Genomic DNA, 50,708 nt, shown 5'->3' on the forward strand with positions numbered 1-50,708 from the left:
CAGGCCCGCGACGTCCTGCTGCTCGACGAGCCCTTTGGGGCCCTGGACTCGTTGACCCGCACCTCGATGCAGGAGTGGCTGGAGGTCATGCGGGCCCGCTACGGCTGGACGGTCCTGCTGATCACCCACGACATCCGCGAGGCGGTGTTCCTCTCCGACCGGGTCGTCGTGCTGGGTCCGCGGCCCGCGACGGTGCGCCGCGTCGTGGAGATCGACCTGCCCCGCCCGCGGGAGGTCCGGATGCTCGCGACGCCCGCCGCCGCGGCGCTGGAGGCCGAGCTGCTGGCGGTGCTGCGCGAACCGGTGGCGGCTCCGCCGTCGCGGGCGGCCATAGACTGACGGCGTGCAGGTCACCCGGGGCGCGCTCAAGCACGGCGTCCCCGTGCCCGACATCCGCGCCGTCGTCGCGACGCCGCTGCGCGTGGTGGCCCAGGGGGAGCGGACCCTCTACATCGGGGTGACCGACGCCCGCGACCTGCTGGAGGTCGTCGCCGAGCCCGACGGGACCGTCGTGCACGCGATGCGGTTGCGCCCCAAGCACTACGTGCATCTGCGCCCTGCCTGATCCCGCCGAGCCCGGCCCGTCGATGCCGAAGGCCCGGCCCCCGCGGGAGCGGGGCCGGGCCTTCGGGCTGGTGGCGGGAGATCAGGTGTGGAGGTGCACGTCGTGCAGGTGGTCGTGCGAGTCGGTCGTCGCGGTGTCGGTGTTGTGCGACGCCAGGTCGAGATTGTTGTCCGACAGCAGGTGGTCGTGGCTGTCGGTGCTGTCGTGGCTGTCGCTCGTGTTGGTCGTGGTGTTGGTGGTCGTCGTGGTGTTGTGACCGGTGTCGGTGGTGTTGTGCCCCGTGTCGGTCGTGTTGTTGCTGTTGAGCTGGTTGGCCTGGCCGCCGTCGTTCGCGACCGAGCCCGACCCGAAGTTGGTCAGCGCGTCGTGGCTGTCGGTGTGGTCGCCGCCGGTGGCCGCGCCCGTGCCGGAGATCGCGCCGCCGTCGGACGCGGTCGCGCCGTGGTTGTTGACCGCGGAGCCGCCGGCGCCGAAGTTCACCGCGCTGTCGGTGTTGCCCTCGGCCACCTGGTTGCCGGTGCCGGCGACCGCGCCGTCGCCCGTGGCGATCTGGCCGTTGTTGTCGCCGCCGACGGCAGCGGAGTGGTCGCCCGTGGCGTTGACGTTCGTGACGTCGACCGGCGCGAAGACGTGGCCGCCGTGCGAGGCGTCGATGTCCTGGTGGACGGAGTTGTCGATGTAGGTCTCGCGGGCGTCGACCGACACGTAGTTGTTGGTGACGTAGTTGTTCAGGTACTTGACCGCGGCCTCGTGCGGGGTCTCGCCGTGCGCGTGGTGCACGGGCGGCGGCGGGGGCAGGTGGCCGTGGCCGCTGTGGTGCGACTCGTCGTCGCCGGCGAGCTGGATCGCGTCGTGGATGTCCTCGGCGCTGAGGTTGGTCAGGCCGCAGTTCTGCAGGAAGCCGGCGGGGTCGGCCTGGAAGGCGGCCTTCTCGGCCGGGTCGTTCAGCAGGCTCATCAGCAGGTCGAGAAGCGAGGTGGCCATCGTGTGCTCCGTATGTGTGGGTGGTGCGTGGTCGTGGACGTCGTTGCGGTGTCGCGTCCCGGTCCGTGTGTCCCGGTGTTGACGACAAAGCTATGGCCGGCGGCCGGGCCGGGGATCGGGGAACGGCCACAGTTCCCGGCGGCGTCGTTCGCCCGCTCCGGGAATGCGGCGAATAGGGGGCCCGGGGAATTCGGAGGCCGCGTCGTGAATGCGGGGTCCGGGTGCGTGACATCGGACCGGAACTGCGCTAAAGGCGGCTGACCAGCCTGTTTGGTCCGCGGTGGGTAGTTCGCGCGATTCGCCCGCGCCGATGTCTTTACCTTCGCATGAGTAAGTGCGCCCTCAAGTTTGCTGTCTCTTTGCGTTGTCCCCGGAGATTCGTGGCTTTCGGGTGAGAAACGGCTCTGGCCGGTTTCGTCGTGATTCTGCCCCTTCTTCGGACAAGGGGGCAGAAATAGGCGTGACAGAATCGGGTTGAAAGCACCTCAAGGTGATTCGGGGTGAAAATCGGGCAGATAGATGAATGGGGAACTACTGACCAATCCTTTACCAGCGCCCCCGGCTCGGCTTCCGGGGGCGGGTGGCGGGCCTCACCACCACCCCCGGCCGGGGACGATTAGCGTTGCCGGGGCACGGGACGGCCAGGAGGACGGCAGCGGATGGACGGGCGATGGGCACCGACGGACGAGTGACGGTCGTCGGGATCGGTGCCGACGGGTGGGACGGGCTCGGTACGTCCGCCCGCGAGGCCGTCCAACGGGCCGAGGTGGTGCTGGGGGGCCCCCGCCAGCTCGCCCTGCTCCCCGACGACCCCCGGATCCCCCCACGACGCCCGTGGCCCACCCCCATGACCCCCGCGCTACCCGGCCTGTTCGACGAGCTGGCCGACCGCGCCGTGTGCGTACTGGCCAGCGGCGATCCCATGTTCTTCGGCATCGGCGCGACCCTGGCCCGGCTGCTGTCGCCCGAGCGGCTGCGGGTGCTGCCGGCGCCGTCGTCGGTCGCGTTGGCGTGTGCGCGACTCGGCTGGCCCGCCGAGGAGGTCGACGTCGTCAGCGTCGTCGGCAGGCCGCTGGCGCGGGTGCGCCGGGCGCTGGCCCCGGGCAGGCGGGTGATCGTGCTGTCCTCCGGTGCCGAGTCGCCAGGTGAGATCGCCGCCCTGCTCGACGCCGACGGCTGGGGGCCCAGCGCGATCGCGCTGCTCGAACAGCTCGGGGGCCCGGGGGAGCGGCTGCTCGCCGGGCTCGCGTCGGACTGGCCGCACCCGCCCGGCGACGCGCTCAACCTCGTCGCCGTGTCCTGCGAGCCCGGCCCCGACGCACGCGTCCTCGGTGAGGTGCCCGGTCTGCCCGACGAGGCCTACGACCACGACGGTCAGCTCACCAAGCGCGAGGTGCGCGCGGTCACCGTCGCGATGCTCGCCCCGCGGGCCGGTGAGCTGTTGTGGGACGTCGGCGCCGGTGCCGGCAGCATCGCCATCGAGTGGATGCGCGCCCACTCGGCGTGCCGCGCCGTGGCCGTCGAGTCGCACCTCGACCGCGTCGCCGCGATCTCCCGCAACGCCGACGCGCTCGGCGTCCCCGGCCTGCGGGTCGTCCCGGGCCGCGCGCCCGCGGCGCTGACCGACCTGCCCACCCCGGACGCGGTGTTCATCGGCGGCGGGGTCACCGGCGAGGGCGTGCTCGACGCCTGCCTGGACGCGCTGCGGCCCGGGGGCCGACTCGTCGCCAACGCCGTGACCGTCGAGGGCGAGGCGGTCCTCGCCGCCGCTCACGCCCGCCTCGGTGGCACCCTGACACGGCTGTCGGTCGCCCGCGCGGGTGCGGTCGGCGGCTTCACCGGCTGGCGCCCGGCTATGCCGGTGACGATCTGGAGCGTGACACCGTGACCGTCCACTTCATCGGCGCCGGTCCCGGCGCCCCCGACCTGCTGACGCTGCGCGGGCGCGACCTCCTCGCCGCCTCCCCGGTGTGCCTGTATGCGGGCAGCCTCGTCCCGCCGGAGATGCTGGAGTTCTGCCCGCCGGGGGCCCGGCTGGTCGACACGGCGCTGATGACGCTCACCGAGATCGTCGACGAGATGGCCCGCGCCCACTCCCACGGCCTCGACGTGGCGCGCCTGGCGTCGGGGGACCCGTCGGTGTTCTCGGCGATGGCCGAGCAGATGCGCCGGCTCGACGCGCTGGCCATCCCCTACGACGTCTGCCCGGGCGTCCCCGCCTACGCCGCGGCGGCGGCCGCGCTGCGCCGTGAGCTCACCGTGCCGACGGTCGCGCAGACGGTGACCCTGACCCGGATCGCGGCCCGCGCGACCGCGATGCCCGAGGGTGAGGGCCTCGGCGCGCTGACCCGGGCCGCCGGGACGGTCGTCGCGCACCTCGCGGTGCACCGCATCGAGGAGGTCGTGAAGGAGCTGCTCGACGCCTACGGCGGGGACTGCCCGGCCGCCGTCGTCGCGCACGCGAGCCGGGAGCACCAGGTCGTGCTGCGTGGGCGGCTCGACGGCATCGCCGCGGCCGTGCGCGAGGCGGGTATCGAGCGGACGGCGGTCGTCATCGTCGGGCCGGCGCTGGGTGCCGAGCAGTTCCCCGACTCGCACCTGTACTCCGACGGGCGGTGCCGGTCCTGAGGCCGATCCTGAGCACGGTGCTCCTCCTCGGCGGCACCGGCGAGGCCCGGCGGCTGGCCGGCGCCCTCGCCGGCACTCCCGGGCTGCGTGTGGTGTCCTCGCTCGCCGGGCGGGTGAAGGCGCCGTCGTTGCCGGCGGGCGAGGTGCGCATCGGCGGGTTCGGCGGGACGCCCGGTCTCGTGCAGTGGCTGCGCGACAACCGGGTCGACGCCGTCGTCGACGCCACCCACCCCTTCGCGGCCCGCATCACCGCGCACGCCGTCCGGGCCTGCGCCGCAACCGGGACGCCGCTGCTCGTGCTGAGCCGGCCCGGCTGGACCGCCGGCCCCGGCGACCGCTGGCACTGGGTGCCCTCCCTCGACGCCGCCGCCCGGCTGCTGCCCGAGCTGGGCGGGCGGGTGTTCCTGACCACGGGCCGCCAGGACCTCGCGGTGTTCGCCGACCTGGACCTGTGGTTCCTCGTCCGCACCGTCGACCCGCCCGAGCCGCCCGTGCCGCGGCACGCGGAGGTGCTGCTCGCCCGCGGCCCGTTCACCGTCGACGGCGAGCGCGACCTGCTGGAACGGCATCGGATCGACGTCGTCGTCACCAAGGACAGCGGTGGGATCATGACGGCCGCGAAGCTGATCGCGGCGCGGGACGCCGGGATCCCCGTCGTCGTGCAGCGCCGCCCGCCGCTGCCGACGGGCCCGGGGGTGGAGCGGGCGGAGAGCGTCGAGGACGCCGTCACCTGGACCCAGAACCTCCTGCAGACCTGACACCCCCGCCCGGCCGCAACCCCACTGTCGTCCCGGCGCCCCGTGAGAACCGTGAGGTTGCGCGCCCCGGGTCGGCCGCAACCTCTCCGTCGTCCCGGCGCCCCCGGGGGACCGTGAGGTTGCGCCCGGTGGGTAGGGCGCAACCTCTCCGTCGCGGGAGCGCTGCCGGCGGACGCTGGGGTTGCGCGGGTCAGCGGCCGTAGTGGCGCGGGGTGAACACGGTCGTCCCGGCGCCGCGGTGCACGACCCGCGTCGCCGACGATCCGACGATCACCAGCGTCCGCATGTCGACGTCGGCGGGGTCGAGCGCCGCGAGCGTGGTCACGACGATCCGTTCGCCCGCCCCGCCGACGTCGCGCCCCAGCACGACGGGGGTGTCGGCGGCGCGGTGCTCCAGCAGGACGTCGCGGGCCGCGCCGAGCTGCCACGGGCGGGCCTTCGAGCGCGGGTTGTAGATCGCGATGACGAGGTCGGCGCGCGCCGCGGCGACCAGCCGCTCGGTGACGACCTCCCACGGCTTGAGCCGATCCGACAGCGAGATCAGCGCGTGGTCGTGCCCCAGGGGGGCCCCGACGGCGGCGGCGACGGCCTGCGCCGCCGACATCCCCGGCAGGACGCGGACGGGCACGTCGGAGTACTTCGGTCCGCTCGCGACCTCGAGCACCGCGGCGGCCATCGCGAACACCCCGGGATCCCCGGCGGACACGACGGCCACCCGCCGCCCCGCGGCGGCGAGGTCCAGGGCGAGGGCGGCCCGCTCCGCCTCGACGCGGTTGTCCGACGCGTGCCGGGTCTGCCGCGGGTTCGGCGCGACCCGGTCGAGGTAGGGGCCGTATCCGACGAGGTCGTCGGCCTCGGCGAGGGCGGCCGCGGTCTGCGGGGTGAGCCAGTCGCGCCCGGCGGGCCCGGTCCCGACGACGACGACCTCGCCGAACCCTGCGGGCTCCGCCGCGGGTCCGGCGGCCGCGACGACGGCGGGTTCGGTGGCCGCGACGACCTCTCCGGGCCGTCCCGGCGGCAGGCTCGACGCCACCCGGCCCGGGACCAGCGCGATCGAGAAGTACGGGACCTCGGCGGGGTCGACGTCGGCCAGGTCCGCGGTGCGCTGGCCGTCGGTCGTCGCGCGCTCGACGTAGAGTGCGTCGGCGAGTCGGCCCGCGTCGGCCAGGGCGCCGCGGACGTCGTCGAACGTCCGGCCGAGCTTCAGCACCGCGGCCGAGTCGGTGGCGGCGAGGCGGCGGGCCAGCTCGTCGCGGGGCAGAGTGCCGGGCAGGACGGTCAGCACCTCGTCGCGTTCCACGAGCGGCCGGCCCAGCGCCGCCGACGCCGCGCTCACCGACGTCACGCCCGGGACGACGACCGCGCGGAACCGCGGGGTGAGCCGCTTGTGCATGTGCATGTAGGAGCCGTAGAAGAGCGGATCGCCCTCGGCGAGCAGCACGACGTCGCGGCCCGCGTCCAGGTGGGCGGCCAGCCGGTCGGCCGCGGCGGCGTAGAACTCGTCGATGGCGCCCTGGTAGCCGCCCGGGTGGTCGGTGGTCTCCGTCGTCACGGGGTAGACCAGCGCCTCCTCGATCTGGTCGCCGCGCAGGTACGGCTCGGCGATGCGGCGCGCGATGGACCGGCCGTGTCGCGCCGCGTGGTAGGCGACGACCTCGGCGGCACCGATCAGCCGCGCGGCCTTCACCGTCACCAGCTCGGGATCGCCGGGTCCGACGCCCACCCCGTACAACGTGCCCGGCACACTCACTCCTGTTCGGTCGCGAGCGCGTTGAGCGCGGCCGCGGTGATCGCCGAGCCGCCGCGGCGCCCGTGCACCACGAGGTGCTCGACGTCGGTGCGCGCGGCCAGGGCCTGCTTCGACTCGGCCGCGCCGATGAAGCCGACGGGGATGCCGAGGACCGCCGCCGGCCGCGGCGCCCCGTCGTCGATCATGTCGAGCAGGTGGAACAACGCCGTCGGCGCGTTCCCGATCGCGACGACGGCGCCGTCGAGGTGCGGGCGCCACAGCTCCAGCGCCGCCGCGGACCGGGTGTTGCCCAGCTCGCGGGCGAGCTCGGGGACGCGCTCGTCGCGCAGGGTGCACAGCACGTCGTTGTCGCGGGGGAGCCGGGCCCGGGTGACCCCGGCCGCGACCATCATCGCGTCGCACAGGATCGGCGCGCCGGCGCGCAACGCGGCGCGAGCAGCGGCGACGACGCCCTGGGACGCCGCGATGTCGTCGACGAGATCGACCTGCCCGCACGCGTGGATCATGCGCACCGCGACCGGTGCGACGTCGGCCGGCAGCCGGGAGAGGTCGGCCTCGGCGCGGATCGTCGCGAACGACTGCCGGTAGATCTCGGCGCCGTCGCGGATGTAGGTGCTGGTCATGCGGTCCTTCCGGAGATGCCGTGGGCGTAGCTGCCGTCGGCCTGCGCGACGAGTTCGACGTGGGTCCCGTGCGGGGCGCCGCAGCGGCGCTCGCAGCCGACGACATGGGTTCGACCCGTGGCCGAGGCGGAGGCGATCAACGTCCGGGCGTCGCCGCGGACGTCGGCCAGCGACTTCGCACACCCCGGCGCGCCCGCGCACGCGCTGACCAGCGTGGCGGGGGAGCCGGCCTCGACGGCGAACCCGGCTGCGGCCAGGAGGTCGGCACCCTCGGCGGTGGGCAGCACGATCGTCCGCCACGGTGTGACCAGCACCTGCGGCGACAGCCGGGCGAGCAGCCTGAGGTCGTCGGCGGAGAGCTCGCCGAGCACCGGCGCGACGACCAGCGCCCGCGCACCGTCGTCGCGCAGCACCTCGCCGACCTCCGGCGAACGAGCGGCACCGTCGCGCAACTCAGTGGCGTCACTGTGCCGTTCGTTCGCGTCGGGAATCGGGCGAGCGGGAAGCGGGCGACCGGGAAGCGCGCGAGCGGGAAGCGCGCGGTCGGGAAGCCCGAGGGCGGCGGCGAGCCGGGCGGGGGCGTCGGGCACCTCGGCGGCGCGCCACTGCGCACTGCTGAGCGCGAGGAACGACTCCGCCGCGCTGACCAGTACGTCCACGGCGTCGGCGAGCGCGACGGCCCCGACCGGCGTGCCGGCGACGAGCAGCACCCCGGTCGTCGACGTCCGGGCCCGCCAGCACAGATCGGGGGACTCGGCGGCGACGTCACCACGGCCGTCGTCGAGAGCGAACAGGAACCGCCCGGACAGGCCGGCGAGTGCGGGGGCGGCACAGATCGCGGCGTCCAGCCGCGCCGCGAGGCCACGGACGTCGGCGAGCCCGCCCGCGATGCCCGACAGCGGCGAGGCCAGGACGTTGCGCACCCGCTCGTGCGTCCGCGACGGCACCAGACCCGCGCCGACCAGCACGGACAGGGCGTCGGGGTCGTCGCGCCGCAGGGCGCGCAGCTGCAGGTTCCCGCGCGAGGTCAGGTGCGCCGCGCCGTCGCCGTGGTGCGCCGCGCAGTCGGCGACGGCGCGCGCCGCGGCCGCGGTGAGCACCCCGCCCGGCAGCCGGATCCGGGCGAGCGCGCCGTCGGCCGCGTCGTGCGGGGCGAGGACGCCGGGACAGGCGTCGGCGCGCACGCGCGGCGGGGGGGCGGCGGACGGGGGCACGGCCGTCACTGTAAACACCGCATTGCGGGCGTGGCGGGAGCCGATCGTCACTCCCGGGCCGCCCGGCTTGACGCGCGAGTGCGACGTTGCGGACAGTGAGGCGGCACGAACGGACAACTTCATGGCGGGCGGGAGCGAGGAAGCCGGTGCGAGTCCGGCGCGGTCCCGCCACTGTCACCGGGGAGCGGACCCCACGCAGTCGGCCACGGGCGCGAGCCCGGAAGGCCGGGGCGAGCGCCGATCCGGGAGCCAGGACACTCACCTGCCCGCCGACACCCCCACCCGGGACGAGGATCCCGAGGAAGGCCACCGGCCATGCGCCCCCACTCCCGTCCCGGGATCCTGCTCCTCTCGACGTCGGACACCGACCTGCTCTCCGCCCGCGCCAGCGGGGCGCCCTACCGGCTCGCGAACCCCGCGCGCGTGCTGCTCGACGACCTGCCCGCGCTGCTCGACGGCGTCGCCGTCGTCGTCGTGCGGATCCTGGGCGGGCGCCGGTACTGGGAGGACGGCCTCGACGCGGTCCTGGCCTCGGGGCTGCCCGTCGTCGCGCTGGGCGGTGAGATGGCGCCCGACGCGGAGATGATGGAGCTGTCGACGGTGCCCGCGGGCGTCGCGGCGCAGGCCCACGCCTACCTCGCACAGGGTGGCACCGACAACCTGGCCGAGCTGGCCGCGTTCCTGTCCGACACCGTGCTGCTCACCGGCGAGGGCTTCGCGCCGCCGGCGGAGCTCCCGGCCTGGGGCGTGCTCGACCGGCCCGCCCCCGAGGGCGACGGCCCGACCGTCGCCGTCCTCTACTACCGCGCCCAGCAGCTCGCCGGGAACACCGGCTACGTCGAGGCCCTGTGCACCGCGATCGAGGACGCGGGCGGGCGGCCGCTGCCGGTCTACTGCGCGTCGCTGCGCCAGGCCCCGCCCGAGCTGCTGACGACGCTGCGCGCCGCCGACGCCATGGTCGTCACGGTCCTCGCCGCCGGCGGGACCAGACCCGCGTCCGCGCAGGCCGGTGGCGACGACGAGGCGTGGGACGTGGCCGAGCTCGCCGCGCTCGACGTCCCGATCCTGCAGGGCCTGTGCCTGACCGGTGACCGGGCGTCGTGGGCCGGGTCCGACGACGGGATGACCCCGCTCGACGTCGCCACCCAGGTCGCGGTCCCCGAGTTCGACGGCCGGCTGATCACGGTGCCGTTCTCGTTCAAGGAGGTCGACGCGGACGGCCTCTCGGTCTACGTGCCCGACCCGGAGCGCGCGGCGCGCGTCGCCGGGATCGCCGTGCGGCACGCCCGGCTGCGACGGATCCCCAACGCGGACAAGCGGATCGTCGTGATGCTGTCGGCGTACCCGACCAAGCACGCCCGCATCGGCAACGCCGTCGGCCTCGACACCCCGGCGTCGACGGTCGCGCTGCTGCGCGCCATGGCCGAGGCCGGCTACGACGTCGGTGACCTCCCCGGCGTGGCCGACGGCGACGGAGACGCCCTGATCCATGCGCTCATCGAGGCCGGCGGGCAGGACCCCGACTGGCTCACGGAGGAGCAGCTGGCCGGCAACCCGGTCCGCATCTCCGCGGACCGCTACCGCTCCTGGTTCGAGCGGCTGCCGGACGAGCTGACCGACGGCGTCGAGAAGCACTGGGGGCCTGCGCCGGGCGAGCACTACGTCGACCGGTCCGCCGACCCGGACGGCGAGATCGTCGTCGCCGCGTTGCGGTCGGGCAACGTCGTGCTGATGGTGCAGCCGCCGCGCGGGTTCGGGGAGAACCCGGTCGCGATCTACCACGATCCCGACCTGCCGCCCTCGCACCACTACCTGGGCGCCTACCGCTGGCTCGCCGCCCCGCGCGAGGAGGACGGCTTCGGTGCCGACGCGATCGTGCACGTCGGCAAGCACGGGAACCTGGAGTGGTTGCCGGGCAAGACGTTGGGCATGTCCGCGGCCTGCGGGACCGACGCCGCGCTGGGCGACCTGCCGCTGGTCTACCCGTTCCTTGTCAACGACCCGGGCGAGGGCACGCAGGCCAAGCGCCGCGCCCACGCCACGCTGGTCGACCACCTCATCCCGCCGATGGCGCGCGCCGAGAGCTACGGCGACATCGCCCGGCTCGAGCAGTTGCTCGACGAGCACGCCAACATCGCAGCGCTCGACCCGGCGAAGCTGCCCGCGATCCGCCAGCAGATCTGGACGCTCATGCAGGCCGCCAAGCTCGACCACGACCTCGGGCTGTCCGAGCGCCCTGAGGAAGACCACTTCGACGACATGCTCCTGCACGTCGACGGCTGGTTGTGCGAGATCAAGGACGTCCAGATCCGCGACGGCCTGCACGTCCTCGGCACGGCCCCGACGGGTGCACAGCGGGTCGACCTGGTGCTGGCCATGCTGCGCGCCCGGCAGATGTGGGGCGGCGAGCACACCGTCCCCGGGCTCCGCGAGGCGCTGGGCCTGGTCGAGGACGGCTCGGAGACCAAGGCGCGCACCGACGAGATCGAGGAGCTGGCCCACGCGCTGGTCGCCGACATGGAGGCGGCGGGCTGGGACCCGGCTGCGGTCACCGAGATCGCTCGGGCTCACGACGCCACGGCCGCTGAACCAGTGCTCCGCTTCGCCGCCACCGAGGTCGTGCCCCGGCTCGCCGGCACCGCCCACGAGATCGACCGCGTGCTGCACGCCCTGGCCGGCGGGTTCGTCCCGGCCGGGCCGTCGGGCTCGCCGCTGCGCGGCCTGGTCAACGTGCTCCCGACCGGTCGCAACTTCTACTCCGTCGACCCCAAGGCCGTCCCGTCGCGGCTGGCGTGGGAGACCGGGCAGGCGATGGCCGAGTCGCTCGTCGAGCGCTACCGCCGCGACCACGGCGACTGGCCGCGCTCGGTCGGGCTGTCGGTGTGGGGCACGTCGGCGATGCGCACCTCCGGCGACGACGTCGCCGAGGTGTTCGCCCTGCTCGGCGTGCGCCCGGTGTGGGACGAGATGTCGCGACGCGTCACGCACCTCGAACCGATCCCGCTCGACGAGCTCGGCCGCCCCCGCATCGACGTCACCGTCCGCATCTCCGGGTTCTTCCGCGACGCGTTCCCGCACGTCCTGGCCCTGCTCGACGACGCCGTCGCCCTCGTCGCGGGCCTCGACGAACCCGCCGAGCAGAACTTCGTCCGCGCCCACGTCGCCGCCGACACCGACCGGCACGGCGACGAGCGGCGCGCCCGTACCCGCGTCTTCGGCTCCAAGCCGGGCACGTACGGGGCGGGGCTGCTGCAGCTCGTCGAGTCCCGGGACTGGCGCGGCGACGCCGACCTCGCCGAGGTCTACACGACGTGGGGCGGCTACGCCTACGGCCGCGGCCTCGACGGCGTCCCCGCGCGCGAGGACATGGAGCACGCGTACCGGCGGATCGCGGTGGCGGCCAAGAACACCGACACCCGCGAGCACGACATCGCCGACTCCGACGACTACTACCAGTACCACGGCGGCATGGTCGCGACGGTCCGCGCGCTCACCGGCAGCGCGCCCGAGGCCTACGTCGGCGACTCGACCCGGCCCGAGTCCGTTCGCACCCGCACGCTGTCGGAGGAGACGGCGCGGGTGTTCCGGGCGCGTGTGGTCAACCCGCGCTGGATCGCCGCGATGCGCCGCCACGGCTACAAGGGCGCCTTCGAGATGGCCGCGACCGTCGACTACCTCTTCGGCTACGACGCCACCACCGGTGTCGTCGACGACTGGATGTACGACCGGCTCACGGCCGAGTACGTCCTCGACCCCGAGAACCGGGCGTTCCTGTCGGAGTCGAACCCGTGGGCGTTGCACGGCATGGCCGAACGTCTCCTGGAGGCGGTGGAACGCGGCATGTGGGCGTCCCCGGACCCCGACACCCTCGCCGCTCTGCGCACCGCCTACCTGGAGAGCGAAGGCGACCTGGAGGAGTAGAGCCGGTGAGTGGCGATGCTCGCCACGGCGACTATCGCCACTCGCAACCCCGGTACGCGCGGTCGAGCAGCGCCCGGATCGTGTCGCGGGACGCCGGCACCGGGTTCGGGGTGTCCGCGACGTCGGCGGCGACGCCGTCGAGGGCCTCGTCGGTGGCACCGAGCGTCGCCAGGTCGTGGGGGAGCCCGATCCGCGCGGCCAGCTCCCACAGGGCACGGCCGGGATCGTCGCCCAGGTAGGGGCGCACGCGCGACACCATGTCGGGCACCGCCGGCGCGTTCAACGCGACGACGTAGGGCAGCACGACGGAGTGCGTGTCGGCGTGCACCAGGCCCAGCCGCCCACCGAGGGCGTGCGAGATCCGGTGCTGCAGACCTGTCCCGGTCGCGCCCAGCGCCGTCCCCGCGAGGAAGGCGCCGTACTGCAGGCCGGCGCGGGCGTCGAGGTCCGCGGGGTTTCGCATGACGACGGGCAGCGACGTCGTGAGGATGCGGACGGCGTCGGCGGCGAGCGCCGCGATCAGCGGGTTCCCGGCCGGCGCCCAGAGCGCGGCGAAGCAGTGCGCCATCGCGTTGAACGTGCTCGGACCCGTCACCGCGGCCGGGAGGCCGACCGTCAGCTCGGGGTCGTACAGCACCACGCGAGGCCGGACCCGCTCGTCGGATCCCGTGCGCTTGCGCTGCCCGCCGGTCGTCCCGTACACCGGGGTCAGCTCGGAGCCGGCGTAGGTCGTCGGGACGGCGACGATCGGGACCTCCAGCTCCAGCGCCACGGCCTTCGCCAGCCCGGTCGCCGAGCCGCCACCGAGGCTCACGATCACGTCGACACCGGCGTCACGCGCCGCGGCCGTGGCGCGTTCCGCGATGTCGACGGGCACGTGCTGGGCGATCTCGTGCCAGGTCAGCGCGGCGCGGTCGCCGAGCGCGGCCGTCACGGTGTCCCCGCCGGGCGCGTGCCCGCTCATGATCACCATCGCGCGGGACGTGTCGAGCCGGGCGAGTTCCTCGCCGACCTCGGCGAGCCTGCCGGGCCCGAACACGATCCGGGTCGGCGCGAACTCGTGGTCGAAGGAACGGACGGGTGCGGTCATGGTCCGGCGATCGTCGCAGAAGCCGGCTGCGCGAGCGCCGACAGGCGCCGGTCGTCGAACGCGTGCCCGACCGGCTGTGGCCCTACCCGGCGGCCCGGCGCCCGTCGGGTCAGGACACGGCCGGCCCCGGGTCGCCCGTCCGGGGGGAGAAGCTCGGGATCGCCGGGTCGGTCCCGGGATCGCCGAGCCGCCGGTGCAGCCACCGGCCCCGTCCGGGTGTGCTGGTGATCGTCCCGTCGCGGTAGACGACGTCGCCGCGCGACACGGTCACCGACGGCCAGCCCCGCACCTCGATGCCGACGAACGGGTCGTAGTCCGACGCCGACTGCAACGGCTCGTCGGCGAGCGTGGTCGTGCGGTCGGGGTCGATGAGCACGAGGTCGGCATCCGCGCCGGGCGCGATGCGGCCCTTGCGCGGCCACAGCCCGAACAGCTTCGCCGCGTTGGCCGAGGTGATCGCGACGAACTGCTCGAGCGTCATCCGTCCGGCGGCGACCCCGCGGCCGTAGAGCAGGCCGAGACCGGTCTGGACGCTGGCGAACCCCGGCGGGATGTCGACGAACGACTCGTACGCCCCGAGCTTCTGCGCGCTGGAGTAGGTGGTGTGGTCGCTGGCCGAGGTCTCGATCTCGCCGGCGGCGATGGCGTCCCACAGCGCGGCCTGGTCGTCGGCGGTGCGCAGCGGGGGCACGCAGACGTAGCGCTGGCCGTCGGGCTGGTCGTAGCGGGACTCGTCGAGGAACAGGTACGCAGGGCGCACCTCGGTGAAGATCTGGCCGCCGGCCGCCCGCCCGCGCCGCACCGCCTCCACGGCGCCGCGCGAGGACAGGTGCACGAAGTACACCGGACAGCCGACCGTGCGCGCGTAGACGGCGATGCGCTCGATGGCCAGCTCCTCGGCGACCTCTGGGCGGCTGCGCTTGAACGTGCTGAGGATGGGTTCGACCGTTGCGGGCACGGCGGCCAGCGTGTCGGTCAGGTAGTGCGTCAGGCCGTCGTCCTCGGCGTGGACGTTGACCAGCGCGCCCGCCCGGGCCGCGGCGGCCAGGACGCGGATGGCCTCGCGGTCGGTGACGCGGAACGGATCGTAGGCGGTGAAGATCTTCACGCTGGGATAGCCCGCCTCGACCAGCGGCGCGAGCTCGGCGAGGGAGCTGCCGCCGAGCAGGTCGGTCAGGATCGGGTGGAACCCGTAGTCGACGTGCGCGCGCCCGTCGGCCTTCGCCGCCTCGCGCTCCAGCGTCGTCCACAACGACTCGCCGAGCTGCTGGAACGCGTAGTTGATCACCGTCGTGACGCCGCCCGCGGCCGCGGCGCGCGTCCCGCTCTCGTAGTCGTCGGCCGACATCAGCGAGCCGTCGGGGCTGGGGGTGTGGAAATGGGTGTGCGGGTCGATGCCGCCGGGCGCGAGGACCTTGCCGCGACCGTCGAGCTCGCGCTCCCCGCTGCCCGCGACCTGCGCGCCGACCTCGACGACGACCCCGTCCCTGACGGCGACGTCGGCGACGGCGTGACCGTCGGCGTTGGCGACCGTGGCGCCCCGTACGACCAGCTGGAACTCGTGGGCCATCACGCGGCCTTCCTGCGGCGCGAGCGCACCGCGAAGGAGAGCACGACGGCGACGATCAGCGCCGCGCCGTAGAACAGGTTCTGCACGAACGGCCGGGCGCCGAGCTGTTGCAGGCCGGTGATGCCGGTGACCAGGAACAACACCGCGACGAGCACCCCCCAGGAGTTGAAGCGACCCGGCATGATCGTCGTCGCGCCGAGGAAGGCGGCGGCGAAGGCCGGCAACAGCAGCAGCGGCGCCGACGTCTGGTCGGCCGCGCCGCTGGTCCCGGCGATGAGCACGCCCGCGAGCCCCGCGAGGAAGGCCGAGCTGACCAGCGCGCCGCCGCGGACCAGGCGCACCCGCACGCCGCTGAGGCGGGCGACCTCGCGGCCGCGGCCGACGATCAGCAGCCGGCGCCCGAGCGGGGTGAACTCCATGACGTAGAACAGCACGGCGCACAGCACGATGCCGTACCAGAACTCGACCGGGATGCCGAGGAACCGGGCCTGCACCACGACCCGGACCAGCTCGGCGGAGATGCCGGTGACCGTGCTGTCGTTGCCGGTCCACGACACGATGCCCTGGACGAACGTGCCCATGCCGAGGGTGACGATCAGGGTGTCGACCCCGACGGCGATGCTCAGCACGGCGTTGGCCACCCCGATGAGCGTCGCCACGGCGAGTGCGACGAGCACCGCCCAGACGACCGGCACGCCGAGCTGGACGTTGAGGATCCCGATCAGCATCGCCGACAGGCTCGCCACCGACCCGACCGACAGGTCGTAGTCGCCGGCGGTCAGCGGGATCGTCAGCGCCAGCGCCAGGACCAGCAGGCTCGTCTGCGACGAGAACATCGCCGAGAAGTTGCCGGCGGTGAGGAAGGTGTCGGGCCGCAGCACCCCGAACAGCACGATGATCGCGACCCACACCACCGGCAGCGCGATGCGTTCGGCCGAGCGGGCGACGAGCGTCGACACCGCGCCGCGCCGCCCGGGCGGCCGGCCCGGCGGCAGCGTCCCCGACTCTCCCGGGGCGGACTCGGTGGTCGTCATCGGGTGCTTCCTTCCTTGCCGGAGCGCAGGCACTCCTCGGTGATCCGGGCCTTGGTCAGCGCCGAGCCGTGCAGCTCGGCGCCGATCCGGCCGCGGTGCAGGATCAGCACGCGGTCGCAGAGCTGCGCCAGCTGGTCGTGGTCGGAGCTGGCGCACAGCACGACGCAGCCCCCGGCGGCGGCCCGCACCGCGGCGTAGATCTGTTGCCGGGCGCCGATGTCGACGCCCTGGGTCGGCTCGTGCAGCAGCAGCACCCGCGGCCGGGTCTGGATCCACTTGGCGAGCACGACCTTCTGCTGGTTGCCGCCGGAGAGCTGGCCGACGAGCAGCCTCGGGTCGGGCGGGCGGACGTCGTAGCGCTCGACCAGGGTCGTGGCGGCGGCGCGCATGGCACGCCGGTCGAGCCAGGGGCCCGCGAGGTAGTGACGGAGGTTGACCATGGTCAGGTTGTCGGTCACCGGCAGGTCGCCGACGATGCCCTCGGTCAGCCGGTCGCCCGGCACCAGCACGATGCCGTGGTCGGTCGCCGCGCGCGGGGACCACGACCGCAGCTCGCGGGCGGGCTCGTCGTCGAGCGTGACGGTGCCGGCCCGGACGTCGAGCGCCCCGGCGAGGGCGCGCACGGCGTCCTCGTACCCGGAACCGAGCAGCCCGGTGAAGCCGACGACCTCACCGGTGCCGGCGGTGAACGACACCTGGTCGGCGAGGCCCGCCGACAGGCCCTCGACCCGCAGCGCCGTGGTCCCGGCGGACCGCTCGGCGGCCCGGTAGCTCGCGGCGACGTCGAGGTCCGCGCCGACGATGGCCGCGACGAGCTGGTCGTGGCCCAGGTCGGCGGTGACCCCGGTCAGGGCGCGCCTGCCGTTGCGCAGCACCGTGACCCGGTCGGTGATCTCGCGGACCTCGTCGAGGTCGTGCGACACGAACACCACGCTCGAGCCGGTCGAGGCCACCCGCCGGACCAGCGAGAACAACCGGTCCACCTCGTTGCGGGGCAGGAACACCGTCGGCTCGTCGAGCACGACGAGCTGGCCCCGGCCGGGGTCGGACGTCGTGCCGACGCCCTCCAGGGCCCGCACGATCGCGAGCAGTGCCCGGTCGACCGGGCGCAGGTCGGCCACCGTCGCCCGCGGGTCGAGGTCGAGCTCGTAGCGGGCCAGCACCTCCCGCAGCCGGGTGCGGGCGTGGCGCCACCCCACCGAGGCCCGGCCGCGGGACGCGGCGAGCTGGGGCAGCAGGTAGTTCTCCAGGACGCTGAGGCTGGGCACGAGCCCGAGGTCCTGGTGCACGAAGCGCAGCCCGAGCGCCGCGGGCTGTCCGGGGGACAGCGGCAGCGGCACCGGCCGTCCGTGCACCTCCAGCGTGCCGGAGTCGACGTCGTGGAAGCCCGCGAGCACCTTGATCAACGTCGACTTGCCGGACCCGTTGGCGCCGAGCAGGCCGTGGATCTCACCGGGCGCGACGGCGAGGTCGGCGCCGCCGAGCGCGACCTCGCCACCGAACCGCTTCCACACGCCGTCCAGCCGGAGCAGGGGGGTGCTCCCGTCGGACGTCGACATCCGTCCGGCCATGTCAGCGTGCCGTCGACCGGGTGGTCACGACAGGCCCCACAGCTTCTCGTAGCCGGCGACGTAGGCGTCGCCGTAGCCCTGGGTGAGCGCCGGCGGGTCGCCGGCGTCCTTCGCGTTGGTCGAGTCGAACACCCGCACCGGCGCCGAGGCCTTGACGACCGGCTGGCCGAGCAGGACCCGGAAGGCCTGGTCCATCGTCGAGTAGCCGATCCACGGCGCCGACTCGCCGACGTCCATCACCATCGGGCTCGTCCCGCTCTGCACGTCCTTGATCGACGACGTCGCACCGTTGTAGCCGACGATCTGGATCTGGCCGCTCCGGCCGGCGGTGTTGATGGCGCTGACGGTGGCCGACTCCATCGAGTCGAGCTGGTCGATCACCCAGTTGATCTTCGGGTCGCCGCTGAGGCTCGCCTGGATGTCCGTCGCGAGCTTCGCGGAGGCGAAGTCGGCCAGCGAGATGTCGACGAACTTGTACGTGCACTTCGGGCAGTACTTGTCGAACTCGCCCTTGATCGCGGCCTGCATGCCCGGCGACGGGATGACGGCGCCGACGATCGGGATGAGCGCGTTGACGTTGCCCTTGCCCTGCAGGATCACCCAGTCCGCCAGCAGCTTCGCGGCGGTGTCGAACGGTGCCGTCTCGAGTGCGGTGACGCCGGCGGCACACCCTTCGCAGTTCGGTGCCGGGGTCGTGGAGTCGTCGTAGAAGTGGGTGACGACGACCGGGATGTTCGCCGCCTTGGCCGCGGCGAGCTGCGGCTGCAGCGCGCGCGGGTCGGGCGCGTTGGCCAGGACGATGAGGTCGACCTTCTGCGAGACCGCGGTCTGCATGCCCTGGACCCACTGCGAGGTGTTGCCCTGGTTCGGGAACACGGTCACCTCGACGCCCGCGCGCTGTGCGACGTCCTGCATCGCCGCGACGTTGACCGTGTTGAACACGTTGTTCGTCTCGGGGATGATGTAGATCTTCTTGCCGCGCAGGCTCGTCACGTCGATGGCCGGTCCCGGCGGGGTGAACGTGGGAACCGCCCGGTACTGGTCGATCGTCGCCTGCAGCTCGCGCTCGGCGTCGGCGGTCAGGCTGCTCGCCGCGGTGCCGGTGTCGGCCGTGCCGCCACCGGTCGGCGCACCGGTGCTGCAGGCGGTCAGGGCCGTGACCGCGAGCACGGCCGCGACCACTCCTCGGCTGATCCTCGTCTTCAAGCGAACTCCTCGGGCTCGGCGAGCGGGCGCTCGCGGACGACGTCGAATGCGGGCGCGGGTGGCCCGCGGTCAGGAGATCCAGTCGGAACCGACGAGGGTGCAGCCCAGGTCGGTGACGTGCCGATGCATCGCGGCCCGCGCCGCGTCCGGATCGCGTTTCTTGATGTGGCCGAGAACCGCGGCGTGCTCGGCCACCTGCTGCATCCGCAGCTCGGGGCTGCCGATGGCCTGCTGGTTGAGCAGTACCCACAGCGGATGCTCCTCGGCGGAGACCAAACTGCGCGCGGTGTCGGCGAGCAGCGGGCTGCCGCAGTGGTCGGCGAGCATGCGGTGGAACTCGACCTGCAGTTCGGCGAACTCGGTGAACTCGACCTCGCGCGTCACCGCCGCGCGCGCCCTGGACACCGAGGCCGACATCGCGCGGATGTCCGCCGTGCTCATCCGGACCGCGCACATCTGCGCGAGCTTCGGCTCGATCGTCGCGCGCGCCTCGAACAGCGCGCTCGTCGTCGGGACGAACCAGGCGTCGGAGTCGCGGGTCACCTTGGCCGGGTCGACGACGTAGACACCCGAGCCGTGCCGGATCTCCACGACGCCGAGCAGCTCCAGCGCCAGCAGGGCCTCCCGCACGGTCGCGCGGCTCACCTCGAGGTCGACGGCGAGCGTGCGGTCCGGCGGCAGCCGGTCGCCCGGCGCGAGCCGGCCGGTCTGGATCCGGTCGAGCACGTGCTGTGCCGCGACGACGAACCGGCGGCCGGAACGCTTGGAGAACGAGGCGGCCGGCGGCTCGGGCCGCTCGGAAAATTGGCCTGACCTCATGCGGCGAGAGGTTAGGTCTCTGGTGATCGACTCGTCAAGTGACGCTGCGCTTGACAGGCCGCGCTCCGACCGTGTTAGTTCCGATCCCGACCTTCCAGTCCCCCTCCGCGGGGATCGCTCGGACGACGGGAACATGCATGCTCGACCTCGCCATCGTGGGTTCCGACGTCGTCACCCCGGAGGGGCCGCGCCGGCTCGACATCGGCATCGCCGACGGCCGGTTCGCCCTGCTCGCGGAGCCCGGCGGCCTGCCTGAGGCGGCCCGGACCGTCGACGGCAGCGGGTGCGTCACCCTGCCCGGGGCGGTCGATCCGCACGTGCACGCGAACGGGCCGCTGGGGGAGTCGCTCGGCCAGTCCCGTGATGTCATCACCTCGGCGTGCCTGTACGGCGGCACGACGACCGTGATCGACTTCGTGTGGCCGTCGACCACCGACGTGGCCCGCCGCTCGATCACGGCCGACCTCGCCGAGCGGGTCGAGGCGTGGACCGGCGACTCGTACACCGACTTCGCGTTCCACGTGGCGCTGACCGGCGACGTGTCGGAGAAGATCCTGCGTGAGATTCCCGACGTGATCGCCGACGGGTTCCCCAGCTTCAAGATCTTCACCACCGACATCGTGCCGTCGGGCCTGCTGTCCGGTGTCGAGCTGAAGGTGCGGTTCGGCACGCTCGCCGACCTCTTCGACGTCGTCGCCCGCCACCGCGGGATCGTCACCGTGCACGCCGAGGACGACGACATCGTCATGCACCAGTACCGCAAGTACATCGACAGCGGCCGCACCGCGTTGCGGTACATGGCCGAGGTGCACACGACGCTGTCGGAGGACATGTCGTTCCGGCGGGTCCTCCGGCTCGCCGAGCACTACCCCGGTCTCGCCCTGTACTTCCACCACGTCACGGCGCGGACGGGTGTCGACGCGCTGCGCGAGTTCCGCCGGCGTGGCGTGGCGGCCTACGGCGAGGCGATCGACGTCATCGCGATGAACACCGCCGCCCGGTACTCCGAACCCGACGGTGTGAAGTACCACATCTACCCGTCGCTGAAGTACGCCGAGGACGTCGACGCGATCTGGGAGGGGGTTCGCGACGGCACCGTCAACTGTTTCGGCACCGACGGGGCCTGCCCGACGTGGGAGCAGAAGACCCAGGGTTCGCGGATCGACGACGCCTACGGTGGCGTCACCGGGGTCGAGCCCAAGCTCGCGGTGCTCTACACCGAGATGCTCGCGAACCGCTCGCTCGACCTCACCCGCCTGGTCGAGGCGACGTCGTCGAACGCGGCGAAGATCTTCGGGCTGTGGCCGCGCAAGGGCTGCATCGCGGTGGGCTCGGACGCCGACCTCGTGCTGCTCGATCCTCGTGCGCCGCGGGTGATCCGCGCGGCGGAGATGCACGAGGGCGACTACTCACCGTGGGAGGGCTGCCGGGTCGACGCCTGGCCCGCCTACACGGTCCTGCGCGGCGAGGTCGTGATGGCGCGGGGTGAGCTCACCGCCGACCGGCCGGCCGGCCGCCTGCTGCGCCGCACCCTCGACGACGCGGTGTTCGCGGGTACGGCGTCGGCGCGCTGACCCGACCCCGGACAGCGGCGACCTCGCCATTCACGTCCCCGGCGCGAGGGCGGCTTCCGCCGCCTCGGCCAGGGCCAGCAGCCGGCGGTCCGCGTACGGGTGCCCGACCAGCTGCAGCCCGACGGGCAGCCCGTCCGGCGTCGCCCCCGCGGGCAGCGAGATCACGGGGTGCCCGCTCTGGTTGAACGGCGAGGTGTGCCGCGCCATCAGCGCGACGCGCGGGTCGTCGTCGACGTCGGCGATCCGCACCGGAGGTACGGGCATCGTCGGCATCGCGAGCAGGTCGACGCCCTCCAGTGCGGCCGCGATCCTGTCGACGACGAGCCGCCGCGCCCGTAGCGCACGCACGTAGTCGTGGCCGAGGACCGTCCCGCCGGCGAGCAGCCGGTCGCGCAGCGCGGGGGAGTACCGGTCGGGGCCGGCCGCGATGAGCGGGGCGTGCAGCACGTGCGCCTCGGCGAACATCGCGACGGCCAGCAACGGCATCAGCTCGCCGATGTCGCAGGCCACGGGCGTCGGCCGGGCACCGGCGGCCGCGAGGCACCCGATCGCGGCCCGGCACACGGACTCGACATCGCTGTCCAGTCCGGTCCAGAAGTAGGCCTCGGGCAGCCCGACGGCGACACCGTCCAGGCCGGCGGCGTCGCCTGCCCCCGGGCCGGGCCCGGCGATGACGTCGAGCAACAGCCGCGCGTCGGCGACCGACGTCGTCAGCGGACCGATGTGGTCCACGTGGGTCATGCTGGTCGGGACCATGCCGCGCAACGGGACCGTGCCGTGCGTCGGCTTGAGCCCGACGACGCCGCAGCAGCTCGCGGGCATCCGGATCGACCCGGCGGCGTCGGTGCCGAGCGAGGCGAACCCGATCCCCAGCGCGACCGCCGCGGCGGACCCGCCGCTGGACCCGCCCGCGACGTGGCCGGGGGCGCGCGGGTTGGCGACGGCGCCGGTGTGCGGATTGACCGACGTCGACCCGAACGCCATCTCGTGCAGGTTCGTCGTGCCGACGACGACCGCGCCCGCCGCGCGCAGCCGCCGCACGACCTCGGCGTCGCTCGTCGCGAGCCGGTCGGCGAAGACCGGTGAACCGCAGGTGGTCGGGAGGCCGGCGACGTCGAGGTTGTTCTTGACCGTGACGGGGATGCCGTGCAGCGGACCTCGTGCACGAGCCGAGCGGTCGGCCTCGGCGGCCTGAGCGCGGGCGGCGGAGGCGGTGAGGTGGATGAAGATCGCGTCGTCGGCATGTTCCCCGGCCACCGCCAGCGCCTGCTCCGTCAGCTCCGCTGCCGAGACCTCGCCGGCGTCCATCGCGGCCCGTGCGTCGGCGATGGATCCGTTGCTCAGCGGTCGTGAGTGGCGACGGTCGCCATGGCGACCATCGCCACTCACGGGGGTGAAGGTGAGCGCGCCGGGGGCTTCTCCCAGCGGCAGCTCGCGCAGCCGCTCGGCGAGGGCGTGCAGGTGATCGGCCGCTGCGTCGACCCCGAGAGCGCTCATGCGGCGTCGGCCGGGGCGAACTCGCCCAGGACGTCGGCGATGGTGTGGGTGGTCATGGTCGCGTCGGCGAACTCGGGGCGGCCGACGAGGAAGTCGAGGAACCCGACGGTCGTGCGGACGCCCTCGATCCCGAAGCGGCGCAACGCCGACCGGGCGCGGGCGATCGCCTCGGCCCGGGTCGGCGCGTAGACGATCAGCTTGGCCAGCAGCGAGTCGTAGTAGACGGGCACGAGGTAACCGGGGACGCAGTGGGTGTCGACGCGGACGTTCGGGCCGCCCGGCGGGTCCCACGCCGTGATGCGGCCCGCGTCGGGCCGGAAGTCCGCCGACGGCACCTCCGCGGTGATCCGGCACTCGATGGCGTGCCCGCGGTGCACGACGTCGCACTGCCCGAACGCCAGCGGCTCACCGGCCGCGACGCGCAGCTGCTGCTGGACGAGGTCGATGCCGGTGACCAGCTCGGTGACGGGGTGCTCGACCTGGATCCGGGTGTTCATCTCCAGGAAGAAGAACTCGCCGGTGTCGCGGTCGAGGACGAACTCGACGGTGCCCGCGCTCTCGTACCCGATCCGCCGGGCGAGCCGGACCGCCGCGGCGTGCAGGGCGTCGCGGACCTGCGGCGGCAGTCCGGGCGCCGGGGCCTCCTCGACGACCTTCTGGTTGCGTCGCTGCAGCGAGCAGTCGCGCTCCCCGAGGTGCACGACGTGGCCGTGCCGGTCGCCCAGCACCTGCACCTCGACGTGGCGGGCGTTGCGCACGAACCGCTCGACGTAGAGCGTCGGGTCCCCGAACGCGGCGGCGGCCTCGGCGGCGGCGGTCGCGAGCACCGACGGCAGCTCCGCGACGTCGGACACGACCTTCATGCCGCGCCCACCCCCGCCCGCCGACGCCTTGACGATCAGCGGCAGCCCCACCTCCCGGGCGACCGCGAGGGCCTCCTGCGGGGTGCGGACCTGCTCGGAGCCGGGCAGGGTCGGCACCCCCGCTGCGCGGGCCAGCCGGCGGGCGGAGATCTTGTCGCCCATGGCCTCCAGCTGGGCAGCCGTCGGGCCGACGAACGTCAGCCCGTGCTCGGTGCACGCCCGGGCGAGAGCGGGCGACTCGGAGAGGAACCCGTAGCCGGGGTGCACCGCGTCGCACCCCGTGGCCACCGCGGCGGTGACGATCCGGGCGACGTCGAGGTAGCTCTGCGGCGCCCGCGGCGGCCCGATGCAGACCGCCCGGTCGGCGAGCCGGGCGCCGAGGGAGTCGCGGTCGGCCTCCGAGACCGCGAGGACCGTCTCGATGCCCAGCTCGCGGCACGCGTGCACGATGCGCACGGCGATCTCGCCGCGGTTGGCGACGAGAACGCGCCGGATGGACCCGCTCATTCAGTCGAGACCCGCATCAGCACCGCCCCGAACTCGACGAAGTCGGTGTCGGACACGCAGATCTCGACGACCGTGCCCCGCACCCCGGCCGCGACGGAGTGGAAGGTCTTCATGACCTCGACGAGCGCGACGGTCGTCGTCTCCTCGACCACGTCGCCGACCGCGACGAACGGCGGCTTCCCCGGCTCCGGGCGGGCGTAGAAGATCCCCATCGTCGGCGCGGTGATCTCGACGGACCCCGCAGCCACGGACCCCGCAGCCACCGACCCCGCAGCCACGGACCCCGCAGCCACCGACCCCGCGGCAACCGGCGCCGCGGACGGCGCCACCGCAGTGTCCGGCCGGTCCGCGGCGTTCCGGGCAGGTGCCACGGCCTGCGGCACGGCCGCCGGCGTCGCGGCAGCGGGAGGCGGCGGGGCGGCACCCGGGACGGGCGGCTCGCCCGTCCCGACCGTGATCCGCAGGTCGCCCAGCTCGACCTGCAGGAAGTCGAACCCCGAGCGGTCCAGGCTCTCGACGAGCCGGGTGACCTGGTCGACGTCCTCGTCGGTCAGCCCGCGTGCGGTCCCGGGATCGCTCATGACGTCGCCTCCTGGCGGGTGCGCAGCTCCATCGATGTCCCGCGCCGCGCAACCTGCACGTAGCGGACCCGCGACGTCTCCCCGAGCCGGTCGATCAGCGTGCGCAGGGGGAGGTCGCCGGAGTGGTAGGTACGGGGCGGTCCGGCGGCGCGCATGGCGTCGATCTCCGCGGTGCCCTGCATGATCGCCCGCAGGATGAGCTCCTCGTCGGAGATGCCGGGAGCCCCGATGGACCGCCGCACGTCGTCGAGGCCGACGTCGGCGGGAGCGTGCCGGGCGGCCTCGGCCAGCTGAGCCGCCCGCGGCAGCGCGAGGAACCGATCGCGCAGGTCGGGGTCCATCCAGGTGTACCCGGAGTCCTCGCCGTAGGCGCCCTGGGCGAACCGGACCAGCTCGTCGATGACGACGTCGTAGCGCTTGCCCGAGGCGACGTGGATCGCGGCCTGCGTCGCGACGTACTGGGAGTACGGCGTGATCATGATCGGGTAGCCGAGCTCCTCGCGGATCCGCACGCACTCCTCGAGGACGTCAGCGAGCCGGTCGGCCATCCCGATCCCGGCGAGCTGGTGGCGCAGGTTGGAGATGACGCCGCCCGGGATCTGGTGGCGGTAGTGGTCGGCGTCGTGGGCCAGCGGCACCCCCAGCGGCATCCCGTCGCGGCGGGCGAACTCCCCGAGCCGTGCCGACACCGATGCCAGCAGCTCCTCGTCGACCGTCGGGGTGAAGCCCAGGATGCGGGCGTTGCGCGCGGTGGTGAGCACCGACGGCTGGGCCGAGCCGTCGGCCAACGGCGGTACCCCGCAGTGCAGGGTCTTCACGCCCAGCTGCAGCGCCTCCAGGTAGACGACCGGGGCGAGGCCCGTGGTGCAGTGCGAGTGCAGCTCGACGGGGATGTCCCCGGCCTCCCGCAGCACGACGGGCAGCAGCGTGCGGATGCGGTCGACGGTGAGCAGGCCACCCGCGTCCTTGATGTAGATCACGTCGGGCTTCAGGGCCGCGCAGCGCCGGGTGGTCTCGGCGAAGTGCTCGTCGGTGTGCCGCGGCGAGATGGTGTAGCAGACGGCGAGCGCGACGGTCAGGCCCAGCTCGCGGGCCCGTGGCACCGCGGTGGGGAACTGGCGCGTGGTCTGGTCGGCGGTGTTCGCCATCAGCTGCGCGCGGTTCATCACGCCGATCTCGGCGAGCTTCTCGGCGAACAGCTCGCCGAGGACCGGCGCGGTGGGGGTGCCGAAGCCGTTGAGGTTGCCGCCGGCGCCGCCCATGCACGTCGTCGGGGTGCGGGTGATCGTGCGGGCGAGCATCCGCATGGTGTCCCACGGGTCCTCGCGCAGGTCGCGGACCATCTTCTTGAAGAAGATCGCGTTCGCCGGCACCTCGATGTGGGAGAACCCGGCCCGGTCGAGGTCGCCCGCGAGGGCCTCCATCATCCCGTAGCGGATCCCCATGGCCCACAAGGACTGCGAGCCGTCACGGAACGTCGTGTCGAGGAACCGGACCTCGCTCACCAGGCCTCCTGCATGACGCCCACCTGGTCGGCGACCGTCACGGACATGTCGGTCAGCGCGAGCACCTCGTCGACGGTGAACCCGGCCGCGACCTCGTCGAGCCGGAACCCGTCGCCGACCCGGGTGAACAGCGCGAGGTCGGTGACGATCGTGTCGACGCAGCCGACCCCGGTCACCGGGTAGCTGCAGCGTCGCACGAGCTTCGGCCGGCCCTTGCTGTCGCTGTGCTCGAGCGTCACGATCACCGACCTCGCCCCGACCGCGAGGTCCATCGCGCCCCCGATGCCGCCACCGATCCGGTCGGGGACGGCCCAGTTCGCGAGGTCGCCGTTGCCGCCCACCTGGTACGCGCCCAGTACGACGGCGTCGAGCCGTCCGGAGCGGGCGATCTCGAACGACGTGACGCTGTCGAAGAACGACGCCCCCGGCAGGAGCGTGATGAAGTTGCCGCCGGCGTCGTGCATGTCGGGGTCGCGCGGGCCGTCGGTGACGAATCCGCCGTAGCCCAGGACGCCGTTCTCGCCGTGCAGGGTCACCCCGCGCCCGGCGAGGTGGTCGGCGGCGAGGTTGGGCAGGCCCGCCCCGAGGTTGACCAGGCTCCCCGGCGGGATCAGCGCGGCCACCCGGCGGCCGATGTCGGCGCGGGTCAGGCCCGGCTTCTCGTGGTAGAGCCTGCCGCTCGCGGCGGGCCGCGCGGCCCGCCGGGGCAGGTCGTCCACGTCGATCTTGACGGTCGTCTGCACGACGCGGGCGACGAACACCCCCGGCAGGTCGATCTCGTCGGGGGCGAGCTCGCCGACCTCGACGATCTCGTCGACCTCGATGATCGCGCAGCGCGCGGCCTTGGCGAAGCTGTCGTTGAAGTTGCGGCTGGCGCCGCGGAACGCGACGTTGCCCATCCGGTCGGCGCGGTGGGCCCGCAACAGGGCGTAGTCGGTGCGGATGCCGTGTTCGAGCAGGTGCGGGACTCCGTCGAAGTCGCGGACCTCCTTGCCGTCGCCGATCGCGGTGCCCGCACCGGCCGGGGTGTAGAAGGCCGCGATACCGGCCCCACCCGCGCGCATCCGTTCGACGAGCGTGCCCTGCGGGACGAGCTCCAGCTCGAGGTCGCCGGACTCGATCTGCGCCTCGGCCGCCGTCACCGGACCGGGCCGCGCCGAGAACGACGCCACCAGCCGCGACAGCTGTCCGTTCTCGGCGAGGCTCTGCGCGGTCGGGTGCCCGGGTTGGCCCAGCCCGTTGCAGTACACGGTGAGCCGGCGCGCACCCTGGTCGCGCAGCGCCGTGATCAGGCTCGACGGGAACCGGTGGGTGACCCCGAACCCCGCGATCGCGATGCTCGACCCGTCGGCGATGTCGGCCACCGCCGCGGCGGGCGAGGGGTACACCTTGTCGGCCCCCGCGGCCCTGCCCGTCCCCGTCTCGTACGACTGCGTCGTCGTCACCCGTCTCCCTTCCGGGCCGGCTGCTCCGCCGGCCAGATCGAGCCCCCGACGATCCCGCGCGACGGCGGTCGGCACACCGGCGACCGGGACGCGGTCCGGCGTGGCCACGTCGCGGCCGTGCCCTCGACCGGTTCCCGCGTCGGCCGGTGGCCCCGGGCTCCGCACCGGGGCGCGGGAGCCGCCGGCGCGCGCCGGAGAGGCGCCGCGCGGTCGTCGCTACCCCCGGGCCGGACCGTGGGAGGCATCAGGCGCATCGTGGCGCTCCCTCTGTGCAGCCGGGCCTCGTTGCCCGGGTCGGACACGGGTGTGGAACCACCGGCGAGCTGCGGCGATCCGCCGGTGCGGTGGCGGGTTCGCCACGAGGAGCCGGCCGGTCAGGAACGATCCGGGTCCGGCTGCCGCCTCATGTTCACGGCCCTGTTCTCAAGATTGTTAACAATCATGGAAACATAATGCGCGTCCTGCGGGTGGTCAAGGTCACCCGGGCGAAGGCCTCCGACCGGCCTACCGGCCCGCGGCCGCCCGGGCCGGTCCGGCGGTCCGCCCGGCGATCCCCGTCCCGGTGACCGCCAGGACCACCAGGCCCGCGACGAGGACCGGCAGGGCGGTCGCGGGGGAGCCCGTCGTCGCCAGCAGCGCACCGCCGACCCCGACGAGTGCCGCCTGGGAGAGCTGGTCGGTGAGCTGGGCCGCGGCGGAGTCGAAGCCGACCGCGCCGGCACCCGAGTCGGCCGAGCGCGCCAGCAGCAGGAACGACAGCGACGAGAAACCCAGTCCCATCCCGACGCCCGCGACGATCCAGAACGGCAGTGCGAGCCACGGCAGGCCCCACGCGGGCGCGACGAGCAGCAGCCCCGCGATGCCGACCGCGACGCACGCGAACCCGACGCGCAACAGCACCGGCCGCGACAGGTCGGGGTGGCGGCCCTGCCACGCCGCTGCCGAGGACCAGCCGAGGGCGCCGACGATCAGCGGCACCCCGGCCATCGAGAGCGACCAGCCGTGCGTCGAGGTGAGCATCAGCGGCAGGTAGGCGTTGACCGTGAAGAAGGCGCCCGACAGCAGCCCGCGGCACGCGACCACGGCCGCGATCCCACGGCGCGCCCGGACCGTCCCGCGGGGCAGCAGCCGGCGCAGCGACGGGACCAGCAGCGCGAGGGCGACGACCGCGACGACCAGCGCGGCCCATCCCGTCGGGTGCTGGCCCGCCCAGCTCAGCGCCGCGACGGCCGCGGCGGCGGCCAGTGCCGCCGCGACGATCCCGCGTCGCGTGGCGGGCGCCTCGGCCGACCCCGCGGGCAGGTCGCGCACGGCCGGGAGCACGAGCACGACGGCGACCACGACGAAGGGCACGATGCCGAGGAAGACCCAGTGCCACGACAGCTGCTCGGTCACCACGCCCGCGACGGGCGGGCCCACGAGCGCGGGCAGCACCCACGCCGACGACATCAGCGCGAACACCGCGGGCCGCGCGCGCTCGCTGTAGACGAGCGCGATCAGCACGTAGACCGCGACGGCGACCGCGCCCGCGCCGAGGCCCTGCAGCACGCGGGCGACCAGCAGCTGGGCGAGCGTCCCCGCCGTCCCGGCGACCAGCAACCCCGCCCCGAACAGCAGCGGCGCCGTGACCAGGGTGCCGCGCGGGCCGCGGACGTCGCACCAGCGCCCGCCCAGCACCGTCCCGACGACGCTCGCCGCGGTGAACGCCACGAACGGCCACGCGTAGGACGACACCGAGCCGAGGTCCGCCACGACGGCCGGCATCGCCGTCCCGACGCCCATCGCCTCGAACGCGATCATGCTGATGAGCAGCACGATGCCGGCGGTCGTCGCGCGCCGCCCCGGTCCGAACAGCTCGGGTCGTACCGCCGCCTTCCCCGCGGAGCCGTCCGGCGGCGACGCGGGTGGGGCGGGGCGGGATGACGTCGGATCGTCCGTCGCACTGCTCACGGGCGCCAGCCTGCTCCCTCAACCCGGGTTCAGGTCAACGCGATTGCCGGACGAGGTCGCGGCCGGTGCGGCGCACGCCCGGCGCGCCACGTCCGCGGCCCGACCGGCCTCCCCGAGGGCCGGGCGATTCTCAGAATTGAACAGCCGAACTCTAGTTTTCGGTCAACCGAAATCTTACGCTGCACGCCATGTCCGGTTCGCGAGGTTGGTTCGGCCCGAGCGGCTCGCGCCCCGGCGCTGCCCGCCGGCGCCCACCCGGAAGGGCCGTGGCGGTGCTCGCGGCGCTGCTCGTCGTGGTGGCCGGCTGTGCCGGCACCGGCCGGGCGCAGGACGCCGACCGGCCACTGGTCCTGACCACGTTCACGGTGCTCGCCGACATCGCCCGCAACGTGGCGGGGGAGCACCTGCGGGTCGAGTCGATCACCAAGCCCGGCGCCGAGATCCACGGCTACGAGCCCACCCCCGGCGACATCCGCAAGGCCGCCGAGGCCGACCTCGTCATCGACAACGGGCTGAACCTCGAGGTGTGGTTCGAAAAGTTCGTGGCCGACCTGGCGGTGCCGCACGTCGTCGTGTCGGAGGGCGTCGCGGTCGTCGACATCACCGAGGACGCCTATGCCGGCAAGCCGAACCCGCACGCGTGGATGAGCCCGACGAACGTGGTCCGCTACGTCGACAACATGGTCGCCGCGTTCGCCGCGCTCGACCCCGCGCACGCCGACGCGTTCGCGGCCAACGCCGGCTCGTACAAGGCCGAGCTGCGCCGCGTCCACGACGAGCTCGTCACGGCACTGGCGACGCTGCCACCCGCCCAGCGGGCGCTCGTGACCTGCGAGGGCGCGTTCTCCTACCTCGCCAGGGACACCGGGCTGACCGAGAAGTACATCTGGCCGGTCAACGCCGAGCAGCAGGCCACGCCCCAGCAGGTCACCTCGGCCATCGCATTCGTGGCCGCCAACGACGTGCCCGCGGTCTTCTGCGAGTCGACGGTGTCCGACAGCGCGATGCGGCAGGTCGCCGACGCCTCCGGCGCCCGGTTCGGCGGCATCCTCTACGTCGACTCGCTCTCCGGCCCCGACGGTCCGGTCCCGACCTATCTCGACCTCATCCGCCACGACACCCGGACGATCATCGCGGGCCTCACCGGGGTGGCGGTGTGAGCCCCGCCGCGGTCGACACCGCCGCGATCGAGGTCGAGGGGCTCACCGTCAGGTACGGCCCCCTCGTGGCGCTCGACGGGGTCTCGCTGCGGCTGGCACCCGGGACGGTGTGCGGCCTGATCGGGATGAACGGGTCGGGCAAGTCGACGCTGTTCAAGTCCATGACCGGGCTGCTGCGGGCCGATTCGGGCCGGGTCCGGCTCGGCGGGCACGAGCCGGCCACGGCGCGCAGGCGGGGGCTGGTCGGCTACGTGCCGCAGGCCGAGGCCGTCGACTGGGCGTTCCCGGTGTCGGTGCGCGACGTGGTGATGATGGGCCGGTACGGGCGGCTGGGCCCCACCCGGCGGGCCCGCGAGGCGGACCGCGCCGCCGTCGCCGCGGCCCTGGCCAGGGTCGAGCTCGCCGATCTCGCCGACCGGCAGATCGGGCAGCTGTCGGGCGGGCAGCGCAAGCGGGCGTTCGTCGCGCGCGGGATCGCGCAGGAGGCCGAGGTCCTGCTGCTCGACGAGCCCTTCGCGGGGGTGGACAAGCGGTCGGAGGCGACGATGTCGTCGCTGCTCGCCGAGCTCGCCGCAGCCGGCCGCACGGTCCTGGTGGCGACCCACGACCTGCAGGCACTCCCGGCGCTCGCCGACGAGGCCGTGCTGCTGCGCCGTCGGGTGCTGCTGCACGGGCCCGTCGATGAGGTCCTGCGCCCGGAGAACCTCGCCCGCGCGTTCGGCATCGACCCGCTGGAGCAGGGGAGCCGGACGTGAACCCGATCGACCTGATCGTCGAGCCGCTCTCGTACGGCTTCATGGTCCGTGCGCTGGTCACGACCGTCGTCGCCGCCGTGGTGTGCGCGTTGCTGTCCTGCTGGCTGGTGCTCGTCGGCTGGTCGCTGATGGGCGACGCCGTGTCCCACGCGGTGCTGCCCGGCGTGGTGCTCGCCTACGTGCTCGGTGCGCCCTTCGCGCTCGGGGCCGTCGTGTTCGGGTTCCTGGCGGTCGGGCTCATCGGGGCGATCCGCGACACCAGCCGGGTCAAGGAGGACGCGGCGATCGGGATCGTGTTCACCACGCTGTTCGCGCTCGGCCTGGTGCTGATCTCGGTCACCCCCAGCCAGACCGACCTCAACCACATCGTGTTCGGCAACGTCCTGGGCGTCTCGGTCGGCGACCTCGTCCAGGTCGCCGCGCTCGGCGCGGCGGTCGCGGCGGTGCTGCTGTACAAGCGTCGCGACCTCGTGCTCTACGCGTTCGACCCCGGGCACGCCCACGCGATCGGGCTCTCGCCCCGCAGGCTCGGCGCGCTGCTGCTGGGGCTGCTCGCGCTCACCGCGGTCGTGGCGCTGCAGGTGGTCGGCGTCATCCTGGTCGTCGCGATGCTGATCCTGCCCGGGGCGACGGCGCAGCTGCTCACCGACCGGTTCTCCCGGATGCTGCTGATCGCGCCGGTGCTGTCCGTCGTGTGTGCGACGGTGGGGCTGTACCTGAGCTACTGGCTCGATGCCGCGCCGGGCGGCCTGGTCGTCGTCACCCAGGGCGCGGCCTTCGCGCTGGTGTACCTGTTCGGCCCCCGGCACGGCCTGCTCACCAGGCGGGCCCGCCGCGACGGCGCGGCCCCGCCCGCCGCGGTGGGCCGCGTCGAGGGCTGACGCGATGGGAGGGCCGCGCAGGTCGCGTCCCGGACCGGCTGTCGTACGGTTCCGGTCGACGGACGTGCGACGAGAGGCCCGAATGACCGAATCCGCGGCGACGGAGAACTACCTGAAGGTCCTCTGGACCGCCGGGGAGTGGTCCGACGCGCCCGTCACCGTCTCCGTGCTCGCCTCGCGGCTGGGCCTGGCGCCGTCGTCGGTGTCGGAGGTGGTCCGCCGCCTCACCGATCGGGGCCTCGTCGCGCATGCCCGTTACGGCACCATCGAGCTCACCCCCGACGGCCGCCGGATCGCGCTCGGCACCGTCCGCAAGCACCGCCTGATCGAGACGTTCCTGGTCGACTACCTCGGCTACACCTGGGACGAGGTGCACGACGAGGCCGACCTGCTCGAGCACGCCGTGTCGGACACGTTCGTCGACCGGCTCGCGCTGCGGCTCGGCGAGCCCGACCGCGACCCCCACGGCGACCCGATCCCGCACGCCGACGGGAGCATGCCGGGCGGCGACGAGCTGACGTTCGACGCGGTCGCCGAGGGGAGCCGGGTGCGGGTGGTGCGGGTCTCGGACTCCGATCCGCGGATCCTGCGCCACCTCGACCGCCTCGGGATCGCGCTGGGCAGCGTGCTGGAGGTCGTCGAGCGGCACGAGAGCGCGGGCACGATCGACGTCATGCACGGGCGCCGCGCCGTCGTGCTCGGAATGCCCGCAGCCAGGGCCATCCGCGTCGAGGCGATCGGCTGACGGCGGCCGGCCCGTCATGGACGGCCTGCGATGGACCGCCCGTGATAGGCCGCGGCTATCACCGCATAGGAACATTCATTTTGACGGCCCCCGGGCCCGACCCCAGAGTCACGTGCATGACACGCAGCCGTGATCACCGGGGACGCCCGTGACCGTCGAGGCGCCCACCGGGCGGGTGGCCGAGATCGTCGGACGGATCGTCGAGGCCCATCGCGGCTCCCGGGGACCGCTGCTGCCGATCCTGCACGCGGTGCAGGCCGAGCTCGGCCATGTCCCGCCGTCGGTCGTGCCGCTGCTCGCCGAGCGGCTCAACCTCTCGCGGGCCGAGGTGCACGGGGTCGTGACGTTCTACCGCGACTTCCGCGCCGCCCCGCCCGGCCGGGTGACGGTGCGGGTGTGCCGAGCGGAGGCCTGCCAGGCCGTCGGCGGACAGGCGCTGCTGGAGCACGCCGTCGCGAGCCTCGGCGTCGAGCGCGGGGAGACCACGCCCGACGGTGCCGTCACCCTCGACGAGGTCTTCTGCCTGGGCAACTGTGCGCTGGGCCCCGCGGTCCAGGTGGGCGACCGGCTGCACGGCCGGGTCACCCCCGCCCGCCTGGACGCGCTGATCGGGCAGTGCCGGTGAAGGTCTTCGTCCCCAAGGACTCCGCCGCGGTCTCCGTCGGGGCCGACGAGGTCGCCGAGCTGCTCGGACGCGCGGGCGCGCAGGTCGTCCGGACCGGTTCCCGGGGCATGTTGTGGCTCCAGCCGCTGGTCGAGGTCGAGACCGCGGCGGGCCGGGTGGGGTACGGGCCGGTCGCCCCGGAGGACGTCGACGGTCTGGTCGCCGCCGGATTGCTCGACGGCACCGCGGACGGCCTCGGGCTCGTCGAGGAACTGCCGTGGATGCGCGCCCAGCAACGCCTGACGTTCGCCCGCGTCGGCGTCGTCGACCCGGCCGACCCGGACGACCACGAGCGCCACGGCGGACTCGAGGGCCTGCGCGCGGCGCTGGCGATGGACCCTGCTGATGTCGTCACCGCCGTCACCGACTCGGGGCTGCGCGGGCGCGGCGGGGCCGGGTTCCCGACGGGCGTCAAGTGGAAGACCGTCGCGCAGGCGTCGTCGGCGGTGAAGTTCGTGTGCTGCAACGCCGACGAGGGCGACAGCGGCACCTTCGCCGACCGGATGCTGCTGGAGGGCGACCCGTTCACCCTGCTCTGCGGGATGACGATCGCCGGGTACGCGGTCGGCGCCTCGGAGGGCTACGTCTACGTGCGCTCGGAGTACCCGGATGCCGTCGCGGCTGTTCATACGGCGATCGTGGCGGCCCGGGAGCGGGGCTGGCTGGGGGACTCGGTCCTCGGTTCGGGCTTCGCGTTCGACGTGCACGTCCGTGTCGGCGCCGGCGCCTACATCTGCGGCGAGGAGACCTCCATGCTGGAGAGCCTCGAGGGCAAGCGGGGCACGGTCCGGCCGAAGCCGCCGATCCCGGCGCTGGAGGGGTTGTTCGGGCGCCCGACCGTCGTCAACAACGTGCTGTCGCTGGCCTCGGTGCCCACGATCCTGGCCGACGGTCCGCAGGCGTACGCGGCGCTGGGTGTCGGCCGGTCACGGGGAACGCAGGTGTTCCAGCTGGGCGGCAACGTCGCCCGCGGCGGGGTGGTCGAGACGGCGTTCGGCATCTCGCTGGGCGAGCTGGTGGAGACCTTCGGCGGCGGGACCCTCTCGGGCCGACCGGTTCGTGCGGTGCAGGTCGGCGGCCCGCTGGGGGCGTACCTGCCCGTCGAACAATTCGACCTGCCGATGGACTACGAGGCGTTCGCCGCGTCCGGGGCGATGGTCGGGCACGGCGGCGTCGTCGTGTTCGACGACACCGTGGACATGTCGGCGATGGCGCGGTTCGCGATGGAGTTCTGCGCCGAGGAGTCGTGCGGGCGCTGCACGCCGTGCCGGATCGGGGCGGTCCGCGGCGTGGAGACCATCGACCGCATCCGGGCGGGCGAGGACCGCGAGGCGAACCTCGTCCTGCTCGAGGACCTGTGCGAGCTGATGACCGACGGCTCGTTGTGCGCCATGGGCGGGCTCACCCCGCTCCCGGTGCGCAGCGCGATCCGCCACTTCGGGGAGGACTTCCGGTGACGCTGCTCGAGGAACCCGACTTCGGTACCCCGGCCCGGCCGGGGCAGGCCACGGTCGAGGTGACCGTCGACGGGGTCGCCGTCACCGTGCCGCCGGGCACGTCGGTGATGCGGGCCGCCGCGCAGGCCGGCTGCGCGGTCCCCAAGCTGTGCGCCACCGACAGCCTGGAGGCGTTCGGCTCGTGCCGGCTGTGCGTCGTGGAGATCGACGGCGCGCGTGGGACCCCCGCCTCCTGCACGACGCCCGTCGCGCCCGGCATGGTCGTGCGCACCCGGTCGGAGAAGCTGGAGAAGCTGCGCCGCGGGGTCATGGAGCTCTACATCTCCGACCATCCGCTCGACTGCCTGACCTGCTCGGCCAACGGCGACTGCGAGCTGCAGGACATGGCCGCCGCGACCGGGCTGCGCGAGGTCCGCTACGGCTCCGGTGTCGACGCCGGCGCGAACCACATGGACCTGCCGAAGGACACCTCGAACCCGTACTTCGAGTTCGACCCGGCCAAGTGCATCCTCTGCTCGCGCTGCGTGCGGGCCTGCGACGAGGTGCAGGGCACCCTGGCGCTGACCATCGAGGGCCGCGGGTTCGGCTCGACGGTGTCACCGGGTGGCACGGACTTCCTCTCCAGCGACTGCGTGTCCTGCGGGGCGTGCGTGCAGGCGTGCCCGACGGCGACGCTGCAGGAGCGCTCCGTCGTCGAGCTGGGGCTGCCGACCCGTTCGGTCGTCACGACGTGCGCCTACTGCGGTGTCGGGTGCTCCTTCAAGGCCGAGGTGCGCGGTTCCGGGGAGGCCACCGAGGTGGTCCGGATGGTCCCGCTCAAGGACGGCGGCGCCAACCAGGGCCACTCGTGTGTCAAGGGCCGCTTCGCGTTCGGCTACGCGAGCCATCCCGACCGGGTGCTGGCGCCCCGGATCCGCGAGTCGATCAGCGACGACTGGCGCGAGGTCTCGTGGGAGGAGGCCATCGGGTTCGCCGCACGTCGACTGCGCGCGATCCAGGCCGAGCACGGCCCCGGGTCGATCGGCGCGATCACCTCCTCGCGGTGCACCAACGAGGAGGTCTACGTCGTCCAGAAGATGGTGCGGGCGGCGTTCGGCAACAACAACGTCGACACCTGCGCGCGGGTCTGCCACTCGCCGACCGGCTACGGGCTCAACCAGACGTTCGGCACCTCGGCGGGCACCCAGGACTTCGCCTCGGTCGACGACGCCGACGTGATCATGGTGATCGGCGCCAACCCGACCGACGCCCACCCGGTGTTCGCGTCGCGGATGAAGCGGCGGCTGCGCCGGGGCGCAGCCCTGATCGTCGCCGACCCCCGCTCGATCGACCTGGTCCGCAGCCCGCACATCGAGGCCGCGTACCACCTGCCGCTGGCGCCGGGCACCAACGTCGCGATCGTGAACGCGATGGCGCACGTCGTCGTCACCGAGGGACTGGTCGACCGCGAGTTCGTCGACGCCCGCTGCGAGGGCTTCGACGAGTGGGCCGCGTTCATCGCCGAGCCCGCCAACAGCCCGGAGGCCGTCGAGGAGATCACCGGCGTCCCGGCCGCCGACGTGCGCGCCGCCGCCCGGCTCTACGCCGGCGCCCGCAACGCCGCGATCTACTACGGCCTGGGCGTCACCGAGCACAGCCAGGGCTCGACGATGGTCATGGGGATGGCCAACCTCGCGATGGCCACCGGCAACATCGGGCGGCGCGGTGTCGGGGTGAACCCGTTGCGCGGGCAGAACAACGTGCAGGGCTCCTGCGACATGGGCTCGTTCCCGCACGAGCTGCCCGGGTACCGGCACGTCGGCGAGGAGTCGGTGCGCGACATCTACAACGAGCTGTGGGGCGTGGAGGTCCTCGACGAGCCCGGCCTGCGCATCCCCAACATGTTCGACGCCGCGCTCGACGGCTCCTTCCGCGCGCTGTTCGTGCACGGTGAGGACATCGCGCAGTCCGACCCCAACACCGCCCACGTCGAGGCCGCGCTGTCCGCGCTCGACCTGGTGATCGTGCAGGACCTGTTCGAGAACGAGACGGCGAGGTTCGCCCACGTCCTGCTGCCCGGCACGTCGTTCCTGGAGAAGGACGGCACGTTCACCAACGCCGAGCGGCGGATCAACCGGGTACGGCCGGTGATGCCCGCGCGCACCGGCAAGCAGGAGTGGCAGATCGTGTGCGAGCTCGCGCAGGCCATGGGCTACCCGATGCACTACGACGACGCCGCGCAGATCATGGACGAGATCGCGCTGACCACACCGACGTTCTCCGGGGTCTCCTTCGCCCATCTCGACGCCGTCGGCTCGGTGCAGTGGCCCTGCACCACCGAGCGGCCGGAGGGGACGCCGATCATGCACGTCGACGGGTTCGTCCGCGGGCTCGGCAGGTTCGTGCCGACCCGCTACGTCCCGACGCGTGAGCGCAGCACCCGTCGCTTCCCCCTGATCCTCACGACGGGCCGCATCCTGTCGCAGTACAACGTCGGCGCCCAGACCCGGCGCACCGCCAACGTCGCGTGGCATCCCGAGGACCTGCTCGAGATCCACCCGCACGACGCGGAGGTCCGCGGCATCGCCGACGGCGACCGCGTCGAGCTCTCCAGCCGGGTGGGGACGACGTCCTTGCGCGCCAGCATCTCCGCCCGCATGCCGGTCGGGGTCTGCTACACCACGTTCCACCATCCGGTCAGCGGCGCCAACGTCGTCACCACCGAGAACTCCGACTGGGCGACGAACTGCCCGGAGTACAAGGTGACCGCGGTGCAGGTGACGCCGGCGACGACGCAGGCCGCGGTCGAGCGTGGCGAGGCGCCGGTGGGGGCCGGTCGTGGCTGACCCGGCGCAGGCGCACCCGGCGCACGCGGGCGCCGAGCCCGTCGTGCGGCTCGTCGAGGAGATCGCGGTGCAGTTCGAGCACCGGCCGCCCGACGCCGCGGCCGCCGAGATCGCCGCACACCTGAGGCGGTTCTGGGACCCGCGGATGCGGCGCCGGCTCGTCGACGCCGTCGCGGCGGGTGCGGTCGGCGACCCGGTCGTGGTGCGCGTGGCGCAGGTGCTGGCGCCGGGGGTTCCGGCGCGGTGAGGCGACCCCCGGGCCGGGCGGGACCGGGGTCAGGCCGGGTCGGCGAGGACGGACGCGGCGGCCTCGGCGCCCGGCACCTGCAGGCCCCGGCGCAGCCGGCCCAGCAGCTCGTCGAACACGGCGGCGTCGGGTCCGAGGATGCGGGAGAACTCGCGCCTGACGCCGGCCGCGGCCTCGTCCCAGACGGCGAGGGCCTGCTTACCGCGCGGCGACGCCGCGATCAGCACCCGGCGGCGGTCGAGCTCGTCGGCGCGGCGCAGCACCAGGTTGGCCGACACCATGCGGTCGACGAGCTTGCTCAGCTTGGGCGCGAGCATCATCGCGTGCTCGGCGACGACGTTCATCGGGCAGCCGCCGCGCTCGGCGAGCAGCGACAGGATCCGCCACTGCTCGATGTCGGCGCCGTGGGCCTTCAGGGCCTCCTCCAGCCGCTGCTCGGCGGACCGTCCCACGAGTGCGAGGAGACGGAGGGTCTCGTCGTCGATCTCGTCATCGGGGTCGAGGCGAGGGGCCATCCCTGGATACTAACCGCACGATCGGAGTAACACCGTGCCGCACGGTGTCGCTAGCGTCGTCACATGCCCATTCACGAGGCGTCGCCGCGACTGACGGTGCCGCCGTCGGCCGATCCCGACGTCCTCACCATGGCGCTGGTCGTCCCGCTGCAGGGACCGGCCGGCATCTTCGGGCCTTCCTGCGAGAGCTGCGCCGAGCTCGCGGCCGAGGAGATCAACGCCGAGGGCGGCGTGCTGGGCCGCGAGCTGCGGCTCGTGCCGGTCGACGGGGGAGCGGCACCGGAGGTCGTCGCCACCGAGGTCGACGCCCTGATCCGGGCCAACGCGATCGACGCCGTGACCGGCTGGCACATCTCCGCCGTGCGGGAGGCGGTCGCGCCGCGCATCGGGGGGCGCGTCCCCTACGCCTACACGGCGCTCTACGAGGGCGGCGAGCACCGCCCGGGGGTGTTCCTGACCGGCGAGACGCCCGACCTCCAGCTGGGACCGACGCTCGACTGGTTCGCCGGCACCGTCGGCGTGCGGCGCTGGACCATCGTCGGCGACGACTACATCTGGCCCCGTCGCTCGGCGCGGATCGCCGCGGACCACCTGCGGTCGATCGGCGGCACCGTCTGCGACGAGATGTACGTCCCGCTGGGGACGACGGACTTCGACGGGGCGCTGGGCCGCGTCGAGGCCAGCGGCTGCGAGGCCGTGCTGATGCTGCTGATCGGCGACGACGCGGTGTGCTTCAACCGCGCGTTCAGCGCCCGCGGCATGGACCGCGACATCCTGCGCTTCAGCTCGCTCATCGACGAGAACGTGCTGCTGGCGTCGGGGGCGTCGAACACGCGCGGGCTGCTCACCTCCGCCGGCTACTTCGAGGACCTCGGGACGACGCCCGGTCTCGACTTCGCGGCCGCCTACTTCCGCCGCTTCGGGCCCGACGCGCCGGTGCTCAACAGCCTGGGCGAGTCCTGCTACGAGGGCGTCCGGCTGCTCGTCGCGCTGATGCGTCGCGCGCACTCCGCCGAGGTCGGGTCGGTGACCTCGGTGTCGGAGGGGCTGGCCTACGAGAGCCCGCGGGGGACGGTCGTCGTGCGCAACCGGCACCTGCAGCAGCGGGTGTTCCTGGCGGTCGCCGACGGGCTGCGCTGGGACGTCATCCAGGAACTCTGACCTGGCGGTTCGCGCACGTGCGCGGGGGTCCCCGCGGCCCGTCCGGCCGACCGTTGACAGCAGCCGTCACAGCCCGTAGTTTCCGGAGAAATTATTTCCGGCCACGGGCATCGCGAGCGTGTGTCCTTCCGGTGCCCCACAACGACGTGGAAGGAGTGACCGGTGGCGACCTATCGATACCGCTGCGGCAGCCACGGTTCGTTCGACCTGAGCGCACCGATCGGCACCGCACCCGGCACGGCGCCGTGCCCGGGGTGCGCCCGGCCGTCGACACGCGAGTACACGGCACCGATGCTGGGCCTCGCGCCCCGCGCCGCCGTCGCGCTGCTCGACCGGACCGCGGCGACGGCCGAGACTCCCGCCGTCGTCTCCGCGCCGCCCCCGCGGCCGGCCCACCGGCGTACCCCGCTCGCCCCGCCGAACCCGGCGCTGCGCCGGCTGCCGAGGCCGTGACATGGCGGCCGTCGGACTGATCTACGTGGGCGCCGTGCTGTTCCTCAACGGCGCCATGCTGCTCGGCTGGGTGGAGGCCCGCTCCGCGGCGCCGCTCAACCTGTTCGTCGGGATCCTGCAGGTCATCACCCCGACGTTCCTGATCTTCACCGCCGCGGGCGACCCGGTGATCGTGCTCAACGCATCGGGGCTCTACCTGTTCGGCTTCACCTATCTGTACGTGGCGTGCAACCTGTTCTTCAACCTCGACGGCACCGGACTCGGCTACTTCTCGCTGTTCGTCGCCGTCGCCGCGGTCGCGTACTCGCTGGTGAACTTCATGCGCCTCGGCGATCCCGTCTTCGGCGTCATCTGGCTCTACTGGGCGTTCCTCTGGTTGCTGTTCTTCCTGGTCCTGGGCCGCGGGATGGAAGGGCTGGGCCGCTACACCGGCGCCGTCGCCGCGATCCAGGGCTGGGCCACCGGCGCGCTCCCGGCAGCCGTGCTGCTGCTCGGCTTCTGGGGCCGTAACGCCACCTTGATCGCCTGGGTCGCCGCGATCGCCGGCATCGTCGTCTTCGCCGCGATCTACGTCCCGTTGCGCCCCAAGGGGACCGCAACACCCGCACCCTCCGGGACCCCGTCCGCCGCGGCCGTCTGACCGCGCGGCGCCCCGGCGCCGGCACACCCGGCGGTCGCGCACCGCCGTGACCGCACCACCTCATCGGTACGCCCTGGTTGTCACGTCCCTGTCCGTACGCACCGCAGGAGAGCGTCATGCCCGAAGTCGTCTTCCCGCTCGACTCGAACAAGAAGTTCACCGAACAGCAGATCGTCGGTCACAACCGGTGGCACCCGGACATCCCGGCGCAGGTGCAGGTCAAGCCCGGCGACTCGTTCCGGGTGCACTGCCGCGAATGGTTCGACGGCGCGATCGTCAACGACGACTCCGCCGACGACATCCTGAACGCACCGCTGGCGGGCGTGCACGTGCTCAGCGGACCCCTCGCGGTCGAGGGCGCCGAGCCGGGTGACCTGCTGATCGTCGACATCCTCGACGTCGGTCCGATCCCGCAGGAGGACTCCGGTCCGCTCGCCGGCCAGGGCTGGGGCTACACCGGCGTGTTCGCCACCCGCAACGGCGGCGGGTTCCTCACCGAGCAGTTCCCGGACGCCTACAAGGTGATCTGGGACTTCCAGGGCGGCAAGGCGACGTCGCGGCACGTCCCCGGGGTCTCCTTCACCGGCATCGTGCACCCCGGTCTGATGGGTACCGCGCCCTCGGCCGATCTGCTCGCGAAGTGGAACGCGCGCGAACAGGCGCTCATCGACACCGACCCGAACCGCGTCCCGCCGCTGGCCCTGCCGCCGCTGCCCGACTCGGCCATCCTCGGCAGCCTCTCGGGCGCCGACTTCGACCGGGTCGCCGGCGAGGCCGCCCGCACCGCGCCGCCGCGGGAGAACGGCGGCAACCAGGACATCAAGAACCTGACCAAGGGGACCCGGATCTTCTACCCGGTGTTCGTCGAGGGCGGGAAGCTGTCCATGGGGGACCTGCACTTCTCCCAGGGCGACGGCGAGATCACGTTCTGCGGCGCCATCGAGATGGGCGGGTTCATGGACCTGCACGTCGACGTCATCAAGGGCGGCATGGCGACGTACGGGGTCTCCGAGAACGCGATCTTCATGCCGGGCAACACCGACCCGCAGTACAGCGAGTGGCTGGCCTTCTCCGGCACGTCGGTGACCCTCGGCGGCGAGCAGCGCTACCTCGACTCGCACCTGTCGTACCAGCGGGCCTGCCTGCACGCGATCGACTACCTGACCAAGTTCGGCTACAGCCCCATCCAGGCGTACATGATCCTGGGTGCGGCGCCGATCGAGGGCCGCCTCTCGGGTGTCGTCGACATCCCGAACTCCTGCTCGACGGTCTACATCCCGACCGCGATCTTCGACTTCGACGTGCGGCCAGGCAAGAACGGCCCGCACCAGGTCGACCCGGGTATGGGCGTCCCGATGTCGCCCGCCTGAGTCCCGTGGGGGGTCGTCGGCCCCGGTCGCCCCGTGCGGCCGGGGCCGACGCGTGCCAGGCGTCGGCTCAGCGGGCGGTTCCGAGGCGCGGGAGATCGGGAAGCAGCGCGCCGAGCCTGCTCCGGGCGAGCCCGGGCAGCCGGCGTCTGCTCTGCAGGTGGGCGAAGACAGGCCGCAGATCGGGATCGGCGAGCAGCTCGGCCCGCGGCAGGTGCGGCTCGACGGGCCGGAACACGCCGTCGGCCTCCCACCCCCGGTCGGCCCGCGGGCACCGCGTCGGTCAGGAAGTCGACGACGCCGACGATTCCCTGGCACCGCCCCGACCGGTAGACCACGGCGCGGGTGCCACTGGCCGTCGACCGCAGGCAGCACATCGTCCGCACGACACCGGGGTCGAGCTCGTCCCCGCTGCCCGCCCGGCGGACGAGGACGAGATCCGGTTCCGGACCGGCGCCGCACCCCGCAGCCGTCCTCGGCCCGCGACCGGCCGACGTCGCGAAGGCCCCGAGCCGCGGGGGCGACTCGGGGCCTTCGTCGTGGTCGGTGCGGACCGTCAGTCCAGGTAGTCCCGCAGCACCTGGGACCGCGACGGGTGCCGCAGCTTCGACATCGTCTTCGACTCGATCTGGCGGATCCGCTCGCGGGTCACGCCGTAGACCTGGCCGATCTCGTCGAGCGTGCGCGGCTGGCCGTCGGTCAGACCGAAGCGCAGCCGGACGACACCCGCCTCACGCTCGGACAGGGTGGCCAGCACCGACTGCAGCTGGTCCTGCAGCAGCGTGAAGCTCACCGCGTCGACCGCGACGACGGCCTCCGAGTCCTCGATGAAGTCGCCGAGCTGGCTGTCGCCCTCGTCGCCGATGGTCTGGTCGAGCGAGATGGGCTCCCGGGCGTACTGCTGGATCTCCAGCACCTTCTCCGGGGTGATGTCCATCTCCTTGGCCAGCTCCTCCGGGGTGGGCTCGCGGCCCAGGTCCTGGAGCAGCTCGCGCTGGATGCGACCGAGCTTGTTGATGACCTCGACCATGTGCACCGGAATGCGGATGGTGCGGGCCTGGTCGGCCATCGCGCGGGTGATGGCCTGGCGGATCCACCACGTCGCGTACGTCGAGAACTTGTAGCCCTTGGTGTAGTCGAACTTCTCGACCGCACGGATCAGGCCGAGGTTGCCCTCCTGGATCAGGTCCAGGAACGCCATGCCGCGACCCGTGTAGCGCTTGGCCAGCGACACGACGAGACGCAGGTTGGCCTCGAGCAGATGGTTCTTCGCGCGCTCACCGTCGCGGACGATCCAGCGCAGGTCGCGCCGCAGCTGCGGGGAGACCTTCTCGCCGGACTCGATCGCCCGGCGCAGCCGCTCGGCCGCGTAGAGGCCGGCCTCGATGCGCTTGGCGAGCTCGACCTCCTCCTCGGCGTTGAGCAGCGCGACCTTGCCGATCTGCTTCAGGTACGCGCGGACGGAGTCGGCCGAGGCGGTGAGCTCGGCGTCCTTACGGGCCTGCCGCAGCGCCTCCGACTCCTCCTCGTCCCAGACGAAGTCGCCCGACTGCTTCTGCTGCGAGCTACGGGTCGTCGGAGCACGACGGTTCGCGCCGGTGTTGGTCGGCTCCTCCTCCTCGTCGTCCTCGTCATCGTCGTCGTCGGAGTCGTCCGAGTCGGCGGTCTCGGGCTCGTCGTCGACCTCGAGGTCGTCGAGCTCGACGTCCTCGAGCTCACCGGCCTCGGGCGAGCCCTCGAGGTCGACCTCGTCGCCGTCGGCGTCGCCGTCGGCCTTCTTCGTCGCCGGCTTGGCCGCGGGGCCCGACCGGGCACGCGTCGACTTCGTCGCGGTCTTCTTGGGGGCTCCCGTCGTTCCCGCCTTGCGCCGGCGGGCCGGAGCCGACGCCACCGCCTCGTCGACGGTCGTGTCGGTGCGGGTTGCGGAGTCTGCGGCTGCCACCTAGGCCCTCTCGCTGCGTGCGCTCTGCTCGTCGCCGGAGACACGGAGGATCCGGCTGTCATGATGTCGAGACTGTCGATGACCTCGCTTCGTCGTGGGTCGCCGTTTCGTCTGGGTTCGGCCGGCCTCACGGGGCGGGGTACCGCGTCATTGTAACTACGTCTGCGCCGAGAGTTCGCACGTCGCATGCGTCGCGTGCCGTCGCAGTGCGCCGGACGGTCGCCGACGCGCCCCCAGTGGCGCTTTCGGAGGGCTCCTGCCGGGTCGTCGCCGGCGTCCCCGCCGCGGGCTCCGCGCCGCATCGGCGCTGCGTACGGGCCCGCTCCTGCGCCAGGAGGCCACGAGGGCGGGCGTCCGGCGCCCGAGCGCGGCCCCTACCGCCGCCCGTGCCGTCTCCCGTGCCATCGCGTGGCCCGGCGCGCCCCGGCCGCCGACGAGCCCCCGTGAGTGCCGATGGTCGCCCGGCGACCATCGGCACCACGACCCCGCGTCCGTCGCCGACGACCCGTCGCCGACGACTCCGGCCCGTCGCCGATGACCGCGGCCCGGCGTTCACGACCGTGGCCCGCCGATCCGACGCCCGGTCATCGCTCACGAGCGGGGCGGTCGACCCGGTCCCGGGCCGCCTGTCCGATCGCGGCACCCGACCTGAGCCTGCGCGTGTCCCGAGGGGTGTGGTCGGATTGCGCCCATGCAGGCTCGACCGGACGCCGACCCCGACCCCGACGCCGACGCCGCGGGCGACGACCCCGCCGTGCTGCGGTCCGTCGCCGAGCGGGTGGCCCGCGAGGCCGCCGAGCACCTGCGGTCGCTGCCGCCGCCGAGGTCGTCCGCGGACGGGGACGGGGGTGGGGACGTCCGGGGTGCCGTGCGTACCAAGTCGTCGCCCACCGACGTCGTGACCGCGGCCGACGAGGCCGTCGAGGCGCTGGTCCGGACGCGGCTGGGCGAGCTGCGGCCCGGGGAGCACGTCCTCGGCGAGGAGGACGGCGGCGACGCGGCCAGGGCGCGCTGGGTCGTCGACCCGATCGACGGCACCGTCAACTACCTCTACGGCCTGCCCGCGTATGCGGTCTCGGTCGCCGCGGTGCGCGACGGCGTCAGCCTGGCGGGGGTCGTCGTCGATCCCGTGTCGGGGCGGACGTGGAGCGCGGCCCGCGGCGCGGGCGCGACGCTCGACGGGCGGCCGTTGGGCGTCACCGTCGAGACCGACCTCGCGCAGTCGCTGGTCGCCACCGGCTTCTCCTACCGCGCGCAGCGCCGAGCCCGGCAGGCGCGGATGGCGGCCGGGATGCTGCCGCGGGTGCGGGACCTGCGCCGCGGCGGCTCGTCGGCTCTCGACGCGTGCGCCGTCGCCACCGGCTGGCTCGACGGCTACGTCGAGCACGGGCTGAACTGGTACGACTGGGCCGCGTCGGCACTGATCGCGGCCGAGGCCGGTGCTGTCGTGCGGGTCCCCGGCCCTCCCGGCGCCGCGCCACCCGACGACGGTCTCGGTGCCGACGCGGTGCTCGTCGCCGCGCCCGGCATCGCCGCTGCGCTCGCCGCGCTCGTCCGTGAGCACGGCGCGGCCGAGGTCTGAGTCCGAGGGCACGGGTGTCCGCGGGGGCAGGCCTCGCCGGGAGCGGGCCGGCGCTCAGCAGGGGGTGTCGCGCGCCTTCTGCAGCAGCGCGGGATCGACCGCGGGACCCGGCGGCGTGCCGGCACCGCTCTCGTCGGCGTTGCCGGACCCGTCGCCGACCGACGGGTTGGCGAGCTGGTCGAGCACGTCGCGGGCCGTCGAGCTCGGTTTGACGTCGGAGAACGCGGTCCCGACCGCGAGGTCGACGCTGTCGTCGCCGCGCGCGTCGCGCACCAGCTCGGTGCAGGGCACCACGATCGCCAGCGTGGCCGCGGCGGCGGCACCCGCCTCGCCGAAGCGGATCTGGCCGCGACAGTCGAGGTCGCCGTCGGGGTAGAGGGGGTCGTTGCCGGGCGCGCCCGCCTCGGCGAACCCCAGGTCGCCGAGCTGGGCGGCGACGAGGTTGGCCTGCCCGCGCTGGCCGCCACCGTTGAGTACCCGCACCTTCGACGCGGCGGCCGCGGCCGGCGTCACCGACTCCAGCGACGAGGCCTCGACGACGGTCCCGGCCGTCCCGGCCGCGGGCGCCGGACACGACGTGGTCCCGGCGCCGCCCGAGGACGTGATCAGCACCGTCGTCCAGGTGGCGAGCGCGACCACGGCGAGCACGCTCACCAGGATCGCGACCGGACGGGTGCGCCGTCGCTGGTAGGGCCGCAGCGGCCGCGGCGTCATCGGTCGATCCCGTGGTCGAGCACGTGGTGGCCCAGCGCGACGAGCGGGTCGACCGCGCCGTCGAGGCCGTCGGCCATCTCCGCCGGCACCGAGCCCGCCTGCACCCGCGCGAGGATCCCCGCGAGGACGACGGCGAGCTTGAACGCCCCGAACCCGACGTACCAGGGCAGCGGCGCGAGGTCCAGGCCCGACCCGGCGGCGTAGGCCGCGGCGATCCCGGCGCGCGTCGGGAAGCCGGGCAGCCGGGTGGGCGACGGGATGCGCTGCGCGGCCCGCCACACGGGGTGCTCGTCGGCCTCGCACCAGTAGACGAGCATCAGCCCCAGGTCGGCCAGCGGGTCCCCGAGGGCGGAGAGCTCCCAGTCGAGGACGGCGAGGATGCGACCGGGGTCGGCGGCGTCGTAGACGCAGTTGTCGATGCGGTAGTCGCCGTGGACGATCGTGTTGCGCTGCGTGGTGGGCACGGCGGCCGCCAGGTGTGCCGACAGCGCGGTCAGCGACTCCTCGGTGGCCTGCCCGACGCTGTCGAGTCCGCTGTCGCGAGCGGCGTCCCACTGTGCGCCCCAGCGCCGCACCTGGCGGGCCATGAAGCCGTCGGGCCGCCCGAAGGACGAGAGCCCGACCGCGTCGATGTCGACCGCGTGCAGCGCGACGAGGACGTCGACGAGCGCGGCGCCCGCGCGGGCACGGTCGGCCGGATCGCCGGCCCACCCGTCGGGCAGCGTCGCGAGCGGGACGACGCCGTCGACCATGTCCATGACGTAGCAGGGCGCGTCGACCGGCGGACCGCCGTCGGAGTGCGCGAGGACGCGGGGCACCGGGACGGCGGTGTCGCGCAGCGCGGAGATGACCGTGCGCTCGCGTCCCATGTCGTGGGCCGTGGCCGCGACCTCGCCGACGGGGGGCCTGCGCAGGACGACCGCTCCGGCCGCCGAGCTCACCCGGTAGGTCAGGTTCGACCGGCCGGCCCCGATCATCTCCAGCGTGCAGTCGGCCCAGGCGGACTCGCCCAGCCGGTCGGCGAGCCAGCGGCCCACGGTCGTCGGATCGGCCCCGGGGTGCCGCCCCGCGACGGTCTGGTCAGCCACGAGCGCAGACCCTAGTGCCACCGACGGTCCGCGACGCCCACGCCGCGACGGGTGTCACGGACCGAGCTCAGGCGTGTGCATCATCCGCGTGCCGACCTGGGGTGCAACCGCTCGGCGACGACTGGTCGGCCGACGCGGCACGGGCTTGCACCCTGAGCTACCCTCTCGGCCCCGGGGGGACAGTCCCGTGCTGCGCCGGTGCCGCGTCGGGCGTTTACCGGGGGCGCCGCTGTGATGCTCTCGATTGAGACGGGCGTCACGTCGGGACCGGGCACAAACCCCGCTGCCGTGACGTTGTCGCGGCACGGCGAAGACACAGTGCAGAAGTTGAGGGTGGGAACGATGGCGACCGATTACGACGCTCCGCGTCGCAACGAGAGCGACGACATGGCCGAGGACTCGTTGGACGAGCTCAAGGCCCGTCGCAACGAGGCGCAGTCGTCCGCGGTCGATGTCGACGAGTCGGACACTGCGGAGAGCTTCGAGCTGCCCGGGGCGGACCTGTCGGGCGAGGAGCTCACGGTCAAGGTGTTGCCCAAGCAGGCGGACGAGTTCACCTGCGCGAGCTGCTTCCTGGTCCACCACCGCAGCCGGCTGGCCGAGACCCGCGGAGCCCAGTTCATCTGCCGCGACTGCGCGGCCTGAGACGACGACGGGCCCGGTACCGCAACCCACACGGGTAGCGGTACCGGGCCCGTGTCGTCGAACCGCGCCGTCGCGTCGTCGGTGGCAGGCCTATCCGGGGTTGCCGGCGGCCAGTGCCGCGCGCAGCCGGTCGGGATGGCGCGTGCTGACGATCCAGTACGGCACGTCGGACGCGGGATCGAGGATCTCGACGCGGACGACGGGCCCGACCCAGGCCCGGTGCATGAGGAACGCCTGCGGGTCGAGCTCGGGGCCCAACGCGACCTGCTTGTCGCGGCGCTCGACGGTGTCGGTGCGCCCGACCAGCGCGAGCGGGACCGACTCGTCGGCGACGCTGAACACGCCGTCGGCCACCCGCACCTGGGTGCGGCCCAGCCAGTACAGGGCGCCCACGCACAGCGGCACCAGCACGACGTAGCCGATCCACGACCGGACGCCCGGGTAGCCCATGTGGATCTCGGCACCCAGCAGGACCCCGACGCCGACCGCCACCAGGTACGACCAGAGTGGGACGGACAACCGCTCGTCGAACGCAACACGGCCGGACGTCGCAGACGGCGGGGGTGACGGGTGCTCGCTCACGGACGTCGAGGGTAGCCTCGGCCGTCGTGCCCGGCTCCCTCGACGCTCCCCAGCCCGAGCCCCCCGCCGCGCCGCTGCCCGAGCCGTTCCCCGAGCCGCTCGTGGGCCCGGCGCTCGAGGTGGCTCTCGTCCGGCTGGATCCCGATGTCCCGCTGCCGTCCTACGCCCGTCCCGGCGACGCCGGGGCCGACCTGGTGACCACGGCCGACGTCGTGCTGGCGCCGGGGGAGCGGGCCGTCGTCGGCACCGGGATCGCCGTCGCGCTGCCCGTGGGCTACGCCGGCTTCGTGCACCCGCGCTCCGGGCTGGCCGCGCGCGCGGGGCTGTCGGTCGTCAACACCCCGGGCACCATCGACGCCGGATACCGCGGCGAGATCCAGGTGTGTCTGATCAATCACGACCTTCGCGAGGATCTCGTGCTGAGAAAGGGTGACCGGATAGCCCAGTTGGTCGTTCAACGAGTGGAACACGTCAGGTTCGTCGAGACCGACGTCCTGCCCGGCTCCGTCCGCGGAGCCGGTGGCTACGGCTCCACCGGGGGCCACGACCGGCTGTCCCAGCACGCCATCGAGGAGATCGCGTAGTGGCACGACGCGACCGCACCGGGCTGCGTTCCGCCGCGCCCGCCGCCGAGCGTGACGGGTACGCCGACCGCGCCGACGACCGCTACGACTACGACGACGAGTACGACGACTTCGACGACCGCGTCGACGACGGGTACGAGGACGAGTACGACGCGTACGACGACGAGTACGACGACGGCTACGACGACGAGCACGCCGACGACCCGCGGCGTCCGTCGTTCGACCCGGACGCGCCCGGTCCGTACGACGTCGAGGACGTCGAGGGTCCGGCGCCGAGCACGGGCGGCGAGGACAACGTCGACCCCCGTGAGTACGACAGGCTCGCGGGCGACCACCCGGCGACGCCCGCCCTCTCGCCCGCGCACCAGGCCTGGGCGGCCTCCGTCCTCGACGGGCTGACCGATTTCGGCGCCGTCCGGATCCGCGTCCCGGCCGACGGCAACGTCGACCTCACCGTCCCGCCGTCGGGCACGATGCAGGCCGTCCACGTGATGGTGCCGCAGGGCAAACTGTCGGTCAGTGCGCTCGCGGCGCCGCGCTCCGAGGAGCTGTGGCCGACGCTGGCGTCGGAGATCGAGGCGTCGCTGCGCGACGGCGGCGCCACGGTGCGGCGGACCGAGGGGGAGTGGGGCCTCGAGCTGCACGCCCACACCGACGTCGCGCAGTCCGTGTTCGTCGGTGTCGACGGGCCGCGCTGGATGGTCTACGGGGTCGCGACCGGTCCGCAGGCCTCCACGGCGCAGCTCGACGCGGCGCTGCGGCTGCTGCTGCGCGGCATGGTCGTCGTCCGCGGCCGGCTGCCGTACCCGCCCCGGACCGTCCTGCCGCTCGAGCTCCCCGAGGACCTCAAGAAGCGTCAGCAGGAGCAGGTCGCCGCCGCCGAGAAGGCCGCGGCGGCGGGCGGGTCCCCGGCCCCGACGCCCGCGCCGGACCCGGTCACGGCCGCGATTCCGGTGCGCTCGGCGCCCTACCGTCCCGTGCCGTACGACGTGGACCGTCCCGACGGGCGTCGGCCCGCCGGGCCCCGCCCGCCGCACGCCGCGCCT

At 73.7% G+C, this 50,708-nt stretch carries 45 protein-coding genes and 1 riboswitch (1 of these 46 only partly in view); of the genes, 23 read left to right on the forward strand and 22 right to left on the reverse strand.

Annotation, left to right across the window (positions count from 1 at the left end; all coding sequences use genetic code 11):
• Both PSD17_RS14910 and PSD17_RS14915 read left to right on the forward strand, forming a co-directional pair.
• A protein-coding gene (locus tag PSD17_RS14910; protein ID WP_103384048.1) for an ABC transporter ATP-binding protein crosses the window boundary here: on the forward strand, positions 1-339 show its 3' portion. It extends 432 nt beyond the left edge of the window; 339 of the gene's 771 nt are visible here — the last part of the coding sequence; its start codon lies off the left edge, out of view; its stop codon occupies positions 337-339.
• A 4-nt stretch (positions 340-343) separates the two neighbouring features.
• Entirely contained in the window at positions 344-565 is a 222-nt protein-coding gene (locus PSD17_RS14915; protein WP_339122986.1) for a hypothetical protein, read from the forward strand.
• Between the two features lie 81 nt (positions 566-646).
• Here the strand turns inward: PSD17_RS14915 and PSD17_RS14920 are convergent, their stop codons facing one another.
• Positions 647-1,549, reverse strand: a complete 903-nt coding sequence (locus PSD17_RS14920) for an IniB N-terminal domain-containing protein (RefSeq protein ID WP_339122988.1) — start codon at positions 1,547-1,549, stop codon at positions 647-649.
• A gap of 670 nt (positions 1,550-2,219) precedes the next feature.
• Here PSD17_RS14920 and PSD17_RS14925 point away from each other — a divergent pair.
• Genes PSD17_RS14925 through PSD17_RS14935 form a run of 3 tightly spaced genes read left to right on the forward strand, consistent with a single transcriptional unit; the run spans position 2,220 to position 4,935 of the window.
• Positions 2,220-3,437, forward strand: a complete 1,218-nt coding sequence (locus PSD17_RS14925; RefSeq protein WP_013675139.1) for a bifunctional cobalt-precorrin-7 (C(5))-methyltransferase/cobalt-precorrin-6B (C(15))-methyltransferase — start codon at positions 2,220-2,222, stop codon at positions 3,435-3,437.
• Positions 3,434-4,177 (forward strand): precorrin-4 C(11)-methyltransferase, encoded by a 744-nt coding sequence (gene cobM, locus PSD17_RS14930; protein WP_103382145.1) that lies wholly within the window; start codon positions 3,434-3,436, stop codon positions 4,175-4,177. Before PSD17_RS14925 ends, cobM begins: the two co-directional genes overlap by 4 nt.
• 17 nt (positions 4,178-4,194) lie before the next feature.
• On the forward strand, positions 4,195-4,935 hold the full coding sequence (locus PSD17_RS14935) for a cobalt-precorrin-6A reductase (RefSeq protein ID WP_339122991.1): 741 nt from the start codon (positions 4,195-4,197) through the stop codon (positions 4,933-4,935).
• Between the two features lie 190 nt (positions 4,936-5,125).
• Here PSD17_RS14935 and PSD17_RS14940 read toward each other — a convergent pair whose 3' ends face one another.
• From PSD17_RS14940 to PSD17_RS14950, 3 genes are read right to left on the reverse strand one after another with little or no spacing between them, the layout of a single operon-like run.
• Positions 5,126-6,679 (reverse strand): precorrin-2 C(20)-methyltransferase, encoded by a 1,554-nt coding sequence (locus tag PSD17_RS14940; RefSeq protein WP_339122992.1) that lies wholly within the window; start codon positions 6,677-6,679, stop codon positions 5,126-5,128.
• Between the two features lie 2 nt (positions 6,680-6,681).
• Positions 6,682-7,308 (reverse strand): precorrin-8X methylmutase, encoded by a 627-nt coding sequence (locus PSD17_RS14945; RefSeq protein WP_339122994.1) that lies wholly within the window; start codon positions 7,306-7,308, stop codon positions 6,682-6,684.
• Positions 7,305-8,522, reverse strand: a complete 1,218-nt coding sequence (locus PSD17_RS14950; RefSeq protein WP_339122996.1) for a precorrin-3B synthase — start codon at positions 8,520-8,522, stop codon at positions 7,305-7,307. The genes PSD17_RS14945 and PSD17_RS14950 overlap by 4 nt, the downstream gene beginning before the upstream one ends.
• 113 nt (positions 8,523-8,635) lie before the next feature.
• A riboswitch (cobalamin riboswitch) is annotated at positions 8,636-8,802 on the forward strand.
• 35 nt (positions 8,803-8,837) lie between these two features.
• Here PSD17_RS14950 and cobN point away from each other — a divergent pair.
• Positions 8,838-12,443 (forward strand): cobaltochelatase subunit CobN, encoded by a 3,606-nt coding sequence (gene cobN, locus PSD17_RS14955; protein ID WP_339122998.1) that lies wholly within the window; start codon positions 8,838-8,840, stop codon positions 12,441-12,443.
• A gap of 31 nt (positions 12,444-12,474) precedes the next feature.
• Here the strand turns inward: cobN and PSD17_RS14960 are convergent, their stop codons facing one another.
• The 6 genes from PSD17_RS14960 to PSD17_RS14985 form a co-directional block, all read right to left on the reverse strand.
• Entirely contained in the window at positions 12,475-13,533 is a 1,059-nt protein-coding gene (locus PSD17_RS14960; protein ID WP_339123000.1) for a maleylacetate reductase, read from the reverse strand.
• Between the two features lie 109 nt (positions 13,534-13,642).
• Positions 13,643-15,103 (reverse strand): dihydropyrimidinase, encoded by a 1,461-nt coding sequence (gene hydA / locus PSD17_RS14965; RefSeq protein WP_013675147.1) that lies wholly within the window; start codon positions 15,101-15,103, stop codon positions 13,643-13,645.
• Positions 15,103-16,137 carry an ABC transporter permease gene (locus PSD17_RS14970; RefSeq protein ID WP_339123001.1) on the reverse strand — a complete coding sequence of 345 codons (1,035 nt, stop codon included), beginning with the start codon at positions 16,135-16,137 and terminating at the stop codon, positions 15,103-15,105. The genes hydA and PSD17_RS14970 overlap by 1 nt, the downstream gene beginning before the upstream one ends.
• Positions 16,134-17,696 carry a sugar ABC transporter ATP-binding protein gene (locus PSD17_RS14975; RefSeq protein WP_339123003.1) on the reverse strand — a complete coding sequence of 521 codons (1,563 nt, stop codon included), beginning with the start codon at positions 17,694-17,696 and terminating at the stop codon, positions 16,134-16,136. The genes PSD17_RS14970 and PSD17_RS14975 overlap by 4 nt, the downstream gene beginning before the upstream one ends.
• Before the next feature lie 36 nt (positions 17,697-17,732).
• Entirely contained in the window at positions 17,733-18,914 is a 1,182-nt protein-coding gene (locus PSD17_RS14980; RefSeq protein ID WP_339123005.1) for a sugar ABC transporter substrate-binding protein, read from the reverse strand.
• A 69-nt stretch (positions 18,915-18,983) separates the two neighbouring features.
• Entirely contained in the window at positions 18,984-19,733 is a 750-nt protein-coding gene (locus PSD17_RS14985) for a FadR/GntR family transcriptional regulator (RefSeq protein WP_158703413.1), read from the reverse strand.
• 137 nt (positions 19,734-19,870) lie between these two features.
• Here PSD17_RS14985 and PSD17_RS14990 point away from each other — a divergent pair, with 137 nt between their 5' ends.
• A complete protein-coding gene (locus tag PSD17_RS14990) occupies positions 19,871-21,307 on the forward strand; it encodes a dihydroorotase (protein WP_339123006.1) in 1,437 nt (478 codons plus the stop codon).
• 30 nt (positions 21,308-21,337) lie between these two features.
• On the opposite strand, the gene PSD17_RS14995 is transcribed toward PSD17_RS14990, so the two are convergent.
• The 6 genes from PSD17_RS14995 to PSD17_RS15020 all read right to left on the reverse strand — a co-directional run bounded on the left by PSD17_RS14995 (position 21,338) and on the right by PSD17_RS15020 (position 29,655).
• Positions 21,338-22,804, reverse strand: coding sequence for an amidase (locus tag PSD17_RS14995; RefSeq protein WP_339123008.1), 1,467 nt, complete (start codon positions 22,802-22,804; stop codon positions 21,338-21,340).
• Positions 22,801-24,174 (reverse strand): acetyl-CoA carboxylase biotin carboxylase subunit, encoded by a 1,374-nt coding sequence (locus tag PSD17_RS15000; protein ID WP_339123010.1) that lies wholly within the window; start codon positions 24,172-24,174, stop codon positions 22,801-22,803. The genes PSD17_RS14995 and PSD17_RS15000 overlap by 4 nt, the downstream gene beginning before the upstream one ends.
• Entirely contained in the window at positions 24,171-24,755 is a 585-nt protein-coding gene (locus PSD17_RS15005) for an acetyl-CoA carboxylase biotin carboxyl carrier protein (RefSeq protein ID WP_339123012.1), read from the reverse strand. Before PSD17_RS15005 ends, PSD17_RS15000 begins: the two co-directional genes overlap by 4 nt.
• A complete protein-coding gene (locus PSD17_RS15010; RefSeq protein WP_013675156.1) occupies positions 24,752-26,260 on the reverse strand; it encodes a pyruvate carboxylase in 1,509 nt (502 codons plus the stop codon). Before PSD17_RS15010 ends, PSD17_RS15005 begins: the two co-directional genes overlap by 4 nt.
• On the reverse strand, positions 26,257-27,705 hold the full coding sequence (locus tag PSD17_RS15015) for a 3-oxoacid CoA-transferase (RefSeq protein WP_339123014.1): 1,449 nt from the start codon (positions 27,703-27,705) through the stop codon (positions 26,257-26,259). The genes PSD17_RS15010 and PSD17_RS15015 overlap by 4 nt, the downstream gene beginning before the upstream one ends.
• A gap of 504 nt (positions 27,706-28,209) precedes the next feature.
• Positions 28,210-29,655 carry an MFS transporter gene (locus PSD17_RS15020; protein ID WP_339123015.1) on the reverse strand — a complete coding sequence of 482 codons (1,446 nt, stop codon included), beginning with the start codon at positions 29,653-29,655 and terminating at the stop codon, positions 28,210-28,212.
• Between the two features lie 266 nt (positions 29,656-29,921).
• Between PSD17_RS15020 and PSD17_RS15025 the strand changes: the two genes are divergently transcribed.
• The 8 genes from PSD17_RS15025 (at position 29,922) to PSD17_RS15060 (ending at position 38,389) form a co-directional block, all read left to right on the forward strand.
• Positions 29,922-30,815, forward strand: a complete 894-nt coding sequence (locus tag PSD17_RS15025; RefSeq protein WP_339123047.1) for a metal ABC transporter substrate-binding protein — start codon at positions 29,922-29,924, stop codon at positions 30,813-30,815.
• Entirely contained in the window at positions 30,812-31,570 is a 759-nt protein-coding gene (locus tag PSD17_RS15030) for a metal ABC transporter ATP-binding protein (protein ID WP_339123017.1), read from the forward strand. Before PSD17_RS15025 ends, PSD17_RS15030 begins: the two co-directional genes overlap by 4 nt.
• Entirely contained in the window at positions 31,567-32,451 is an 885-nt protein-coding gene (locus PSD17_RS15035; protein WP_339123019.1) for a metal ABC transporter permease, read from the forward strand. The genes PSD17_RS15030 and PSD17_RS15035 overlap by 4 nt, the downstream gene beginning before the upstream one ends.
• Positions 32,452-32,533: 82 nt before the next feature.
• Positions 32,534-33,196, forward strand: a complete 663-nt coding sequence (locus tag PSD17_RS15040; RefSeq protein ID WP_339123020.1) for a metal-dependent transcriptional regulator — start codon at positions 32,534-32,536, stop codon at positions 33,194-33,196.
• A gap of 148 nt (positions 33,197-33,344) precedes the next feature.
• Positions 33,345-33,821: a formate dehydrogenase subunit gamma gene (locus tag PSD17_RS15045; RefSeq protein ID WP_013675163.1), complete on the forward strand. Its 477-nt coding sequence runs from the start codon at positions 33,345-33,347 to the stop codon at positions 33,819-33,821.
• Complete coding sequence (locus PSD17_RS15050) at positions 33,818-35,317, forward strand: formate dehydrogenase beta subunit (RefSeq protein ID WP_339123022.1); 1,500 nt, start codon at positions 33,818-33,820, stop codon at positions 35,315-35,317. Before PSD17_RS15045 ends, PSD17_RS15050 begins: the two co-directional genes overlap by 4 nt.
• On the forward strand, positions 35,314-38,142 hold the full coding sequence (gene fdhF / locus PSD17_RS15055; RefSeq protein ID WP_339123024.1) for a formate dehydrogenase subunit alpha: 2,829 nt from the start codon (positions 35,314-35,316) through the stop codon (positions 38,140-38,142). Before PSD17_RS15050 ends, fdhF begins: the two co-directional genes overlap by 4 nt.
• Positions 38,135-38,389 carry a formate dehydrogenase subunit delta gene (locus PSD17_RS15060; RefSeq protein WP_013675166.1) on the forward strand — a complete coding sequence of 85 codons (255 nt, stop codon included), beginning with the start codon at positions 38,135-38,137 and terminating at the stop codon, positions 38,387-38,389. Before fdhF ends, PSD17_RS15060 begins: the two co-directional genes overlap by 8 nt.
• Before the next feature lie 29 nt (positions 38,390-38,418).
• Here the strand turns inward: PSD17_RS15060 and PSD17_RS15065 are convergent, their stop codons facing one another.
• The gene (locus PSD17_RS15065; RefSeq protein WP_013675167.1) at positions 38,419-38,904 is read right to left on the reverse strand and encodes a MarR family winged helix-turn-helix transcriptional regulator; all 486 of its coding nucleotides are present in this window, start codon (positions 38,902-38,904) and stop codon (positions 38,419-38,421) included.
• Between the two features lie 63 nt (positions 38,905-38,967).
• Here PSD17_RS15065 and PSD17_RS15070 point away from each other — a divergent pair, with 63 nt between their 5' ends.
• From PSD17_RS15070 to fmdA, 4 genes are all read left to right on the forward strand, one after another.
• Positions 38,968-40,065: a substrate-binding domain-containing protein gene (locus PSD17_RS15070; RefSeq protein WP_013675168.1), complete on the forward strand. Its 1,098-nt coding sequence runs from the start codon at positions 38,968-38,970 to the stop codon at positions 40,063-40,065.
• Between the two features lie 162 nt (positions 40,066-40,227).
• Entirely contained in the window at positions 40,228-40,518 is a 291-nt protein-coding gene (locus tag PSD17_RS15075; RefSeq protein WP_013675169.1) for a hypothetical protein, read from the forward strand.
• Position 40,519: 1 nt separating this feature from the next.
• Entirely contained in the window at positions 40,520-41,158 is a 639-nt protein-coding gene (locus PSD17_RS15080) for an AmiS/UreI family transporter (protein ID WP_013675170.1), read from the forward strand.
• A 116-nt stretch (positions 41,159-41,274) separates the two neighbouring features.
• On the forward strand, positions 41,275-42,528 hold the full coding sequence (gene fmdA / locus PSD17_RS15085; protein ID WP_013675171.1) for a formamidase: 1,254 nt from the start codon (positions 41,275-41,277) through the stop codon (positions 42,526-42,528).
• Between the two features lie 67 nt (positions 42,529-42,595).
• Here the strand turns inward: fmdA and PSD17_RS15090 are convergent, their stop codons facing one another.
• Entirely contained in the window at positions 42,596-42,763 is a 168-nt protein-coding gene (locus PSD17_RS15090) for a hypothetical protein (protein WP_339123029.1), read from the reverse strand.
• Positions 42,764-43,081: 318 nt separating this feature from the next.
• Complete coding sequence (locus PSD17_RS15095; protein ID WP_013675173.1) at positions 43,082-44,467, reverse strand: RNA polymerase sigma factor; 1,386 nt, start codon at positions 44,465-44,467, stop codon at positions 43,082-43,084.
• Positions 44,468-45,158: 691 nt separating this feature from the next.
• Here PSD17_RS15095 and PSD17_RS15100 point away from each other — a divergent pair.
• Entirely contained in the window at positions 45,159-46,049 is an 891-nt protein-coding gene (locus tag PSD17_RS15100) for an inositol monophosphatase family protein (protein WP_339123031.1), read from the forward strand.
• A 54-nt stretch (positions 46,050-46,103) separates the two neighbouring features.
• Here PSD17_RS15100 and cei read toward each other — a convergent pair whose 3' ends face one another.
• Positions 46,104-46,763, reverse strand: coding sequence for an envelope integrity protein Cei (cei, locus tag PSD17_RS15105; RefSeq protein WP_339123034.1), 660 nt, complete (start codon positions 46,761-46,763; stop codon positions 46,104-46,106).
• Positions 46,760-47,851, reverse strand: a complete 1,092-nt coding sequence (locus PSD17_RS15110) for a phosphotransferase family protein (RefSeq protein ID WP_339123036.1) — start codon at positions 47,849-47,851, stop codon at positions 46,760-46,762. Before PSD17_RS15110 ends, cei begins: the two co-directional genes overlap by 4 nt.
• A 342-nt stretch (positions 47,852-48,193) precedes the next feature.
• Between PSD17_RS15110 and PSD17_RS15115 the strand changes: the two genes are divergently transcribed.
• Entirely contained in the window at positions 48,194-48,496 is a 303-nt protein-coding gene (locus PSD17_RS15115) for a DUF4193 domain-containing protein (RefSeq protein WP_013675177.1), read from the forward strand.
• Positions 48,497-48,586: 90 nt separating this feature from the next.
• On the opposite strand, the gene PSD17_RS15120 is transcribed toward PSD17_RS15115, so the two are convergent.
• Entirely contained in the window at positions 48,587-49,078 is a 492-nt protein-coding gene (locus PSD17_RS15120; RefSeq protein ID WP_339123039.1) for a DUF3093 domain-containing protein, read from the reverse strand.
• A gap of 74 nt (positions 49,079-49,152) precedes the next feature.
• On the opposite strand from PSD17_RS15120, the gene dut reads away from it, so the two are divergent.
• Entirely contained in the window at positions 49,153-49,662 is a 510-nt protein-coding gene (dut, locus tag PSD17_RS15125; RefSeq protein ID WP_049803687.1) for a dUTP diphosphatase, read from the forward strand.
• Positions 49,662-50,708: DUF3710 domain-containing protein (locus PSD17_RS15130; protein ID WP_339123040.1), on the forward strand; the 1,047-nt coding region annotated here is incomplete at its 3' end. The genes dut and PSD17_RS15130, both read left to right, overlap by 1 nt.

Source organism: Pseudonocardia sp. D17, assembly GCF_036984265.1.
GTDB lineage: Bacteria > Actinomycetota > Actinomycetes > Mycobacteriales > Pseudonocardiaceae > Pseudonocardia > Pseudonocardia benzenivorans.

What these genes read in the sequence shown, in the direction of transcription:
- PSD17_RS14920 (WP_339122988.1), bottom strand. Translation starts at nt 1,549, where the DNA reads ATGGCCACCTCGCTTCTCGACCTGCTGATGAGCCTGCTGAACGACCCG.
- PSD17_RS14925 (WP_013675139.1), top strand. Translation starts at nt 2,220, where the DNA reads ATGGGCACCGACGGACGAGTGACGGTCGTCGGGATCGGTGCCGACGGG.
- PSD17_RS14945 (WP_339122994.1), bottom strand. Translation starts at nt 7,308, where the DNA reads ATGACCAGCACCTACATCCGCGACGGCGCCGAGATCTACCGGCAGTCG.
- cobN (WP_339122998.1), top strand. Translation starts at nt 8,838, where the DNA reads ATGCGCCCCCACTCCCGTCCCGGGATCCTGCTCCTCTCGACGTCGGAC.
- PSD17_RS14960 (WP_339123000.1), bottom strand. Translation starts at nt 13,533, where the DNA reads ATGACCGCACCCGTCCGTTCCTTCGACCACGAGTTCGCGCCGACCCGG.
- hydA (WP_013675147.1), bottom strand. Translation starts at nt 15,103, where the DNA reads ATGGCCCACGAGTTCCAGCTGGTCGTACGGGGCGCCACGGTCGCCAAC.
- PSD17_RS14970 (WP_339123001.1), bottom strand. Translation starts at nt 16,137, where the DNA reads ATGACGACCACCGAGTCCGCCCCGGGAGAGTCGGGGACGCTGCCGCCG.
- PSD17_RS14975 (WP_339123003.1), bottom strand. Translation starts at nt 17,696, where the DNA reads ATGTCGACGTCCGACGGGAGCACCCCCCTGCTCCGGCTGGACGGCGTG.
- PSD17_RS14985 (WP_158703413.1), bottom strand. Translation starts at nt 19,733, where the DNA reads ATGAGGTCAGGCCAATTTTCCGAGCGGCCCGAGCCGCCGGCCGCCTCG.
- PSD17_RS14990 (WP_339123006.1), top strand. Translation starts at nt 19,871, where the DNA reads ATGCTCGACCTCGCCATCGTGGGTTCCGACGTCGTCACCCCGGAGGGG.
- PSD17_RS14995 (WP_339123008.1), bottom strand. Translation starts at nt 22,804, where the DNA reads ATGAGCGCTCTCGGGGTCGACGCAGCGGCCGATCACCTGCACGCCCTC.
- PSD17_RS15000 (WP_339123010.1), bottom strand. Translation starts at nt 24,174, where the DNA reads ATGAGCGGGTCCATCCGGCGCGTTCTCGTCGCCAACCGCGGCGAGATC.
- PSD17_RS15005 (WP_339123012.1), bottom strand. Translation starts at nt 24,755, where the DNA reads ATGAGCGATCCCGGGACCGCACGCGGGCTGACCGACGAGGACGTCGAC.
- PSD17_RS15040 (WP_339123020.1), top strand. Translation starts at nt 32,534, where the DNA reads ATGACCGAATCCGCGGCGACGGAGAACTACCTGAAGGTCCTCTGGACC.
- PSD17_RS15065 (WP_013675167.1), bottom strand. Translation starts at nt 38,904, where the DNA reads ATGGCCCCTCGCCTCGACCCCGATGACGAGATCGACGACGAGACCCTC.
- PSD17_RS15070 (WP_013675168.1), top strand. Translation starts at nt 38,968, where the DNA reads ATGCCCATTCACGAGGCGTCGCCGCGACTGACGGTGCCGCCGTCGGCC.
- PSD17_RS15080 (WP_013675170.1), top strand. Translation starts at nt 40,520, where the DNA reads ATGGCGGCCGTCGGACTGATCTACGTGGGCGCCGTGCTGTTCCTCAAC.
- fmdA (WP_013675171.1), top strand. Translation starts at nt 41,275, where the DNA reads ATGCCCGAAGTCGTCTTCCCGCTCGACTCGAACAAGAAGTTCACCGAA.
- PSD17_RS15100 (WP_339123031.1), top strand. Translation starts at nt 45,159, where the DNA reads ATGCAGGCTCGACCGGACGCCGACCCCGACCCCGACGCCGACGCCGCG.
- cei (WP_339123034.1), bottom strand. Translation starts at nt 46,763, where the DNA reads ATGACGCCGCGGCCGCTGCGGCCCTACCAGCGACGGCGCACCCGTCCG.
- PSD17_RS15115 (WP_013675177.1), top strand. Translation starts at nt 48,194, where the DNA reads ATGGCGACCGATTACGACGCTCCGCGTCGCAACGAGAGCGACGACATG.